General features: G+C 71.1%; 51 protein-coding genes and 1 pseudogene (1 of these 52 running past the window's edge). 28 read left to right on the forward strand and 24 right to left on the reverse strand.

What is annotated here, in order from left to right; all coding sequences use genetic code 11:
• Positions 1 to 96: 96 nt before the first annotated feature.
• Positions 97 to 1,758 (reverse strand): cytochrome c oxidase subunit I, encoded by a 1,662-nt coding sequence (gene ctaD / locus AB0H84_RS21365; RefSeq protein ID WP_357607159.1) that lies wholly within the window; start codon positions 1,756 to 1,758, stop codon positions 97 to 99.
• 189 nt (positions 1,759 to 1,947) lie between these two features.
• Here ctaD and AB0H84_RS21370 point away from each other — a divergent pair, with 189 nt between their 5' ends.
• Entirely contained in the window at positions 1,948 to 2,313 is a 366-nt protein-coding gene (locus AB0H84_RS21370; RefSeq protein WP_357606584.1) for a response regulator transcription factor, read from the forward strand.
• Here the strand turns inward: AB0H84_RS21370 and AB0H84_RS21375 are convergent.
• Both AB0H84_RS21375 and AB0H84_RS21380 read right to left on the reverse strand, forming a co-directional pair.
• Entirely contained in the window at positions 2,310 to 2,969 is a 660-nt protein-coding gene (locus AB0H84_RS21375; protein WP_357606586.1) for a response regulator transcription factor, read from the reverse strand. The two genes, AB0H84_RS21370 and AB0H84_RS21375, sit on opposite strands and share 4 nt — an antisense overlap.
• 51 nt (positions 2,970 to 3,020) lie before the next feature.
• Positions 3,021 to 4,451 carry a CHASE3 domain-containing protein gene (locus AB0H84_RS21380; RefSeq protein ID WP_357606589.1) on the reverse strand — a complete coding sequence of 477 codons (1,431 nt, stop codon included), beginning with the start codon at positions 4,449 to 4,451 and terminating at the stop codon, positions 3,021 to 3,023.
• Positions 4,452 to 4,718: 267 nt separating this feature from the next.
• Between AB0H84_RS21380 and AB0H84_RS21385 the strand changes: the two genes are divergently transcribed.
• Positions 4,719 to 5,732 (forward strand): aldo/keto reductase, encoded by a 1,014-nt coding sequence (locus AB0H84_RS21385; protein WP_357606592.1) that lies wholly within the window; start codon positions 4,719 to 4,721, stop codon positions 5,730 to 5,732.
• Between the two features lie 155 nt (positions 5,733 to 5,887).
• Here AB0H84_RS21385 and AB0H84_RS21390 read toward each other — a convergent pair whose 3' ends face one another.
• Complete coding sequence (locus tag AB0H84_RS21390; RefSeq protein ID WP_357606595.1) at positions 5,888 to 6,595, reverse strand: SDR family oxidoreductase; 708 nt, start codon at positions 6,593 to 6,595, stop codon at positions 5,888 to 5,890.
• A gap of 284 nt (positions 6,596 to 6,879) precedes the next feature.
• Between AB0H84_RS21390 and AB0H84_RS21395 the strand changes: the two genes are divergently transcribed.
• The 4 genes from AB0H84_RS21395 to AB0H84_RS21410 all read left to right on the forward strand — a co-directional run bounded on the left by AB0H84_RS21395 (position 6,880) and on the right by AB0H84_RS21410 (position 10,312).
• Positions 6,880 to 7,533 (forward strand): hypothetical protein, encoded by a 654-nt coding sequence (locus AB0H84_RS21395; RefSeq protein WP_357606598.1) that lies wholly within the window; start codon positions 6,880 to 6,882, stop codon positions 7,531 to 7,533.
• Between the two features lie 35 nt (positions 7,534 to 7,568).
• The gene (locus tag AB0H84_RS21400) at positions 7,569 to 8,510 is read left to right on the forward strand and encodes an alpha/beta hydrolase (protein ID WP_357606600.1); all 942 of its coding nucleotides are present in this window, start codon (positions 7,569 to 7,571) and stop codon (positions 8,508 to 8,510) included.
• Between the two features lie 66 nt (positions 8,511 to 8,576).
• The gene (locus AB0H84_RS21405) at positions 8,577 to 9,026 is read left to right on the forward strand and encodes a DUF2871 domain-containing protein (protein WP_357606603.1); all 450 of its coding nucleotides are present in this window, start codon (positions 8,577 to 8,579) and stop codon (positions 9,024 to 9,026) included.
• 131 nt (positions 9,027 to 9,157) lie between these two features.
• The gene (locus AB0H84_RS21410) at positions 9,158 to 10,312 is read left to right on the forward strand and encodes a glycerophosphodiester phosphodiesterase (RefSeq protein ID WP_357606606.1); all 1,155 of its coding nucleotides are present in this window, start codon (positions 9,158 to 9,160) and stop codon (positions 10,310 to 10,312) included.
• An 82-nt stretch (positions 10,313 to 10,394) separates the two neighbouring features.
• Here AB0H84_RS21410 and AB0H84_RS21415 read toward each other — a convergent pair whose 3' ends face one another.
• A complete protein-coding gene (locus tag AB0H84_RS21415; protein WP_357606609.1) occupies positions 10,395 to 11,519 on the reverse strand; it encodes an amidohydrolase family protein in 1,125 nt (374 codons plus the stop codon).
• Positions 11,520 to 11,598: 79 nt separating this feature from the next.
• On the opposite strand from AB0H84_RS21415, the gene AB0H84_RS21420 reads away from it, so the two are divergent.
• Complete coding sequence (locus tag AB0H84_RS21420; protein WP_357606612.1) at positions 11,599 to 12,051, forward strand: hypothetical protein; 453 nt, start codon at positions 11,599 to 11,601, stop codon at positions 12,049 to 12,051.
• Between the two features lie 15 nt (positions 12,052 to 12,066).
• Here AB0H84_RS21420 and AB0H84_RS21425 read toward each other — a convergent pair whose 3' ends face one another.
• The 3 genes from AB0H84_RS21425 to AB0H84_RS21435 all read right to left on the reverse strand — a co-directional run bounded on the left by AB0H84_RS21425 (position 12,067) and on the right by AB0H84_RS21435 (position 14,115).
• On the reverse strand, positions 12,067 to 12,870 hold the full coding sequence (locus AB0H84_RS21425) for an SAM-dependent methyltransferase (protein ID WP_357606615.1): 804 nt from the start codon (positions 12,868 to 12,870) through the stop codon (positions 12,067 to 12,069).
• Positions 12,871 to 13,042: 172 nt separating this feature from the next.
• On the reverse strand, positions 13,043 to 13,480 hold the full coding sequence (locus AB0H84_RS21430; RefSeq protein ID WP_357606617.1) for a thioesterase family protein: 438 nt from the start codon (positions 13,478 to 13,480) through the stop codon (positions 13,043 to 13,045).
• A gap of 2 nt (positions 13,481 to 13,482) precedes the next feature.
• Positions 13,483 to 14,115 carry a helix-turn-helix domain-containing protein gene (locus tag AB0H84_RS21435; RefSeq protein WP_357606620.1) on the reverse strand — a complete coding sequence of 211 codons (633 nt, stop codon included), beginning with the start codon at positions 14,113 to 14,115 and terminating at the stop codon, positions 13,483 to 13,485.
• A 101-nt stretch (positions 14,116 to 14,216) separates the two neighbouring features.
• Here AB0H84_RS21435 and AB0H84_RS21440 point away from each other — a divergent pair.
• From AB0H84_RS21440 to AB0H84_RS21455, 4 genes and pseudogenes are all read left to right on the forward strand, one after another.
• Positions 14,217 to 14,399 (forward strand): annotated as a pseudogene (locus AB0H84_RS21440) (helix-turn-helix domain-containing protein); the annotation flags it as partial.
• 224 nt (positions 14,400 to 14,623) lie between these two features.
• Positions 14,624 to 16,213, forward strand: a complete 1,590-nt coding sequence (locus AB0H84_RS21445; RefSeq protein WP_357606623.1) for an FAD-dependent monooxygenase — start codon at positions 14,624 to 14,626, stop codon at positions 16,211 to 16,213.
• Between the two features lie 130 nt (positions 16,214 to 16,343).
• Entirely contained in the window at positions 16,344 to 17,255 is a 912-nt protein-coding gene (locus AB0H84_RS21450) for a hypothetical protein (protein ID WP_357606626.1), read from the forward strand.
• Between the two features lie 133 nt (positions 17,256 to 17,388).
• Complete coding sequence (locus tag AB0H84_RS21455) at positions 17,389 to 18,450, forward strand: alcohol dehydrogenase catalytic domain-containing protein (protein WP_357606629.1); 1,062 nt, start codon at positions 17,389 to 17,391, stop codon at positions 18,448 to 18,450.
• Here AB0H84_RS21455 and AB0H84_RS21460 read toward each other — a convergent pair.
• Together AB0H84_RS21460 and AB0H84_RS21465 are read right to left on the reverse strand one after the other, a co-directional pair.
• Positions 18,447 to 20,234 (reverse strand): cellulase family glycosylhydrolase, encoded by a 1,788-nt coding sequence (locus AB0H84_RS21460; RefSeq protein WP_357606632.1) that lies wholly within the window; start codon positions 20,232 to 20,234, stop codon positions 18,447 to 18,449. The two genes, AB0H84_RS21455 and AB0H84_RS21460, sit on opposite strands and share 4 nt — an antisense overlap.
• Before the next feature lie 156 nt (positions 20,235 to 20,390).
• Positions 20,391 to 21,266 carry a LysR substrate-binding domain-containing protein gene (locus tag AB0H84_RS21465; protein WP_357606636.1) on the reverse strand — a complete coding sequence of 292 codons (876 nt, stop codon included), beginning with the start codon at positions 21,264 to 21,266 and terminating at the stop codon, positions 20,391 to 20,393.
• Between the two features lie 72 nt (positions 21,267 to 21,338).
• Between AB0H84_RS21465 and AB0H84_RS21470 the strand changes: the two genes are divergently transcribed.
• Genes AB0H84_RS21470 through AB0H84_RS21480 form a run of 3 tightly spaced genes read left to right on the forward strand, consistent with a single transcriptional unit; the run spans position 21,339 to position 24,426 of the window.
• Positions 21,339 to 22,226 (forward strand): PhzF family phenazine biosynthesis protein, encoded by an 888-nt coding sequence (locus AB0H84_RS21470; protein ID WP_357606639.1) that lies wholly within the window; start codon positions 21,339 to 21,341, stop codon positions 22,224 to 22,226.
• Positions 22,223 to 23,167, forward strand: coding sequence for an ornithine cyclodeaminase family protein (locus tag AB0H84_RS21475; RefSeq protein WP_357606642.1), 945 nt, complete (start codon positions 22,223 to 22,225; stop codon positions 23,165 to 23,167). Before AB0H84_RS21470 ends, AB0H84_RS21475 begins: the two co-directional genes overlap by 4 nt.
• Positions 23,164 to 24,426, forward strand: a complete 1,263-nt coding sequence (locus tag AB0H84_RS21480; RefSeq protein ID WP_357606646.1) for an amidohydrolase — start codon at positions 23,164 to 23,166, stop codon at positions 24,424 to 24,426. The genes AB0H84_RS21475 and AB0H84_RS21480 overlap by 4 nt, the downstream gene beginning before the upstream one ends.
• On the opposite strand, the gene AB0H84_RS21485 is transcribed toward AB0H84_RS21480, so the two are convergent.
• Positions 24,351 to 24,833: a GNAT family N-acetyltransferase gene (locus AB0H84_RS21485; RefSeq protein ID WP_357606649.1), complete on the reverse strand. Its 483-nt coding sequence runs from the start codon at positions 24,831 to 24,833 to the stop codon at positions 24,351 to 24,353. The two genes, AB0H84_RS21480 and AB0H84_RS21485, sit on opposite strands and share 76 nt — an antisense overlap.
• Positions 24,834 to 24,978: 145 nt before the next feature.
• On the opposite strand from AB0H84_RS21485, the gene AB0H84_RS21490 reads away from it, so the two are divergent.
• From AB0H84_RS21490 to AB0H84_RS21515, 6 genes are all read left to right on the forward strand, one after another.
• Positions 24,979 to 25,974 (forward strand): LacI family DNA-binding transcriptional regulator, encoded by a 996-nt coding sequence (locus AB0H84_RS21490; protein WP_357606652.1) that lies wholly within the window; start codon positions 24,979 to 24,981, stop codon positions 25,972 to 25,974.
• Positions 25,971 to 26,990: a LacI family DNA-binding transcriptional regulator gene (locus AB0H84_RS21495; RefSeq protein WP_357606655.1), complete on the forward strand. Its 1,020-nt coding sequence runs from the start codon at positions 25,971 to 25,973 to the stop codon at positions 26,988 to 26,990. Before AB0H84_RS21490 ends, AB0H84_RS21495 begins: the two co-directional genes overlap by 4 nt.
• A 135-nt stretch (positions 26,991 to 27,125) precedes the next feature.
• Positions 27,126 to 27,263 carry a hypothetical protein gene (locus AB0H84_RS21500; RefSeq protein WP_357606658.1) on the forward strand — a complete coding sequence of 46 codons (138 nt, stop codon included), beginning with the start codon at positions 27,126 to 27,128 and terminating at the stop codon, positions 27,261 to 27,263.
• Positions 27,260 to 29,164 (forward strand): beta-L-arabinofuranosidase domain-containing protein, encoded by a 1,905-nt coding sequence (locus tag AB0H84_RS21505; protein ID WP_357606661.1) that lies wholly within the window; start codon positions 27,260 to 27,262, stop codon positions 29,162 to 29,164. Before AB0H84_RS21500 ends, AB0H84_RS21505 begins: the two co-directional genes overlap by 4 nt.
• A 132-nt stretch (positions 29,165 to 29,296) precedes the next feature.
• The gene (locus AB0H84_RS21510) at positions 29,297 to 29,425 is read left to right on the forward strand and encodes a hypothetical protein (protein ID WP_357606664.1); all 129 of its coding nucleotides are present in this window, start codon (positions 29,297 to 29,299) and stop codon (positions 29,423 to 29,425) included.
• Between the two features lie 73 nt (positions 29,426 to 29,498).
• Entirely contained in the window at positions 29,499 to 30,788 is a 1,290-nt protein-coding gene (locus AB0H84_RS21515) for a deoxyribodipyrimidine photo-lyase (protein ID WP_357606667.1), read from the forward strand.
• On the opposite strand, the gene AB0H84_RS21520 is transcribed toward AB0H84_RS21515, so the two are convergent.
• Positions 30,755 to 32,254: an SDR family oxidoreductase gene (locus tag AB0H84_RS21520; protein WP_357606670.1), complete on the reverse strand. Its 1,500-nt coding sequence runs from the start codon at positions 32,252 to 32,254 to the stop codon at positions 30,755 to 30,757. The two genes, AB0H84_RS21515 and AB0H84_RS21520, sit on opposite strands and share 34 nt — an antisense overlap.
• Before the next feature lie 90 nt (positions 32,255 to 32,344).
• Positions 32,345 to 33,766 carry a hypothetical protein gene (locus AB0H84_RS21525; RefSeq protein ID WP_357606673.1) on the reverse strand — a complete coding sequence of 474 codons (1,422 nt, stop codon included), beginning with the start codon at positions 33,764 to 33,766 and terminating at the stop codon, positions 32,345 to 32,347.
• Between the two features lie 128 nt (positions 33,767 to 33,894).
• On the opposite strand from AB0H84_RS21525, the gene AB0H84_RS21530 reads away from it, so the two are divergent.
• Positions 33,895 to 35,373 (forward strand): LCP family protein, encoded by a 1,479-nt coding sequence (locus AB0H84_RS21530; RefSeq protein ID WP_357606676.1) that lies wholly within the window; start codon positions 33,895 to 33,897, stop codon positions 35,371 to 35,373.
• A 39-nt stretch (positions 35,374 to 35,412) separates the two neighbouring features.
• On the opposite strand, the gene AB0H84_RS21535 is transcribed toward AB0H84_RS21530, so the two are convergent.
• Entirely contained in the window at positions 35,413 to 36,033 is a 621-nt protein-coding gene (locus AB0H84_RS21535; RefSeq protein WP_357606679.1) for an acyl-homoserine-lactone synthase, read from the reverse strand.
• 68 nt (positions 36,034 to 36,101) lie between these two features.
• Positions 36,102 to 37,295, reverse strand: coding sequence for a cellulose-binding domain-containing protein (locus AB0H84_RS21540; protein WP_357606682.1), 1,194 nt, complete (start codon positions 37,293 to 37,295; stop codon positions 36,102 to 36,104).
• Positions 37,296 to 37,581: 286 nt separating this feature from the next.
• Here AB0H84_RS21540 and AB0H84_RS21545 point away from each other — a divergent pair, with 286 nt between their 5' ends.
• Entirely contained in the window at positions 37,582 to 38,184 is a 603-nt protein-coding gene (locus AB0H84_RS21545) for a cadmium resistance transporter (protein WP_357606685.1), read from the forward strand.
• 46 nt (positions 38,185 to 38,230) lie between these two features.
• Here AB0H84_RS21545 and AB0H84_RS21550 read toward each other — a convergent pair whose 3' ends face one another.
• From AB0H84_RS21550 to AB0H84_RS21575, 6 genes are all read right to left on the reverse strand, one after another.
• A complete protein-coding gene (locus tag AB0H84_RS21550; RefSeq protein ID WP_357606688.1) occupies positions 38,231 to 40,666 on the reverse strand; it encodes a DUF4132 domain-containing protein in 2,436 nt (811 codons plus the stop codon).
• Between the two features lie 78 nt (positions 40,667 to 40,744).
• Entirely contained in the window at positions 40,745 to 41,287 is a 543-nt protein-coding gene (locus AB0H84_RS21555) for a GNAT family N-acetyltransferase (RefSeq protein WP_357607162.1), read from the reverse strand.
• A gap of 84 nt (positions 41,288 to 41,371) precedes the next feature.
• Positions 41,372 to 42,139: a hypothetical protein gene (locus AB0H84_RS21560; RefSeq protein ID WP_357606691.1), complete on the reverse strand. Its 768-nt coding sequence runs from the start codon at positions 42,137 to 42,139 to the stop codon at positions 41,372 to 41,374.
• Between the two features lie 720 nt (positions 42,140 to 42,859).
• Entirely contained in the window at positions 42,860 to 43,828 is a 969-nt protein-coding gene (locus AB0H84_RS21565; RefSeq protein WP_357606694.1) for a zinc-binding dehydrogenase, read from the reverse strand.
• 74 nt (positions 43,829 to 43,902) lie between these two features.
• Positions 43,903 to 44,160: a hypothetical protein gene (locus tag AB0H84_RS21570; protein WP_357606697.1), complete on the reverse strand. Its 258-nt coding sequence runs from the start codon at positions 44,158 to 44,160 to the stop codon at positions 43,903 to 43,905.
• A complete protein-coding gene (locus tag AB0H84_RS21575) occupies positions 44,157 to 45,347 on the reverse strand; it encodes a hypothetical protein (RefSeq protein ID WP_357606700.1) in 1,191 nt (396 codons plus the stop codon). Before AB0H84_RS21575 ends, AB0H84_RS21570 begins: the two co-directional genes overlap by 4 nt.
• A 174-nt stretch (positions 45,348 to 45,521) precedes the next feature.
• On the opposite strand from AB0H84_RS21575, the gene AB0H84_RS21580 reads away from it, so the two are divergent.
• Entirely contained in the window at positions 45,522 to 46,718 is a 1,197-nt protein-coding gene (locus tag AB0H84_RS21580) for an aminotransferase class I/II-fold pyridoxal phosphate-dependent enzyme (RefSeq protein WP_357606702.1), read from the forward strand.
• A gap of 33 nt (positions 46,719 to 46,751) precedes the next feature.
• Positions 46,752 to 47,540, forward strand: coding sequence for an SDR family oxidoreductase (locus AB0H84_RS21585; RefSeq protein WP_357606705.1), 789 nt, complete (start codon positions 46,752 to 46,754; stop codon positions 47,538 to 47,540).
• Positions 47,541 to 47,549: 9 nt separating this feature from the next.
• Here the strand turns inward: AB0H84_RS21585 and AB0H84_RS21590 are convergent, their stop codons facing one another.
• Positions 47,550 to 48,476, reverse strand: a complete 927-nt coding sequence (locus tag AB0H84_RS21590; protein ID WP_357606708.1) for a LysR family transcriptional regulator — start codon at positions 48,474 to 48,476, stop codon at positions 47,550 to 47,552.
• A 235-nt stretch (positions 48,477 to 48,711) separates the two neighbouring features.
• On the opposite strand from AB0H84_RS21590, the gene AB0H84_RS21595 reads away from it, so the two are divergent.
• From AB0H84_RS21595 to AB0H84_RS21610, 4 genes are read left to right on the forward strand one after another with little or no spacing between them, the layout of a single operon-like run.
• The gene (locus AB0H84_RS21595; RefSeq protein WP_357606711.1) at positions 48,712 to 49,599 is read left to right on the forward strand and encodes an ABC transporter substrate-binding protein; all 888 of its coding nucleotides are present in this window, start codon (positions 48,712 to 48,714) and stop codon (positions 49,597 to 49,599) included.
• Positions 49,596 to 50,447 (forward strand): amino acid ABC transporter permease, encoded by an 852-nt coding sequence (locus AB0H84_RS21600; RefSeq protein WP_357606714.1) that lies wholly within the window; start codon positions 49,596 to 49,598, stop codon positions 50,445 to 50,447. Before AB0H84_RS21595 ends, AB0H84_RS21600 begins: the two co-directional genes overlap by 4 nt.
• The gene (locus AB0H84_RS21605; protein WP_357606717.1) at positions 50,444 to 51,208 is read left to right on the forward strand and encodes an amino acid ABC transporter ATP-binding protein; all 765 of its coding nucleotides are present in this window, start codon (positions 50,444 to 50,446) and stop codon (positions 51,206 to 51,208) included. Before AB0H84_RS21600 ends, AB0H84_RS21605 begins: the two co-directional genes overlap by 4 nt.
• A 41-nt stretch (positions 51,209 to 51,249) precedes the next feature.
• Complete coding sequence (locus AB0H84_RS21610; RefSeq protein WP_357606719.1) at positions 51,250 to 52,383, forward strand: FAD-binding oxidoreductase; 1,134 nt, start codon at positions 51,250 to 51,252, stop codon at positions 52,381 to 52,383.
• A 9-nt stretch (positions 52,384 to 52,392) separates the two neighbouring features.
• On the opposite strand, the gene AB0H84_RS21615 is transcribed toward AB0H84_RS21610, so the two are convergent.
• A complete protein-coding gene (locus AB0H84_RS21615) occupies positions 52,393 to 55,146 on the reverse strand; it encodes an HEXXH motif-containing putative peptide modification protein (protein ID WP_357606721.1) in 2,754 nt (917 codons plus the stop codon).
• Positions 55,143 to 56,096, reverse strand: the 3' portion of a protein-coding gene (locus AB0H84_RS21620) for an FxsB family cyclophane-forming radical SAM/SPASM peptide maturase (RefSeq protein WP_357606724.1). It continues 201 nt past the right edge of the window; 954 of the gene's 1,155 nt are visible here — the last part of the coding sequence; the start codon falls outside the window, past its right edge — the gene reads right to left on this strand; it ends in the stop codon at positions 55,143 to 55,145. Before AB0H84_RS21620 ends, AB0H84_RS21615 begins: the two co-directional genes overlap by 4 nt.

The raw sequence follows: 56,096 nt of genomic DNA on the forward strand, positions 1-56,096 counted from the left end.
GAGGTCACCACGCGCCATGCCCATGGCTTATCAAGGCCAGACCACACCGCGCAGACGAATCCACAACCCTCTCGTGATCGGAACCCCGAACAGGCCCTAGGACGGCGGGATCTCCGCCTGCGGCTCGGCGGGCAGCGGCGGTCTGCCGGTGTGCGGTACGTGCAGGTCGAAGGCCGGGCGTTCGGAGCGGATGCGCGGCAGAAAGGTGAAGTTGTGCCGCGGCGGCGGGCAGGAGGTGGCCCACTCCAGCGAGTTGCCGAAGCCCCATGGGTCGTCCACGGCCACCTTGGGCGAGCGGCGGTAGGTCCAGTAGACGTTGTAGATGAAGACCAGGGTCGAGACCCCGAGCAGGAACCCGCCGACCGAGGAGATCTCGTTGAGCGTCGTGAACCCGTCGGCCGGGCTGTAGTCGGCGTACCGGCGCGGGAAGCCGAGCACCCCGAGCCAGTGCTGGATGAGGAACGTCGTGTGGAAGCCGATGAACAGCAGCCAGAAGTGCAGTTTGCCCAGCCTGTCGTCGAGCATCCTGCCGGTCATCTTCGGCCACCAGAAGTAGAAGCCGGAGAACATCGCGAAGACCACGGTGCCGAAGACCACGTAGTGGAAGTGGGCCACCACGAAGTAGGTGTCGCTGATGTGGAAGTCCAGGGGCGGCGAGGCGAGGATGATGCCGGTCAGCCCGCCCAGCAGGAACGTCACCAGGAAGCCGACCGCGAAGAGCATCGGCGATTCGAAGGACAGGTGACCGCGCCACATCGTGCCCGTCCAGTTGAAGAACTTCACCCCGGTCGGGACGGCGATGAGGAACGTCATGAACGAGAAGAACGGCAGCAGCACCTGTCCGGTGACGAACATGTGGTGGGCCCACACGGTCATCGACAGCCCGGCGATGGCGATGGTGGCGCCGATCATGCCGATGTAGCCGAAGAGCGGTTTGCGGCTGAACACCGGGATCACCTCGGTGATGATGCCGAAGAAGGGCAGCGCGATGATGTACACCTCGGGGTGGCCGAAGAACCAGAACAGGTGCTGCCACAGCATCGCGCCGCCGCTGGCCGCCTCGAAGACGTGGGTGCCGAGCTTGCGGTCCGACTCCAGCACGAGCAGCGCCCCGGCCAGCACGGGGAACGCCATCAGCACCATCATGCTGGTCAGCAGGGTGTTCCAGGTGAAGATCGGCATCCGGAACATGGTCATGCCCGGCGCCCGCATGGAGATGATGGTGGTGATGAAGTTGACCGAGGTGAGAATGGTGCCGAGACCGCTGAGCGCCAGCCCCATCACCCACAGGTCGCCGCCGATGTTGGGGCTGAAGTGCCCGGTGGACAGCGGCGTGTAGGCGAACCAGCCGAAGGGGGCGGCACCGCCGGGCGTGCAGAAGCCGCTCACCACGATGAGCCCGCCGAACAGGAACAGCCAGTAGCCCACCATGTTGAGCCGGGGGAAGGCCACGTCGGGGGCGCCGATCTGCAAGGGCATGATGAAGTTGGCGAACCCGGCGAAGAGCGGGGTCGCGAAGAGCAGCAGCATGACCGTGCCGTGGATGGTGAAGAGCTGGTTGTACTGCTCCGCCGTGACGTACTGCAGCCCCGGGGCGACCAGCTCGGCCCGGATCACCATCGCCATGATCCCGGCCAGGAGGAAGAAGACGAAGCTGGTCGAGAGGTAGAGATAACCGATCACCTTGTGGTCCGTGGTGGACGCCACCGAGGCGATCAACCGCCCGGTTCTGCCCCGGCGACTGGCCGGGGTGGAGATCGTGGGCTCCGGCTGTGGCCCGATCCTGGTCACGACGTGTTCCCTCCGACGGCTGCCCGGGGGGACACGAAAGCGGACTTCCCGCTTCACCGTATGGGTAACCGATCCGGACCCTTAGAAGTCGGTCATGTTCGGAGATTCCAGGTAGCTGCAATGCGCGGGAAGGGACCCTGCTGCGATTCTGAACGTGTGGGTCTGTGCTGTCTGATCGTCGACGACAACGATCACTTTCTCCAGGCGGCGAGGCAGCTCCTGGAGCGTGAGGGGATCGACGTCGTCGGTGTGGCGTCTACGGGCGCCGATGCGCTGGCGCGGTTCGAGGAGCTGCGCCCGGACATCGCGCTGGTCGACATCGACCTCGGTGGAGAGAGCGGTTTCGACGTGGCGCAGCGGCTGCTGGAGGCCCAGAACGGCCATCGTACGAACGTCATCCTCATCTCGGCGTACGACGAGAGCGACTTCGCCGACCTGATCTCCGAGAGCCCCGCGATCGCGTTCCTGCCCAAGTCCGAGCTCTCGGCGCGGACGATCCACGAGGTCATCGGCGTCGCCTAGCGGGATTCGAGGAAGGTGAGCACGGCGAGCACGCGCCGGTGGTCGTCCTCCGTCTCCGGCAGCCGCATCCTGGCCATGATGCTGCGTACGTGCTTCTCGACGGTGCCCTCGGTGATCCACAGCCGGTGGGCGATCCCGGCGTTGGACCGGCCCTCGGCCATCAGCGCCAGGACTTCGCGCTCCCGCTCGGTGAGGGTTTCCAGCGGGTCGTCCCTGCGGCGGGCCGCGATGAGCTCCTGGACCAGGCTCGGGTCGACGACCGAGCCGCCCTGGGCGATGCGCCGCAGCGTCTCGACGAAGTCGCCCACGTCGACCACCCTGCTCTTGAGCAGGTAGCCCACCCGCTGCCCCGCGGCGATCAGCTCCATCGCCTGCTCGACCTCGACGTGCGCCGACAGCAGCAGGATGCCCGTCCCGGGCGCCTCCTCCCGGATGACGCGGGCCGCTTCCAGGCCCTCCGTCGCGTGTCCGGGAGGCATCCGGATGTCCACGACGACGAGGTCCGGCTTCTGCTCGCGGACCAGAGCGAGGAGGCCGGGCGCGTCCCCCGCCTGGCCGACGACCTCGAACCCCGAGCTCGTGAGCAGGCTTGCGAGCCCTTCACGGAGCAGGACGTCGTCGTCCGCCAGCGCCACCCGCGTCGCACTTGCGTCCACACCCCCTCTCTGCCCGCCTGAGCTGCGAGAATTCAACGACGGCCGAACCGCCTACCGGCCGGTGACAGGGAGATCGACGATGAGCGTCGTGCCCTGGGCGGGCGGGCTGGTGATGGTCATGCGCCCGCCCAGCGCCTCGACCCGATCGGTCACTCCGACCAGGCCCGACCCTCCGCCGGCCGCCGCGCCTCCCGCGCCGTCGTCGTGTACCTCGAGGTGCAGGAGCCCATTCCGGGCCTCCGCCTGCACCGTCGCGACCGTCGCACGGGCGTGCTTGGCGGTGTTCGCCAGCGCCTCGCAGACCACGTAGTACGCGGCCACCTCGACCGGCTCCGGCAGCCGGGTGGGCACGTTCAGGTCGAGCTCGACCGGGACCGGGCTGCGGCGGGCGAGCGCTTTCAGCGCCGGGCCCAGGCCGGCGCGGCTCAGGACCGCCGGGTGGATGCCGCGGGAGATCTCGCGCAGCTCGTCCACCGCCTCCCCCAGCCCGTCGGCCAGCCGGTTCAGCCGCTCGCCGAGCTCTGTCCGGTCGTCCGGGAGCCCGGTCGTGAGCCCGGTCGTGGGCCCGGTGGTGAGCGTCGCCTGGGCGGTGCGGACCTCGAGCGCGAGCGAGACCAGCCGCTGCTGGATGCCGTCGTGCAGGTCGCGTTCGATGCGCCGGCGGGCCTGGTCGGCGGCGGTCACGATACGCGACCGCGAGGCGGCCAGCTCTTCGCGGTTGCGGGCCAGGGTGGCCGCCATCGTGTTGAAGCTGCGCTGCAGGAGGCCGATCTCACCGACGCCGCGGCCCGGCACGCGCGCCGCGAGGTCGCCGCCCGCCAGCCGCCCGGCGGTCGCTGCCACGCGGCGGACCGGTGCGACCACCGCGCGCGTGAGATAGGCCGTGTACGCGGCGATCAGCGCGATGGAGGCGATCAGCCCCACCGCCCCGACGGCCCCGGCGCGGCGCGCGGCCTCGTAGGAGCTCCGCTGCTGGGCCTCGAGCAGCGACTGCTCGGCCGCCACCAGCGCGCTGAAGTCCGCGCGGATCGCGTCCACGCGCCGCTCCCCCTCGGCCACCGCCGTGACCGTGACCGCGCCGGCGTCGCGGCGGGCGGCCAGCACGAGCGGCTTGGTGTAATCGTCGATGTACGAGGCGCCCGCGGCCACGATCCGGTGCACGCGCTCCCGCTGCGCGGGATTGTCGGCGACCAGCCTCTTCAGCTCGCCGGTCTCTTTGGGGTAGATGGCGACGGCCTCCTGCCACGGCCGAAGAAAGCGCTCCTGCCCCGTGAACGCGTATCCGCGCAGGCCCGTCTCCATGTCCATGATCCGGCGTTCCAGCCGGTTGGCCACCACCAGGACCTGGGTGGAGTGCCCGGCCTGGAGCTGTGAACGGCGCATGCCGGCCATCGAGTACAGCAACATCACGAAGGTGGCCCCGACGACCAGCGCGAGCACGATCCCCGCGGCCACCGCGCGCTGGGTCAGGCCGCTACCCACGCCAGCCCCCGGTCCGTGTGCCGGCCTGGGCCCACTCCCCTGTCCGGCCCAAGCCTCTGCTGAAAAGTCTATCGCCCATCTCGACGCGGACGACAAGGCCGGTCACTGTCGGTACACGAACCCGGAGCCGGCGTGGGGTCGGGCGCACCAGCACGAGCTGCGGCTGCCGGAGATATTCGGGGCAATTCAGTGAACCTTCGCCATAAGATCGCCACCGCGCCGCAGGGGCCGCAGAATGCGACATGACCGCTCTTGAAGGGATTGATCATGCGTTATCGGCTGTTCGGATCGACCGGCCTGCGGGTCTCGGAGTTGTTTCTCGGTGCGATGACGTTCGGCGAGCAGGGCGGGGTGGGAGCACCGATCGGCGAGTGCCGCCAGATGCTCGACGCGTACGCCGAGGCGGGCGGCAACGTGATCGACACGGCGGTCAACTACCGCGGCGGCGCCAGCGAGGAGATCCTCGGCGAGCTGCTCGCGGCCCGCCGGGACGCCTTCGTGCTGGCCAGCAAGTACACCGTCTCCCGCGACGGCGCCGACCCCAACGCCGCGGGCAACCACCGCAAGAACCTCGTCCTGTCCCTGGAGACCAGCCTGCGCCGGCTGGGCACCGACTACCTCGACATCTACTGGGTGCACCTGTGGGACCGGCACACCCCCGTCGAGGAGACCATGCGTGCCCTGGACGACGTGGTCCGCGCCGGAAAGGTGCTGTACGTCGGGATCTCCGACGCCCCGGCGTGGATCGTCTCGCGGGCCAACACACTGGCCGAGTGGCGCGGCTGGACGCCCTTCGCGGGCCTGCAGGTGCCCTACAGCCTGCTCAACCGCGACATCGAGCGCGAGCTGCTGCCCATGGCCGAGTCGTACGGCATGACCGTCGCGGCCTGGAGCCCGCTGGGCGGCGGCGTGCTGTCGGGCAAGTTCGCCCAGGGCACCGCGGGGCCGGGCACCCGGATCCCGGCCGAGTCGATCAGCGACCACGACCTGGCCGTCGCACGCGTGGTGCAGGACGTGGCCGGAGAGCTGGGCGTCACCAGCGCGCAGGTGGCGATCGCATGGACGCGGGCCCGGTCGCGCGCCGTGCACCCCATCATCGGGGCGCGCTCCGTGACGCAGCTCGCCGACAACCTGGCCGCGCTCGACTGCGAGCTGCCGGACGAGGCGGTGCGGCGGCTGGAGGAGGCCACCGGATTCGTCGCCGGGTTCCCCGCCGACTTCATCGGGCAGACCTCGCCCTGGGTGTTCGGTGAGGCATCGCAGCGAGTCGACGGCCGCTGACGAAACCTCAAGGGAGGGTGGGAGATCGCGTCGTCGGTGAAGTACGAGGCGACGCGCGTGGAGTCGTGTGCGTTGACCGCGGCCGCCCACCGGTCCAGGACGGTGCGCAGGATCTGGGTCTCGGTGCCGGCCATGCTGCTTCCTTCCCGGCGCACTCAGTGACCGGCGCTCTGGCCGCCGTCCACGTGCAGGATCTCGCCCGTGACGAACGACGCCGTCTCGAGGTAGACGATCGCGTCCACGACGTCGTGGATCTCCCCCATCCGGCCCACCGGGTGCAGGCCGGCCAGGAACTCGTGGGTCTCGGCCGGGTGCATCGGGGTGCGGATGACGCCGGGCGCGACCGCGTTGACCCGGACGCCGCGCGAGGCGTACTCGATGGCCAGGGATTTGGTGACCGAGTTGAGGCCGCCCTTGGTCAGCGCCGCCAGCGCGGCCGGCACGCCGCTGTCGGCGTACTCGGCCAAGGTGGTCGTGATGTTGACCACGTGTCCGCCACCTTGGGCGAGCATCACGTCGATGGCCCGCTGGGAGATCTCGAAGAACCCTCGCAGGTTGACCCCCGTCACCAGCTCGTAGTCCTCGTCGGTGTACTCGGTGAACGGCTTGGACATGAACACGCCGGCGTTGTTGATCAACGTGTCCACGCGGTCGAACGCGTCGAGCGCCGCCCCGATGACGCTCGCGCCGACGGCCGGGGCGGCGATGTCGCCGGCGACGGTCCGAACCATGGGGTCATCGGAGGGCGCGATCGTTCGAGCATTCGCGACGACCGCGTGGCCGAGCTTGCGGTACGCGGCCACCAGTGCCGCGCCGATGCCTTGGGACGCGCCGGTGATCACGGCGACTTTGGGTGTGCTCATTGGATTCTCTTCCGGCTGCTATGACATGCCTGCCTCCGGCTGCGGGCGAGGGCGGCTCTCGGGATTCAGCACTCGGATGCTGCGTCAACCGGCCGCGATCTCGCCACGACCGGCATTCTCCCTGCTGGGAGGCGCAACCTCCTACCAAGCTACGATGAGCGGACGGAGCTACGCCAGTTGCCGGCACCGCCGTGAGCAGCCCCGCCAGGACATCGAACCGCCATGACGACCCGCGATCCACGATCGCTGGAGGTCGCGGATTCACTATGTGAGGATCCGTGATCGTGGAAGCTTCCGATCTGAACACCTCCGCCGACGACGGCTCACCAGGACGGGCAGGCTACCGGCGGTCGGCGGGGTCGCCGCGCGGCGAGGCCAGGCGCCGCGAACTCCTCGACCGGGTCACCGACGATCTCGCGGTCAACGGGCTGGTGGACTTCTCGCTCCGGCGGGCCGCGCGGGCGGCCGGCACCACGCACAAGGTGCTGCTCTACCACTTCGACGGGGCCGACGACCTGCTCAAGCAGGCCGTACTCAAGCTGCGCGACAGGCGCACCGTCAACGCCATGGCCGTCGCCACCGCCGGACCCGCCGACCGGACGCTGGCCGCTCGGGTACGCGCCATGTGGCCCGTGCTCAGCGGGGACGATCCGGGCCTGCGCCTGCTCGACCAGGCCATCGGTCTGGCGATGTACGACCCCGGCCGCTACGGCTGGCTCGGCCGGGAGGCGTCGCGGCTCTATCTGCCCTCATTGGTGGCGCTCTGTCCGGAGACCTGGTCCGAGCAGCGCAAGTTCGAGGTCGCCGAGATGATCCTCGGGACGCTCCGGGGCTTCCTGGTGGAGTGGCGGACCAGCCGTGACGCGGAGGGGATCGCCGCCGGGTTCGAGGCCCTGATCCGTGCGCTGGAGCGGGAAGAGGCTGCGGCGTCGGCTTGATGGACAATTTGAGAACCAAGTGGTTCACTTTAGCCATGACATCAGCAGAGGCCGGCGCGCGGCAGGCGGTTCGCTTCGCCAGCGGCGGCACCGAATGCGCCGCCTGGCACTATCCCGGAACGAACGGCGCATGTGTGATCATGGCCGGCGGGTTCGCGGTGCCCAAGGAGCCGGCCACCGACCTGTTCGCCAAGCGATTTCACGATGCCGGTTTCAGCGTTCTCGCCTTCGACTACCGCGGTGTCGGGAAGAGCGGTGGACAACCGCATCTCGTTCTCCCCGTCAAGAACCTGCTGGCCGACTGGGAGGCCGCGATCGCGTTCGCCGCGACCCTGCCGGGCGTGGACGCCGACAGGCTCGCACTCTGGGGGTTCTCCGCGTCCGGCGGTCACGTCATCCGCGTGGCGGCACGCAATCCGCGGCTCGCGGCGGTGATCGCCCAGACGCCCAACGTCGGCGGCCTCGCCGCCATGCGCAGCGTGACGAGCCACCAGAAGCCCCTCGCGATGCTGCGCTTCACCGGCAGGGGCATCGCCGACGCCGTCGGGGCCCTGGCCGGCCGGCGGCGGCCCCTGCTGGTGCCGCTCGCCGGCGAGCCGGGAACCGTCGCCATGCTGGTCACGCCGGACGCGCTGGACGGCCCGGACGCGCTCGACCCTGACAGCAGATACTCGGACTGGCAGCAGAAGGTCGCGGCCCGCTCCGCGCTCCGTCTCGCGTTCTACCAGCCGGGCCGCGACGCGTCCCGCGTACGGAGCCCGCTGCTCGTCCTCACCTGCGATCAGGACCAGAGCGCTCCCCCGGGACCCGCGATCGATGCGGCGCGCCGAGCGCCCGGCGCGGAGCTGGTCCGCCTGCCCGGCAGCCATTACGCGCCTTTCGCGGAGATGCACGAGCAGGCCATCGAAGCCCAGCTGTCGTTCCTCAGCCGGCACCTGCTCGATCAGCTGACCGGAATTGCGAAAACGGATCTTTAGCCCGATACTCCTCAAGACAAAACCGGACTACGGTCCAGCCCTGCGTGAGAGCGAAGGTCAGCACCCATGAGGAAGATCCTCAACGTTGCCCACGTCTACATGATCCTCGGCGTGGTCAGCGGCCTCTATTACCGCGAGATCACCAAGCTGACCGGTTTCACCGGCGACACGCAGCTCGGCGTCGTCCACACGCACCTGCTGGCGCTCGGGATGCTCTTCTTTCTCCTCGTCCTCGTCCTGGAGAAGCTGTTCGCGTTGACCTCCAGCCGCCTCTTCGGCTGGTTCTTCTGGATCTACAACGCGGGCCTGGCGGTGACCGTCGCCATGATGACCCTCCACGGGACCCTGACGGTGCTGGGCCATGCCGGCAACGAGGCCATCGCGGGGGTCGCCGGACTGGGCCACATCCTCCTGACCGTGGGTCTGGTCCTGCTCTTCGTCACCCTGGGCAAGCGCATCCCCGCCAAGCCGGCGCCGACCCAGCCGGCCGACGCCGCCCAGACCTCGACTCTCTAGCCGAGGTCTGCTCGAGCTCGTTACCGGATATTCCGCCATTATTGGCCCAAAACGGCGTTTCGGTCCTTACCATAATGGCCGCGGTGATCACCGGTGAGAGTCTCCGGTGCGGACACCGCAGGGAGTCCCACGTGCGTAAGTTCGCAGCCACCACCCTCGCCGTCCTCACCCCCCTGGCCGGAGCCGCCGCGGCTCCGGCCGCGGCGGAGGCCGCCCCCGACCGGTCGCAGGTCGTCATCATCGGCCACCGCGGCTCGGCGGGCCACCGCCCCGAGCACACACAGGGCGGGTACGAGCTGGCCGTGGCCATGGGCGCCGACTGGATCGAGCCCGATCTCGTGCCGACCAAGGACCACGTGCTGGTCGTCAGGCACGAGAACGAGATCTCCGGCACCACCGACGTGTCGCTGCGTCCCGAGTTCGCCGCCCGCAAGACCACCAAGGTCGTCGACGGGCGCAACGTGACCGGATGGTTCACCGAGGACTTCACGCTGGCCGAGCTGAAGACCCTGCGCGCGGTCGAGCGGCTGCCCGCCATCCGCCAGCGCAACACGGTGTACAACGGCTACTACCCGGTGCTCACCTTCCAGGAGGTGCTCGACCTGGCCAAGCGGCTCTCGCGCCAGTACGGCAGGCAGGTCGGCGTCTTCCCCGAGACCAAGCACCCGACCTACTTCAGGTCGATCGGGCTGCCGCTGGAGGAGCCACTGATCGAGACCGTCAAGCGCAACGGGCTCGACCGGCCGAACAGCCCGGTGGTGGTCCAGTCGTTCGAGCCGTCCAGCCTCAAGCGGGTGGCCAGGGACCTGCGCGTGCCGCTCTGGCAGGCGCTGGGCACCACCGGCCGGCCGTACGACCTGACGGCGGCCGGGGACCCGACGACCTACGCGGACATGATGAAGCCCGAAGGGCTGGCGGAGATCGCCAAGTACGCGCAGTGGATCGGGCCGGACAAGTCATCGGTGATCCCGATCAACCGGGACGGCAGCTCGGGCACCCCGACGACGCTGGTGTCCGACGCGCACAAGGCGGGGCTGAAGATCGGCGTGTACACCTTCCGCAGCGAGAACCAGTACCTGCCCCTCCAGCTGCGCCGCGGCCAGAACCCGATCGACCATGGGGACGCGCCGGCGGAGTACCGCGCGCACCTGGACCTGGGCGTGGACGCCTTCGTCACCGACTACCCCGACACCGCCGCCCTGGTGAAGGGCGAGCGGGGCAAGCCGCACAGGCCCGTACAGCCGCAGCAGTTCGACAACGGCCTGCCGGAAGAGGGCCAGGCATAGCCACGGGCTCAGCAGACGGCGGCTCCACAGACGGAGGCCAGCGGGCGGCGGCTCCGCAGACGGGGGCCCAGCGCGCCGGGGCTCAGCGGATGATCCGGCCGCGGTGGATGACGCGCGCCGGGCAGTGCAGGGCGGCGAGGTCGGAGCGCGGGTCCACGTCATAGGCGACCAGGTCGGCGGGAGCGCCGTGCCCGAGCCCGGGGAAGCCGAGAAAGGAGCGCGCCGTCCACGAGGCCGCGCCGATCGCCGCCACGGCGGGCATCGGGGACGCCGCCAGGCGGCGCACCTCGCCGGCCACCCGTCCGTGCGGGAGCTCGGGCGTCCCGTAGCTGTCGGTCCCGGCCAGCACCGTCACCCCGGCCTCGTACGCGGCCGACACCAGCGGCCCCAGGCGCGCGTGGGCCGACCGGAACCACTCGCGGAACCGGTCGGACCCCGAGGCGCGGGCGACCTGCTCGAAGGTCTCCCAGACGGTGAACGTGGGCACCAGGGCCGTCCGCCCGCGGGCCATCCGGTCCAGCAGAGCCGGGTCGAGGCCCAGCCCGTGCTCGAGACTGTCCACCGCGGCCGCCACCGCGGCCCGCGCGCCCGCCTCCGTCTGCGCGTGCACAGCGACCCGGTCGCCCACGGCGTGCACCCGCCGGGTCAGCTCGGCGAGCAGGCCGGCCGGGAGCGGCGGCGCATCGAGCCCCTCCTCGCCGACCACCCAGTCCGCGTACACCTTGCACCAGCCCCCGGACGCGCGCGCCTCCTCGACCGCCGCGTCCGCCAGCTCCGCCTCGCCGACGTGCCGCGTCCACCCGTCGTAGAACATGCCGGGCAGGCCCAGCCAGCGACCGGCCGAGACGACGCGCGGCTGGTCCGGCTCCGCCCCGAACCACGCGGGGAGCCGGTCGGCCGAACCGGGGACGCGCAGGAGCGTCACTCCGGCCGCCAGATGGTCACGTCCGTGCTGCCGGAGCAGCGCCGGGTCGAGCGGGTCGCCCGGACGCAGGGCGCCGGGGTGCGTGTGCGCGTCCACGAGCCCCGGCAGCAGCCAGCCACCGTCCACAACGGTGGTGGCGCCGGGCACCGGCTCGCACGTGAGCCTGCCGTCCGTGATCCAGAATTCGGCCCATTCCTCGGTGGGCAGCACGACGCCACGCACGCGCCACCGCTCCCCGTGGCGGCCCCTGCCCGTGCGGCCCGACTCGTTCCCCCTGCTCATGCTCTCGTACGGAATGTTCCCCGGCGGTGCCGAGGAACCCGCGAAGGACGCGAGGATTGCGCGAATGAGGGTAAGACACATGGCCGCGACCTTGCTCACCCTGTTATTCGTGAATTTCGGCAGCGGCTGTGCCACGTGTGCCGTTTCGCAGGGGCCGCCGGTTGTTCTGCCGAAGCCCGGCGCGTCCGCCGACGCGGTGGTCCGCGCATACCTGGCCGCCGTCCAGGCGCGTGACCACGATGCGGTCCGCGCTTTGTCGGCGCCGTCCTATTACGAGCGCGTCCACCACTGGCCCACTGATCCGATCGGCACATGGGCCGACGTCAAAATCTCCGAGGTCGGTGAACCGACTCCCGACGAGTACGGGCCCGGCGGCTACCGGCAGGTCCGGAGGGTCTACGTCGACATCGAGGTCCGCCGGTGCAATGAAGAGCCTCCGGATGACGACCGCCATTTCCCCTACACCTTTCTGGTGGGCAGGCAGTCGGACGACGCTCCTTGGCGGGTCATCGATTTCGGCGGGCTCACCTGAACCCGCCCGCTTCCGCTATCCCTTACGGGCGATGCCGCCGTACATGAGCCGCTGCCCCACGGTCAGGTCCGCCGGCACCGGCTCGTCCGGTCGCCACAGCGGCAGCGGGACGAGGCCCGGCTCCAGCAGTTCGAAGCCGTCGAAGAAGGCGGTGATCTCCTCAGGAGTCCGGAACCGGCCGGTGCCGAGCAGCGCGAGGTACTTCTTCTCCGCGTCCCGGGCCTCCTGGCTGGAGTCGCAGAAGTGCGTGATGAACAGGTGGCTGCCCGGCGGCACCGCCGCCATGTACGCCTCGACGATCCCCCTGGGGTCCTCCTCGTCGTGCAGGTGGTGCAGGATGCCGACCAGCATCACGCCCACCGGCCGGTCGAAGTCGATGAGCTTGCGAACGGCCGGGTCGGCGAGGATCGACGCCGGGTCGCGCAGGTCGGAGGTGACGACCGCGGTGTTCTCGTTCTCCGCCAGCATCGCCCGCCCGTGTGCCAGCACCATCGGATCGTTGTCGACGTACACCACCCGCGCCTCCGGGTTCGCCCGCTGCGCGACGTGGTGGGTGTTCTCCACGGTCGGCAGGCCCGAGCCGAGGTCGATGAACTGGGTGACGCCCTCGGCGCACATGTACCGGACGCCCCGGCCGAGGATCTGCCGGTTGTAGGCGGCCACGTCGTAGATCTCGGGGACGACCTTCGCGATCTCGGCGACGAAGGCGCGGTCGACCTCGAAGTTGTCCTTCCCGTTCAGGACGACGTCATAAGCCCTGGCGATGCTGGGCTTGGTCGTGTCGATGCTGGCCTTCCAGGCGTCAAAGCTGTCCCCCACCGGACGATCCCTTCTCGCGGCTCCGGTCTTCCAGGTACCGATGATCATAGGGCGACGGGACGTGGCGAAATGCGACTTTCCGCCACAAGCCAGCTCGATCCAGGTCGGCCCAGAGCCACCTGCCCACCGCGCCAGGCAGTTCCGGCCGCCGGCCCGGCGACCCGGCGGGACCTCAGCATGCCGCCGCCGTCCGGAGCAGGGGTTCGGCGGCGGTACGCAGCTCGTCGCTGAACGGCGCCGGCCGGAACGTGGCCGGGTCCAGGTTGACGTTGACCCGGTAGCCGTCCGCGTGCATCACCGCCCGGTCGGCCGAGAGCACGCGGAAGCCGTACACGCCGCTGGTGCGGCCCATGCGCTCGAGCCAGAAGTGCACCAGCTGCTCGCCCGCCCCGGCGATGGGTGCGTGGTAGGTCACCTTGAACTCGCGTACGGCGAGGAACACGTCCTTGAACGCCGACCGCGCCGGATCGGGCGTCCAGCCGAGGCGCTGCCAGTACGCGCCGATCGCCCGCTCGACGAGCAGGGCGTACCGGGAGTTGTGCAGCAGGCCCATGGCGTCGAGATCGTCGAAATGCACCTGCACGGGCTCGTAGACGCCGTCGTCAATCATGATCAGTTCTCCGGGAGAAGTGCTGGGTCGGGGCAGAGGGCGCGCAGGCGCTGCAGGACGGCGCGGCGGGCGTGCCGGAGCGAGTCCGGCCCGCCGTGCAGGCGGGAGTGGATGATGACCATCTCGCCGAGCGCGTCGATCTCGTACGCGAGCTGCGCAGGGTCCACGCTCTCGGCGAGTTCGCCCAGCGCGACGGCCTCCGCCACCTGCCGCCGGATGAACTCCTGCCACTCGCGCATGGACCGCGCGACGCGGTCGCGCACGGCCCCGGGACGGTCGTCGAACTCGGCCTGCACGGTGAAGAAGAAGCACCCGCCCGGCAGCACGCCGTCGTCGTAGAACGTCAGCCGCGCTTCGTGCAGCGCGAACAGCCGCCGCACGCCGGCGGGGGCCCGCAGGGCCGGTGCCACGACGTGCTCGGTCCACTGGCGCGCGGCCCACTCCACGGCGTCGAGCTGCAGTTGCTCTTTGTCCCGCCAGTGGGCGAAAAATCCGGACTTGCTGGTGCCGGTCGCTGTCGCCAGCCGCCCCAGGGAGAGCCCGTCCAGCCCTTCGACGGAGGCCAGGCCCACCGCCTGCTCCAGGATCGCCTCCCGGCTGCGCAACCCGCGCAGCCGGCGGCCGTCTTGTGTCATGGGCTCAAACTATATTAACGACCGATCGGTTGTATATTATCGGCAAATATTTGCTGAGCGCGCATCTTTTCTGATCGCGCAAAAATAGGTACTGTGGCCGTGTGAGCGTCGAAGGGCTGCGGGAGCGTAAGAAGCGGGCGACCCGCATCGCGTTGAGCTGGGCTGCCATCCGCCTCTGCGTGGAGCGCGGGCTGGACAACGTCCGCGTGGAGGACATCGCCGCCGAGGTCGGCGTGTCTTCGCGCACGTTCAACAACTACTTCTCCAGCAAGAGCGAGGCGATCGCCTTCCGGCACCTGGAGCGCGCCCGGCAGATCGCGGAGGAGCACGGTCACCGGCCGCTGGATGCGCGCCCACTCCGCCGCCCCGATCACGGACCTGCTGATCGACGCACTCCGGCAGGTGTCGGCGGGGCTGCCCGTCCCCTGACGCGAACCCCGCACACCCCACAGTGAGCAACCGGCACGCCGCCGGTCGCCCCGTCATGCCCATTTTCAGGAGGAACGCCATGTCTGCCGATGTCGTCATCGTCGGAGGAGGCCCGAACGGGCTGATGCTGGCCTGCGAACTGAGCCTCGCCGGAGTACGGCCGGTGGTGCTGGAGCGGCTGCCGGAACGCATCGGCGAGATCCGCGCCAACGGCCTGGTCGGCCAGGTGGTGCGGCTGCTCGAACGGCGCGGCCTGTACGAGCGCCTGAGCGGCTCCAAGGAGCCGCCGCAACCGGCGCCTGTCTACGTGTTCGGCGCGCTCCCGCTGGACCTGAGCATGCTGGAGGACAATCCGCTCTATCTCTTGGGCGTGCCACAGCCGCGCATCGAAGCGGTCCTGGAGGAGCGCGCGCTCGAGCTGGGCGTAGAGATCCGCCGGGGACACGAGATCACCGGGCTGTCACAGCGGGACGACGCGGTCACGGTCGAGGTCATGGGACCGGCCGGCGCCTACCGGATGGACGCCGGCTACCTGGTGGGGGCGGACGGCGGCGGCAGCCTGACGCGCAAGCTGGCCGGCATCGGCTTCCCCGGCGTGACCAGGGACGGCACGGTCTCCCGCACCGTGCACGCCACGGTGCCGGAGTCGATGGTCGATCCGGCCACGGGCGGCCTGAACGTGCCCGGCCACGGGCACATCCCGCCGTTCCTGCACCACCGCACCGAGCGCGGGCTGTTCGTGTACGCCCCGTTCCCCGGCAGGACGCCGTTGGTGGCCACCACCGAGTGGCCCTCTGACCCACCCGGCGACGAGCGGCCACTGTCCCTGGACGAGATGCGCGCCAGCGTCCGGCGGGTGCTCGACGCCGACGTGCCGCTCGGCGAGCCGGCGGGCGACGGCCCCTTCCTGCGGCGCACGCTGGTCGGTGGCAACACGCGCATCGCCGACCGGTACCGGGAGCGCCGGGTCCTGCTGGTCGGCGACGCCGCGCACGTGCACAGCGCGATCGGCGGGCCCGGTCTCAACCTGGGCCTGCAGGACGCGGTGAACCTGGGCTGGAAACTCGCCGCCGAGATCCGCGGCTGGGCCCCGCTCGGGCTGCTGGACAGCTACGAGACCGAACGGCGGCCGGCCTCCGAACGGGTGGTCATGCACACCCAGTCCCAGTCGGCGCTGATCGCCCCAGGCGCCGAGGTCACGGCGCTGCGCGTGCTGTTCACCGAGTTCCTCGCCGACCGGCGCAACGTCCAGCACATCGCGGACATGATGGCCGGCGCCGACCTCCGCTACGAGATGGGCGCGGGTGACGACGCCCACCCCTTGATCGGCCGGTGGGCCCCGGACCTGCTGCTGGACACCGGAACCGGCCCCGTCCGGCTCGCCGGCCTGACCGGGGAGGCCCGGCCCCTCCTGGTGGACCTGACCGAGCAGGAATCGCTCGCCGGGGAGGTCTCGGGATGGCGCGACCGGGTGGACGTCGTCACGGCCCGCCTCCAGGACCCGGTCACGACGCGCCCCGATGGCTCCGCCGCGTCCGTCACCGGACTGCTCCTGCGCCCGGACTGCTACATCGCCTGGGCCTCGGCGTCGCCCCGTCCCGGCTCTGATGACCGCGAGGGCCTCCGCACGGCACTGTCACGATGGTTCGGGGCGCCGCTCGCAGCGTGATGCCCGGCTTCACCTGGGCGGCACCGTGACCGCGGCGGCGAGGCGCAGCGCCGGACATTCCGGTCTCGCACCGAAGGCATATATGTTCCGTCAATAATTCGTCAACGCCCGGGCTCTATCTTCGTGCGCCATGTCCATGCTCCAGGTTGCGGAAGACCGCACTGATATATCCCCGCCTCCCGAGAAGGACGCCTCTCCGGAGGAGAGCGGCGACGGCAGCGTTCTCAGGATGCTCGAGCGCATCAGCTCCGTCATCGTCCCCATCGGCGTCGGCCTCTACGCGCTGCTCTACCTCGGCGTCCAGGAGATGTACGGCGTCTTCGGCATCAACCCGGAGCAGGCGGGCATCGACCAGTCCGTGCTCCTGGGCCGGCTCATGGGCACCCTGGTCCTGATCATGCTGGTCGGCATCCCCGCGCTCGGCCTCCTCACCGGCTTGTGGTGGCTGGCCGACAAGCTGGCCGGTGGCGCGCTCGGCAGGCTGGTCGGCACCGTCCGGCGGCGTCCGTGGATCTCCGCCGTGATCGCCGCGCTGTGGTGCGGTGCGACCTACTGGGGGCTGTTCAACATCCTCGGCGATCTCGACCTCGCCGTCATGGTGGTCATCGCCGTGGGGCTCGGCGTGCTGACGTTCCTGGTGCCGTTCCGGCTGATGCGCCGCAGGCCGGTCGGGCGTGCCGGCATGAAGGTCCTCGTCGGCGCCCTCACCGGGATCGGCCTGGGCTGCCTGCTCATCCTGGCGATGGTCCGGGGCGCGGTGGAGGTCCAGGAGACCGGCCAGGCCAACGAACTGCTGGGCTACGTCGGCTTCCAGGACCAGTGGACCATCCTCAAGAACGCCGAGGACGACAAGCCGCTCTACGACGGTCGCTGGATGATGCTGCTCGGCGAGAGCGACGGCACGTACGTCTTCTACGACTGCGACAAGTACGAGACCTTCCGCCGGCCCATGGAGACGACCAACCTCGGCAGCATCCAGCTCGACCCCGAGCGGGAGAAGGGCTACACCTGCGGCTCGCTCGCCAAGGACACCAAGAACTGATCAACCCGAAGGGGCGGGGGCCGACCGTGATACCCGCCCCACACCGACATAGATGAGGTGAAACTGGAAACGGTGGACCAGTGAGGGCTTCCCATGAGGCCACTGCCGTCCCACGAGAAGAAGAGGAGGCGACATGTCCTCTCCTGCTGTGGACCGTTCCATCCAGGTCGCCGAGCCCGGGGGCGACCTGACACTGATTCAGGTGGACACCCGCGAACCGGGGCCGGGCCAGGTGCGGGTCACCGTCGAGGCGTGCGGGGTCTGCCACTCCGACGTGTTGATCACTTCCGGGAACATCCCGGGCACCACCTTTCCCCTCACGCCAGGGCACGAGATCGCGGGGCGCATCGCCGCCGTCGGCGGCGAGGTCACCGGCTGGTCCGTCGGTGATCGCGTGGCGGTCGGCTGGTACGGAGGCAGTTGCGGGCACTGCGACGCCTGCAGGGAGGGCGACGGCATCCTCTGTCCCGAGCTTCAGGTGCCGGGGGTCGCGTACGCCGGAGGGTACGCCGACTCCGTCGTGGTGCCGGCCGTCGCCCTGGCCGCCGTCCCGGACGAGCTCACGGCGGTGGAGGCCGCGCCTCTGGCCTGCGCGGGGGTGACCGTGTACAACGCGCTGCGCCGCAGCTCCGCGCGTTCCGGCGACACCGTCGCGATCCTCGGCCTGGGCGGCCTGGGCCACCTGGGCGTCCAGTTCGCCGCGAAGATGGGCTTCGACACGGTCGCGATCGCCCGCGGCTCCGAGAAGGCGTCGCTGGCTCACAAGCTCGGCGCGGCTCACTACATCGACAGCTCCGCCGAGCAGATCGCCGACGCGCTGCGGGCCCGCGGAGGGGCCAAGGTGGTGCTGGCGACGGTGACCAACGCCGCGCTGATGTCCGCGGCGGTCGACGGGCTGGGACGCCGCGGCGAGCTCGTCGTCGTCGGCGTCGACATGGAACCGCTGAACGTCACGCCCCTGCAGCTGGTGAACGGGGCCAGGCGGGTGTACGGCCACGCTTCCGGCATCGCGGTCGACACCCAGAACACCATGAAGTTCGCCGCCCAGACCGGCGTCCGGGCGTGGATCGAGGAGGCCCCGCTGGAGGAGGCCGGGGCGGCGTTCCGGAAGATGCTCTCCGGCCAGGCCCGCTTCCGCATGGTCCTGACCACCGGCCAGGCCCGCCAGGCGACGGGCCCGGCCCAGTGGTTCTAGGAGAGCGGGTTCTGGGTGAGCAGGTGGGCCTTGAAGCCCTCTCCGTACGTGCTGGTGGGGGTGCCGTTGTAGTCGGTGATGAGCACGTTCCCGCCGCTGCAGCCCCACGGGTTCCACGTCCAGGCCGTGTATCCGACGCCGTGCCCGTCGGCCCACGCCATCACCTGGTCGATGTAGTCGTGAGCGCAGGAGTTCTGGCCGATCTCACCGGCGTGCACGGGCACCTTCGCGGCGACCGCCCCGACCTGGCTGTCCCAGCAGGAGGTGTTGGAGCAGGTGTTGAAGTTGTAGGTGTGCCAGGCGGCCATCAGGTTGCCCGTCGGGTCGTTCGGCTTGTAGGTCAGCCACTGGCTCAGGTCGTTGGACCAGGCCAGGCCGCCGAGCATGATGACGTTGGTCGCGCCGGTGGCGCGTACCGTGTTCACCAGTGACTGCATGCCGGCCACCTGATAGCCGATGCCGGTGCAGGTGCCGCCGTCGCGCCAGCAGGTCCAGCCGGCGGTCGCGTTCCAGTTGGCGGCCGCGTCCGGGTAGGGCTCGTTGAACAGGTCGAAGACGACCGCGTTGTTGCCCTTGAACATGTTGGCCACCCCGGTCCAGAACGTCGGCGCGTACTGGGCGTCGGGCATCGGCTTCTGGCAGGTCGCCGTGGTGTCGGAGCAGCCGGCGCCCTGCCCGGTGTACTGGCCGTAGTTCCAGTGCATCTCCACGATCGGCGTGATGCCGTTGGCGACCAGCAGGTTCACGTACTCCTTGACGTTCTGCTGGTACGTCGCTCCGCTGGGCGAGCCGTTGGTGCCGTTCCAGCACTCCTCGTTCAGCGGGATGCGGACCGCGTGGATGTTCCAGGCCTTCATCGCGTTGACCGAGGCCTGGTCCACGGGGCCGCTGTCCCACATGCCCTTGCCCTGCACGCAGGCGAACTCGCCGCTGGCCCGGTTGACGCCGAGCATGCGGTAGGTGGCGCCGCCGGCGGTGAGCAGCTTGTTCCCGGAGACGTGCAGTGCGGGGGCCGCCCCACCGGTGCCGCCGTCGTTGTCGGCCTCGGTGGCGTTCACGGTGACGGAGGGCAGGCCCGAGGAGGCGACGGTGATCGGCCGGGTGCCGTTGGCGGTGTCGGAGTCCTCCGCGGCGCGGAGCGTCACGGTCTGCGGGGTGCTCCAGTTGGCCGTGGTGAAGGTCAGGGAGGCGCCGGCGCTCACGGTGATGTCGTTGTCACCGGTGCCGGCGGTGCTGGTGACCGTCACGTTGCCGGACGGCTGGGAGCGCAGGCGGACCGTGTAGCCGGCGGTGCCGCCCTCGGGCACGCTCACGCCGGTCGGGGAGACCACCAGGGCCTGCTGCGTGCTTCCGCCACCGTTGCCGGTGCACGAGACGCTGGGCGGGTTGTTGTTGACGCCGCCGGTGTAGGTGCCGTTGAAGCCGACGGTCCAGGTCACCCCGGTGCCCTTGGCCGCGTTGTAGGAGAGCGGGTTGATGGTGATGACCGCACCCGCCGGCGTGGGCGTCGCCGGGGTGGGCGTGCCCTCCCACATCTGGGTGATCACCTGGCTGTTGGGGAAGTCGAAGCTCAGCGCCCAGGTCGTCAACGGGTCACCGGTGTTGGTCACCGTGATGGTGGCGCCGAACGCGCCGCCGCCGCTGTCCCAGGTCTTGGAGTACGTGGCCGTACACGACACGGCGGCGTCAGCGGCCGTCTGGACGGTTGCGAGCCCGAATCCGGCGAGCAGGACGGCCGCTGCCGCCGTCAACGCTCTGCGCCACGGGTTCCGGTGGATTGCCATGTATGTTCTCCGGGTGATTTGGGAGCGCTCCCAAGATCCCCCCGCCCCGGATGCTCCGCAAGGACGTCCCGGCGCCCGGAGGCGCGGCCACCGCGCTGACCATGGACGAAGTCGGGGATCCAGGTGAAACTTTCACCGCGTGGACCCCCGGCAGGATCAGGCTCCGTGGTCGGCGGCGACGGACTGGCGGAGCAGGCGTTCCAGGCTGTCGACGGCCGCGTCGTTCTCCGTGCCCGGCCGCCTGGTGATGGCGATCTCGACCTGGGGCGCCGGCGGCAGATCGTGGCGGCTGCCGAGCCGTACGGCATGGGCCGGGACGTTGCCGGCCAGCAGCGTGCCCACACCGATGCCCGCGCAGATCGCGGCCTGGACGGCGGCGAGGCTCGTGCTCTGGAAGGCGATGCGCCAGCGGCGGCCCCGCTGGTTGAGCGCGTCGAGCACCGGCGCGCGCCAATGGCAGGGCATGGAGAACATCACCAGCGGCAGCGGGTCGAGCGCCGGGTCGAGTGACGCCGCGGCGGCCCACGCGAGGGGCACCCGGCGGCGCCAGCGGACCGCGGCGTCCGGCATGACGGACGGGTCGCCGAGCGCGAGGTCCAGCCGGCCGTGTTCGGCGCGCTCGCGGAGGGCCTGGGCCGGGCCGATGACCACCTCCAGGTCGATGCCCGGATGCAGGGCGGCGAAGTCGGCCAGCGTGGTGGGCAGCGTGGTGACGGCGAGATCTTCGAGCAGGCCGACGGTGCGGGACCCGGTGGCCTGGTCGCCCTGCGCGTCGATGGAGGCGCGGGCCTCGTCGTGGAGGGCGAGCATGCGTTCGGCGTAGGCCAGGAGCTTCTCGCCGGCGGGGGTGATCCGGGTGCCGCGGGCGTCGCGGACGAGCAGGCGGTCGCCCGCGGCGCGCTCCAGGCGATGGATGCGCTGGCTCACGGCGGGCTGGCTGAGCTGAAGCGCGTGGGCCGCCCTGGTGATGCTGCCCGCGCGGACCACCGTCGCGAACGACCGCAGGTCGGCGATCTCAAGGTCATGTGCCATAAGCAAGCATTATGGCTCGCATAGCAATATTGCGCTTCTCAATGGGATGGGCACTTTCCTAGGCTGAGGCGCATGCCAGTCGCCTACCACCACGTCGACGTCTTCGCCGACGGGCCGTACTCGGGCAACAGCCTGGCGGTCTTCGTCGACCCGCCACCGCTGAGCGCCGCCCAGATGTCCCTGATCACCCAGGAGCTCCGGCACTTCGAGACGATCTTCGTGCGCCGCTCGGGCGACGCGATCCAGGCCAGGGTCTTCGACCTGATCGAGGAGCTCGACTTCGCCGGGCACCCCGTCCTGGGCGCCGCCGCCGTCCTGCACGACCTCGACGCTCCCACGGCCGAGCGGTACCGCGCGTGGACGTTCGCGCTCCCGGCCGGCGCCGTCAAGGTCAGCACCCGCCGGAGCGCGCCGGGACGCGTGGCCGCACTCCTGGAGACGGGCCGCCCCGAGCTCGTCGCGCGCCCGCCGGCCGGCGACCGGGACGCGATCGCGGCGGCGTTCGGCCTGGCGCCGGACGACCTGGACGAGGCGCTGCCGCCCGAGGTCTGGTCCACCGGCCTGCGCTACCTGATCGTTCCGGTGCGCGCCGAGGCGCTGGCCGGGGCGAGGATCGCGCACCGCGATCTGACCGGCTTCCTGGAGGCACGCGGCGCGCAGTTCGCCTACCTGCTGGACGCCGCCACGCCCGAGGGTCGTCACTGGAACAACGACGGCCTGATGGAGGACGTCGCGACGGGCAGCGCAGCAGGATGCGTGGCCGCGTACCTGATGAGCCGCGGCCGTCTCGGCGACGGTGAGCGGGTGACGCTGGCGCAGGGCCGCTTCACCGGCCGCCCCAGCGCCATCTCGATCGGCGCGTACGGCGGCGCCGACGCCGTCGAGCGGGTCACGGTCGGCGGCGAGGTGGTGCGGGTCGGAACCGGCACGCTCGAGGTCCTGCCCGGCGGTGACCGGTGAAGATCTACGAGGCCGCGGACATCAGGCGGGCGGTCGGCATCGGCGACCTGGTCGAACCGGTCGCGCGGGCGTTCGCCGAACACAGCCGAGGGCTCGGCGAGACCGCGATCTCGGTGCTCACCCCCGCGGGCGAGGACGGCGACGTGCATGTGAAATCCGCGTGGCTGCCCGGGCGTCCGGTCATCATCGTCAAGGTCGCCTCCTGGTTCGCCGCCCGTTCCCCGGCGGGCACCGGCTTCGTCGCCGTGCTCGACGGCGAACGCGGTGACCTGCTGGCCGTGCTGCGGGACGAGCATCACCTCGGCGACATGCGTACCGCCGCCGCCGGAGCGCTCGCCACCCGGCTGCTGGCCAGGCAGGACGCGCGCACCCTCGCCGTGCTGGGCACGGGCGTGCAGGCGGGCCTGCAGGTGCTGGCCGCCGTGGCGGAGCGGCCGCTGGAGGCGGTCGTGATCTGGGGCAGGCGCGAGGAGGCCGCCCACACGCTGCGGGCGGCGCTCGCCGAGCGGATACCGCAGGTGTCGGTGACGGTGGCGGCGCGACCGGACCTGGCGGTCCGCGACGCGGACGTGATCGTCACCGCGACGGCCTCCCGTGAGCCGGTGCTGCGCGGCTCGTGGCTGCGGCCGGGCCAGCACGTCACCGCGGTCGGCGCGGACGACCCGGGCAAGGCCGAGCTCGACCCCGACTGTTTCGCCCGAGCCGACCTGCTCGTCGTGGACAGCCGCGCCGAGGCGCCCCGGTTCGCGGGCGACCTGATCGGGGCCGTGTCGGCGGGCGCCGTCGCGGCGGACGGCTGCGTGGAGATCGGCGATCTGGTCCTGGGCCGGCTCCCCGGCAGGCAGAGCCCGGCGCAGATCACCGTGGCCAAGTTCGTCGGGCTGGGCGTGCAGGACCTGGCCGCCGCCGAGCTCACCCTGACCCGTCTGGAGGCGAGATGATCGCGCACACCCCGTCCGGCCACGTCCCCCCGCCCGGCCACGTCCCCCCGGACGTCGCGTTCACCGGAGGGTACGTCGTGCCCGTCTCCGGCGATCCCGTCGAGGGCGGCACCGTGCTGATCAGGAACGGCAAGATCATCGCCGTCGGGGCCGGGGTCCCGGTGCCCGACGATGTCCAGATCGTGGACGCCACCGGGCTGTGGGTGCTGCCCGGATTCGTCGAGGCCCACTCGCACCTGGGCATCGACGAGGAGGGCGAGGGCTGGTCCGGCGACGACCTGAACGAGTCGACCGACCCGAACGGCGCCCGCCTGCGCGCGCTCGACGCCGTCAACCCGGCCGACCCCGGGTTCGCCGACGCGCTGTCGGGCGGCGTCACCACCGCCGCGGTGCTGCCGGGCTCGGCCAACCCCATCGGCGGGCAGGCCGTCGCGCTGAAGTGCCACGGCCGTACGGTCGGCGACATGGTGCTGCGCGAGCCCGTCGCGGTGAAGAGCGCACTCGGCGAGAACCCCAAGCGGGTGCACGGCGACCACGGCAGGCTGCCCTCCACCCGCCAGGGCATCGCCGCGGTCATCCGCGACGCCCTCACCAGGGCCCGCGACCACCGCGCGCGCAGGCCGCAGGAGAGCGATCCGGGCCTGGAGGTGCTGGCCAGGGTGCTCGACGGCGAGCTGCCCTGGTGGCAGCACGCCCACCGGGCCGACGACATCGGCACCGCTCTCCGCCTGGCTGACGAGTTCGGCTACCGGCTGGTCGTCCACCACGGCACCGAGGCCCATCTGCTGGCCGACCTCCTGGCCGAACGGCAGATCCCGGTCGTCAGCGGCCCGCTGACCACCGGGCGCGGCAAACCGGAGCTGCGCAACCGCACGCCGCGCAGTCCCGCGCTGCTGGCCGCGGCCGGAGTGACGCTCGCGCTGACCACCGACCACAACTCGGTTCCCATCCAATACCTGGTCCACCAGGCCACGATCGCGGTGAAGGAAGGGCTGGACCGGCGGACCGCGCTGCGCTCGATCACCACCACCCCGGCCGCGCTGCTCGGCCTCGACGACCGCGTCGGCGCGCTACGGCCCGGCCTCGACGGCGATGTGGTGCTGTGGTCGGGCGATCCACTGGACACCATGAGCCGGGCTGTCCGCGTCTACATCGACGGCAGGGAGGTCTACCGGTACGGGGGTCAGGAGGCGTCCGCGCCCGGCTGCCGCACCATGAAGACGTCGACCGGGTCCTGGGACTCCACGGTGAACCCGTGACGCTCGTACAGCCGCCGGGCGGCGCTGCCCTGCAGGACGTTCAGGCGGACGGGCACGCCGTCGGCATCGGCCTGCTGCAGCACCGTCCTCAGGACAGCCGATCCGACCCCCTGACCCTGCAGGCCCGGAGCGAGATAGAAGTGCTCCAGCCACCGCCCGTCCTCGGCGGGGCGCACGGCGACGCAGCCCGCGAAGGCGCCGGCGGCCACGATGACCGAGGTGTGCTGCGGGGCGAAGGCGTCCCGCAGCCGCTGCCTGACCCGGTGCTCGTCGAATCGTCCCAGCCGCTCCAGATCCGGGCGCATCACCGTGGCCCGCAGCTCCGCGATCGCCTCGACATCCGCCGGCTCCGCGGAACGCAGCGCCCACTCCACGGGCCGTCCCGGCACCCTCGCACTCGCATTCATGGACAAAGTATGGCAATGACCCTATTTGACCCGTTTACCGGGATTTACCAGGCATGAGCGTCGGCGGGCGGCCCAGGTCGTGGGGGCCGTCGCTGTAGATCAGAACTGAATGCTGGCAGGCGCTGCCGTGACCTACGCTGTACGCATGCGCGTGACGATGCGGGAGGTCGCGGATCGGGCCGGTGTCTCGATCAAGACGGTCTCCCGTGTGGTGAATGGCGAGCCGCACATCCGCCCGGAGAAGGTGCGGCGGGTGCACGCGGCGATCGACGAGCTCGGCTGGGTCCCCAACCGGACCGCCAGGACGCTCAGGACCGGGCTGGTCGGCATGGTGGGGATCGCCGTCACCGAGCTGCGCCGCCCGTATCTCGCGGGGCTCGTCGAGGCGCTCGTCACGGAGGCGGATCGCTACGGGATGCTGGCCGCGGTCGAGCCGACGCACGGCGATCCGGCCCGGCTGGAGGCGGTGCTCGCCGCTCGGGGGAAGGCGTTCGACGGCGTGGTGGTCATCGGTCCGGCCGCGCTGGTCACCGACGGGCTGGACGACCGCCCGGTGGTCGCCGTGCAGGGCGGTGCGACCCAAATGGACGGCCCGATGGACGGGGCCGTGGACAGCGTCGACGAGGACGTCGCGGAGGCGGCGGCGCTGGTGGCTCGCCACCTCGCCGTCATGGGGCGGTCCCGTCCGGCTCTGCTCGGAGCGGATCGCGCTCGGATGCGCGCGGCTCTCGCCGGAGCCGGCATCGACCCGGCCGCCGTACCGCACGTGGAGCTCGGCGAGGTGGCCGACCGGCGCGCGGGCGCGCAGGCCGCCGTACGGGTGCTGGAGGAGCATCCGGACGTCGACGCGCTGCTGTGCGTCAACGACGAGGTGGCACTGGGGGCGCTCGCGGCGCTCGTCAAGCACGGGGTGAATGTGCCGGGACAGGTGGCGGCCATCGGCTACGGCAACCTGGAGGACGGGCGCTTCTCGACGCCGTCGCTCACCACGGTCGACCCCGGACCGGCCCGGCTGGCACGTAGCGCGCTGGAGCTGCTCGCCGATCGTCTCGCCGGCACGGCCCCGCGCCGGCCGCGCGCGGTCGTGTCACCGGTCGAGCTGATACGGCGCGAGTCCACGCTCGGCGGGGACCCGCGATGAAGCGCCCGACGCTCGCGGATGTCGCCACGCTGGCCGGCGTCTCGGCGAAGACCGTGTCCAACGTGCTCCTCGGCCGCCCGCACGTCTCGGCCGCCACCCGGGCCAAGGTGCAGGCCGCGATCGAGGAGGCCGGCTACGAGGCGGGACACGCCACGAGCCGGGCCGGGCGCGGGCTCGCCTCCGGCCGGACCGGCAGGATCGCCGTCGTCGTCCCGAACCTCTACCAGCCGTACTTCGCGGAGCAGGCCGAGCGGCTCATCCTCGCCCTGGCCGAGCGCGGGTTCACCAGCACGCTGCGGATCGCCCATGACGGGGCGGCGGAGCGCGACGCGGTCCTCGGCGTGACCACCGCCGACGTCGACGGTGTGATCATCTGCCCGCACCACCTGAGCGACGAGCTGCTCGCCGGTGCCGTCCCGCGGCGCCCGGCGGTGGCACTCGGCGGCGGTCCGATCAAGGCGCTGGACACCGTGCTGATGGCGGAGTACGCGGGCTTCCTGGCGATCACCCGGCACCTGCTCGCCACGGGCCGGCGCAAGCTCGCGTTCGTGTGGAACGGTCCGGTCGGCGCCGTCCCGACCGGAGACCGCTACGCCGGGTTCCGCGCCGCGCTGGAGGAGCACGGCATCCAGCATGATCCGTCGCTCGTCGCCCACAGCTCCGACTGGGACCGCAGGGCCACGGGTTACGAGGCGATGGTGGGGCTGCTGCGGCGCTGCGGCCCCCGGTTCGACGCCGCGGTGTGCGTCAACGACACGATGGCCGTGGGTGTGCTGAAAGCCCTGCGTACGCACGGGATCCGCGTCCCCGAGGACGTCGCGGTCACCGGCTTCGACGACACGGACGAGGGCGAGTTCACCATCCCGTCGCTGTCGTCGGGGAGCCCTGATCAGGGCTCGATGGTGGACTCCGCCGTCCGCCTGCTCGTCGAGCGCATCGACGGCTACGACGGCGACGCCCGGCAGGTGCATACCGGCACGCACCTGCTGATTCGCGACTCTTCAGCGCCGGCCTGACCTCCCCTCCACCCCTTACTCCGGTCGCTTGCCGCCTTGACTTGTCTTGTCATTGACATCGCTGAATGGCCGCCCCTAACATCGCTGAAACATGTACCGAGATCCCGCCCGCTCCAGGCGCTGGTCACGCTGCTCGTGGTCGGCGTGATCCTCTGCGCGTACTACCTCGTGCCGGGGCTGGTCCCGGTCTTCGGCATCGCCGCACCGGCCTTCGCCTCGTTCGCCTACGTCTGGAGCACCGCCGTCCTCCCCGTTCGCCTGGAGCATTCATGATCACCTACCTGCGCCACCCGCTGCCCCTGACCGCGGTCACCATCGATGACCGGTTCTGGGCCCCGCGCCGCGAGCTGATCCGCACGCGTACGCTGCGGCAGCAGGAAGACCAGATGCGCCGGCCCGGTCAGCAGTTCGACGCCCTGACCCTGACCTGGCGGCCGGGAGACCCGCACGAGCCGCACATCTTCTGGGAGAGCGACGTCGCCAAGTGGATCGAGGCCGCCAGCTACTGCCTGGCCACCACCGACGACCCCGAGCTCGACCAGGCCGTGGACAAGGCGATCGAGCTGCTGGCCGGCGCGCAGCAGGACGACGGCTACCTCAACGCCTACTTCACCGTCGTCAAGCCGGGACAGCGGTTCACCGACCTCCGCGACGCCCACGAGCTGTACTGCGCCGGTCATCTCATCGAAGCCGGGGTCGCCCACTTCGAGGCGACCGGCAAGACCCGGCTGCTCGACATCGTGCGCCGCTACGCCGACCTGATCGACACCGTTTTCAGCCCCGACGGCCCCTGCGCCGGCGGCTACTGCGGGCACCAGGAGATCGAGCTCGCGCTCGTCAAGCTCTACCGCGTCACGGGCGAGCCCCGCTACCTCGAGCTCAGCCGGCGGCTCATCGACTGGCGCGGGCAGCGGCCCTACTACTTCGAGGTCGAGCTGGAGCGCCGCGGCACCCCCGGCTACTTCGGCACCACGCTCCCCCAGCGGCCGGAGGAGATGCGGGGGTTCCGGGAGTACAACCAGAGCCACCAGCCCGTGGCCGACCAGGCCGAGGCCGTCGGCCACTCGGTCCGCGCCCTGTACATGTACAGCGCGATGACCGACCTGGCCGGCGAGTACGACGACGACCGGCTGCTCCAGGCCGTGCGGCGGCTGTGGGCCGACCTCACCACCAAGAAGCTGTACGTCACCGGCGGAGTCGGCTCCGTCCCCGCCATCGAGGGCTTCGGACCCGCCTACCACCTGCCCGACGCCCACGGCTACGCGGAGACCTGCGCCTCGATCGCCCTGGTCCAGTGGGCGCAGCGGTTGAGCAACCTCACCGGCCAGGCGCACTACATCGACACCCTCGAACGCGCCCTGTACAACGGCGTCCTCAGCGGCGCCTCCGCCGACGGCACCCACTACTTCTACGGCAACCCCCTCGCCAGCGACGGCAGCGTCGCCCGGCAGGAGTGGTTCGGCTGCGCCTGCTGCCCGCCGAACCTCGCCCGGCTGATCAGTGAGCTCGGCCGCTACATCTACGCCCAGGGTCCCGGCGAAGCCGTCATCAACCTGTACGTGGCCGGCACCGGCCGCTTCACCTTCGCCGGCGGCGAGGTCACCCTGCGCCAGGACACCGGCTATCCCCAGGACGGCCGCCTCACCGTCACCGTCGCCCCCGCCGGCGACGAGGCGGAGTTCGCCCTGGCCGTCCGCATCCCCGGCTGGAGCTGGACGCCCGCGGTCGCCGTCAACGGCGAACCCGTGGACCGGCCCGTCCTTCGCGACGGCTACCTCACGCTCTCCCGCCGCTGGCGGAGCGGCGACCGGGTGGAGATCGACCTCGACATGGAGGTCCGCCGGACGTGGGCACACCCCGCCGTCGCCTCCGCCGCCGGCAAACTCGCCCTCGAGCGCGGGCCGGTCGTGTTCTGCCTGGAGGGCGTGGACCACGACAGCGCCGTGCACAACCTCGCGCTTGCCGGCGACGTCCCCGTCCACGCGCTCCCCGACGAGCGGACCGGCGTGGTCACCCTGCACGCCGACGCCACCGCCGACGACGACTCAGGTGCGGACCTGTACAGCGGCCGCCCGCCCGGCCGGCGGAGCGCCGCGCTGACCGCCGTGCCCTACTTCTCGTGGGCCAACCGCGGCCCCTCCGACATGACCGTCTGGATCCGCGACGCGGAATGACGAGCAGAACGACGAGGGAATGGACGGGGGAATGACGAGGGAATAAGGCGCGGGAGGGCGCTGTTCACACCGGTAGTTTAGATTTCAACTTCTGACGATCGGAACGTCATGGAAATCGCCTTCATGCTCGTCATGAGCATCATCGTGGGCAGTGTCCTCGTCGGCGGGGTGGCCGCCCTCGTCCTGAGCGGCGTCAGGGACCGGCAGTGGCCGGTGCTGTGGCGGCGGCGCGTCGTCTACCGCGGCTTCATCCCCCGTTGATCTCGATCCGCCGCGGTCGCGCGACGTCCCCCTCCTCACGCTCTGCGACCGGCGTCTGACCCATACTGTCCACATGCGTGATCAGGGGGAGAACGCGCTGATGGACACGGCGATCGTGCTGTTCAACAGGGACCTGCGCGTGCACGACCACCCGGCGCTCGCCGCCGCGTGTGATCGGGCCGCGCGGGTGGTGCCGCTGTTCGTGCTGGACCCGGCCGTACCGGAGGGGCAGCGGCACGGCTTCCTCCTGGAGTGCCTGGCCGATCTGCGCGCCTCGCTGCGGGCGCGCGGAGGCGATCTGGTCGTGCGGCAGGGCGACGCCGTCCGCGAGACGATGCGGCTGGCCACCGAGCTGGGCGCGGAGGCGGTCTTCGCCGGCGCCGACGTCAGCTCGCTCGCCCGGCGGCGTGAGGAGCGCTTCGCTGGGGAGCGGATCGAGTTCCTGCGCTTCCCGGGCGTCACCGTCGTGCCCCCGGCCGAGCTGCTGCCCTCGGGCGGGGGCGACCACTACCGGGTCTTCACGCCGTACTGGCGCGCGTGGCAGCGTCACAGCCGTCGCCCGCAGCTGCCGCCTCCCCGGCAGGTGCGGGTCCCCGAGGGGCTGGCGGCGGGCCGGCTGCCCGATCCCGACCGGCGCGGGGCCATGCCCGGCGGTGAGTCGGCGGCCCGCGAGCGCGCCGAGCGGTGGCTGCGGCAGGGCCTCGACGGCTACGCCGACGGGCGCGACGACCTGGCGGGCGACCGGACCTCGCGGCTCAGCCCGTACCTGCGCTTCGGCTGCCTGTCCCCGCTGGAGCTGGCCTGCCGTGCCGAGCGGAGCGAGGAGTTCGTCCGCCAGCTGTGCTGGCGGGACTTCCACCACCAGGTGACGTACGCGTTCCCGCAGATCAACCGCGAGAACTACCGCCACGGCGAACGGCGCTGGCGGCACGACGAGGACGCGCTGCAGGCCTGGCAGGCCGGCATGACCGGGCTGCCCATCGTGGACGCGGGCATGCGCCAACTGCTGGCAGAGGGCTGGATGCACAACCGGGCCCGCCTGATCACTGCGGCCTACCTCGTCAAGCGCCTCGGCCTCGACTGGCGTGCCGGCGCCCGGCACTTCTTCCAGCTCCTGCTCGACGGCGACGTGGCCGACAACTCCGGCAACTGGCAGTGGGTCGCCGGCACCGGCAACGACACCCGGCCTAACCGCTCTTTCAACCCGCTGCGCCAGGCCAGACGGTACGACCCGATGGGCGACTACGTCCGGCGGCACGTGCCCGAGCTCGCCGGCCTGCCCGCCGAGCACATCCACGAGCCCTGGCGGCTGCCCACGCCGCCGCCCGGCTATCCCCCGCGGCTGGACGGCCCCGGCGAGTAGATGCCCCTCAGCGGTTGCCGGGCCGCCTTCGCCGCTATGTTGACGGGCATGCGCCCGAAGACCAGGCCGTGGAAGGGGGACGTCGCCCACCAGTAGAGGTGGCCGAGCAGGCCGTGCGGGTGGAAGATCGCCCGCTGGTGGTAGTACGTACGTCCGGAGGAGCGGGAGACGCCCAGCTCCAGCCAGGCCAGGCCGGGCAGCCGCATCTCGGCCCGCAGCCGCAGGAGGCGGCCGGGCAGCACCTCCTCCACGCGCCAGAAGTCGACGGTGTCGCCCACCCTCAGCCGGTACGCGTCGCGCCGCCCGCGACGCAGGCCGACGCCGCCGAAGAGCCGGTCCAGCAGGCCGCGCAGGTGCCAGGCGCCCGGCAGCGAGTACCAGCCGTTGCGCCCGCCGATGCCCTCGATGACCTGCCACAGAGCCTCCGGGTCCGCGCTCACCTGGATGCTGCGGGAATCGGTGTAGAGGCTGCCGCCGGCCCAGTCCGGGTCGGTCGGCAGCGGGTCGCTCGGGGCGCCGGGCGTGGCGGCCGACGACCAGCGGGTCGCGACATCGGCCTCCTTGATCTTCTTGAGCGCGAGCCGCACGGCCTCGGGGAAGCCGATCAGCCCCTCTTCGGGGTCGGGCACGTACCGGCTGATGTCGTGCTCGCCGCAGACCGACTCGTTGCGCAGCGACTCGACCAGCGGCCGCGCGATGCCTGAGGGGACCGGCGTGACGAGCCCGACCCACAGGCTGGAGAGTTTCGGGGTGAGCACCCGCACCGGGATGATCATGCGATGGGGCAGGCTGGCCACGGACGCGTACCCCTGCATCATGTCGGCGTAGGTCAGCACGTCCGGGCCGCCGATGTCGAAGGCGCGGTTGACCTCGGCGGGCACGCTCGCCCAGGCGGTGAGGTAGCGCAGCACGTCCCGGACGGCGATGGGTTGCGTGCGGCTGTGCACCCAGCGCGGCGTCGTCATGACCGGCAGCCGTTCGGTCAGGTGACGCAGCATCTCGAAGGAGACCGAGCCTGAGCCGATGACCACCGCGGCGCGCAGCACCACCGCCGGCACGCCCGCTTTCAAGAAGATCTCGCCGACCTCGGCCCTGGAACGCAGGTGCGGGGAGAGCCGCTCGCCGGGGACGAGGCCGCCGAGGTAGACGATCCGGCGCACCCCGGCCCGCTCGGCCGCCGCCGCGAAGATCTCGGCCGCCCTGCGGTCGTTCTCGGCGAACCGGCCGGTCCCGCCCATCGTGTGGATCAGGTAGTAGGCCACGTCGATCCCGTCCAGGGCCTGTCTCGTCTGCCCGGGATCGGTGGCGTCGGCCTTGACGATGTGCGTCCGCGCCGCCCACGACAGGTCGCGCAGCCTCTGCGGGGACCGCGCCATGCAGCGGACCTCGTGACCGGCCGCGAGCAGCTCGGGGACCAGCCGGCCGCCGATGTAGCCGGTGGCCCCCGTGACCAGACATCGCGCCATCTCCGTGCCCCCTTTCTCCGATGGCTTCCATCAGGAGCGGAAGGGAATCCGGATCCAGAGCAAAGATCTCTTTGCGTTGGGCCGGGCGTCCTACTCGACGGCTCCGGACTGCGTGAGAAGGTCCTGGTACCAGGCGCGGTACGGGTAGTTGGTCGCCGGATAGTTCGCCGGCGGGTCGGTGGCGTTGCCCGCCGAGTCGAAGTCCCAGCCGCGCACGAGCCGCCCGGCCTGCCGTGCCGCGGTGATGAACGAGGACTCGGAGGCGGGCGCCGCGTAGAACAGCGCGCCCTGCTGGAGTTCCGCGCTGTCGCCCCGCTGGAACTCGTCGAAGGCGGTCTGCTGGTAGCGGATGCGGTCGCCGGCGTACCTGTCGGTGTCCAGCCGCAGGGTCTGGGACGGGGTGGGGCCGTCGGCGCCGGTCCACACGTGTACGCGCGACGTGCCGCTGGTCGAGGTGGTCTTGTCGTAGCGGGCGTCGGAGGTCTTGGCGTTGCCGCTCCACGAGACCGTCATCGCGCCGGCGTCGAGCACGCCGTCCCAGGTCCAGTTCTGGCTGCTGCTCGGGCTGCGGTGTATCTCGCGTACCCGGGTGCCTGCCGGGTCGGTGAACCTGACCGTCGGCAGGACGCCGTCGTCGTACCGGCGGCTGGGCGACCAGGTGATCTCCCCGTCGGCACCGAGGCGGCCGGTGTGGTACCACAGCGTGGTCGCGTTCTCGGACTGGTGGACCTCGACCAGGTCGCCGTTGTCGTTCAGCGCGACGGCCGGGGTGACGCCGGTGTCGTACTTGCCGTGGCGTAGCCAGGTCACGCGGCCGTCGGGTCCGTACGTGCCGGTCCAGTACCAGAGCGCGCCCGCGCCCGAGTCATGCACCTCCACGACCTGGCCGCGGCCGTTGATCGCGACGGCCGGGTGGTAGCCGATGTCGCGTTTGTACTGGGTGCGGGTCTTGCCGTCGCCGGAGATCACCGGGAGCACCCGGCCCCGCAGCGCGTCCACCGTCGGCGGGCTCGCCGGGTAGTCCTTGGCCCAGTACAGCCGCGAGCCGAAGACGGAGGTGAGCTCGTGGTTGAGCGCGGCCAGGTTGCCGGCGGCGTACGAGGGGTTGTCGGTCAGGTCGTCCTTGACGTCGAGCCCGACGACGATCGGCGCGGCCGTGGGATGCTGCGCGGACCAGGTGTTGATCACGTTGAGCCAGTCGCGCAGGAGGTTGGAGGCGGGGTTCCCCGCGTGGTCGACCAGGTTGCCCGGGGAGTCGTGGCCGACGGAGTAGTCGCGTGCGGTGGCGTAGTCGTTGTCGTGGATGTCGAGTTCGATGAAGCGGATGCCGTGGTCGAGCTGGTAGGCGATCGAGTTCTTGGCGCCGTCGACGTTGCCGGAGTAGCTGTTGTGCGTGGCGCGGAAGATCGCCGAGGATAACGGCAGGTCCGCCGACGCCTCGGCGTTTCCGCTGGTCAGCAGCACAGACGCGGCGACGGCGAGCACCGACAGAGCGGCTCTTGAGGGGGGCATTCCCCGATCTTCACATCCGGGAGGGCCCTCGACAATACGATCACTTCCATCTACCGGGACATTTCCGGCGGCCCGATTTGCTAAATTCCTTGCACGATGGGGCACTGTGTTGCCCAAGGGGAGAGCGGATGCGCAGGTGGACTGCTCCCTCCGTGATCGGCTGGACGCTCGCGTCGATCGTTGTGCCAGGTGCCGCGCATTTGCGCGCCGGGCGCAAGCGTACCGGTCTGATCATGGTGGGGATTTTCGGGGTGTTGCTGATCGGCGCCGTGGTCGCGCTGGTCAACGGCGAGGCACTGGCTGGTCTGCTCATTGACCCGACCTGGCTGGCCGTGGTCACCGGGCTGTGCGTGGTGGCCGGGCTGGCCTGGGCCGCGGTCGTGATCAGCTCGTACATCGTGCTGCGCCCCAGCAGGCTGAGCAGATGGGGCCAGATCGGTACGGGCACCGTCGCGGGCGTGCTGACGGTGACCGTGGCGCTGCCCTTCGGGCTGGTCGCCACGACCGCCCGCACCTCCAACGACGCGCTCGGCAGCGTCTTCCAGTCCTCGCCCTCGCAGCCGATCGATCACAAGGATCCGTGGCGGGGACGCGACCGGCTCAACATCGCGCTGCTGGGCGGCGACGGCGCGAGCTCGCGCAAGGGGGTGAGCATCCGCACCGACAGCATCAACGTGGTCAGCATCGACGTCCGCACGGGCGACGCGGTGGTGTTCGCCCTGCCGCGCGAGCTGGAGAACGCGCCCTTCCCGCCGGGCTCCGCGCTGGCCAAGCGGTTCCCGCCGCCGAAGAACTTCTGGCTGCCGCCGGGCCAGGGCCGCGGCTCCGCCGACCTGATCAACGGCATCTGGGCCTACGCCGACATGCACCCCGAGGTCGCCGGCCACTCCCCCAACCGCGCCCCGGAGGCGGTCAAGGGAGCGCTCGGCCAGATCCTCGGCCTCAAGATCGACTATTACATGCTGGTCAACATGTGGGGCGTGGCGCGTCTGATCGACGCTCTCGGCGGCGTCACCATCCATGTCGAGCAGGACATCTGCTACGGCGTGGGCCGTGCCGACGGCGGCGTGGTCAAGGCCGGCACCCGCACCCTCAACGGCACCCAGGCCCTCTGGTACGGCCGGGCCCGCGACCATCCCGGCAGCACCTGCGCGGGCGCCGACAACCACACCCGGATGCGCCGCCAGCAGTGCGTGATGAGCGCCATGCTCACCCAGCTCAACCCGAGCAACGTGCTGCTGAAGTTCAACGCCCTGGCCCACGCCGCCAAGCAGACCTTCCGCACCGACATCCCGCGCGACCTGCTGCAGGACCTGGTGCCGCTCGCGCAGAAGGTCAAGGGCGCCCGCGTGTCCAAGCTGAACTTCGTGCCGCCCGCGTACAACCCGGCCTACCCGGACTATCCACGCATCCGCAAGGCAGCGAGCGCCGCCATCGCGCGCTCCCGCGGCTCGGCCCAGGTGGTCCGCACCGCGCCCGCCACCCCTTCTCCGACCAGTACGGCCACCGCCACGCGCACGCCGCGGCCGCGTACCACCCAGCAATCCGGCCGGCTGGAAACGCTGGGCTCGTCCTGCGTGCCCGGCACCGGCAAGAAGGGAACCTGACCTGGTCAGGGCTGCGCGCCGGCGTCGGCGCGCAGCCTCTTACCGCCCTTCCCACACAGGACACACCTTCTCCAGGAAGGTCCTGGTCGACGTGAGGTAGGCCGAGCAGAGCATCCTGCCGAGGCGCGTCGCTCTGCCGTCACCGAGGCGCCGGGTGGGAACGCCCATGGCGTTCACGCTGCGCTCCACGGCCACGCTGGAGACCGCGACCACGGCGTCCCCGTGCTGATCGACCCAGCGGAACGCCTCCCATAACAGCGCGCGGGCAAGGGGCCCGAAACCCGCCCCCACGGTAAGGGACCGGGCGCGACCGGTGGCCAGGCGGCTCAGCTCCCAGACGGCCGGATCACGAGGAGCCTGGCCGCCACGTAACGCCTCGGGGAAGACGTCGGGGAGCATGTAGGGACCGACCGTGGGCAGCAGCCGGCAGCACCCGGTGACCTCCTGGCTGCCCGCCACATGACTGATCACATAGACCGGATCGCAGTCGTCGAAGACATCGCGCTCCCTTCCGCGGACGCTGGCGACGTCCCAGCGCAGACGCTCGTAGAACACCCTGTGGCGGAGGCGGAACATGCCGTCGAGCAGCCACGCCGGCAGTTCGCCCGCTCTGCCGACCACGATCCGTTGCGCGCGTCTGTCCCCCGGGAAATCGTCCACGAACACCCCTCCGCGAATGAACTTCTTTGGAGTTGTTCGCGATCCCGGGGGCTCAAGATGACATGGGTCTAGCAGGACAGCGGTGACGAGCCGAGTGCCACGTCGTCGTACCAGAGGGTGTCCTGGTCGTTGCCGTAGCTCTCCCAGCCGAGCCGTAGCGTGGCCGGGCGCGGCGCGGTGGTGCGGCGCAGCCACTGGGAGTCGACGTCCTGGGTCGGGGTGCCGTCCACGCGCAGGCCGGCGATCTCCTTGTCGTCCAGGTACGTACGCATCGACTGTGTGGTGGTGTCGATCTGGTAGCGGAGGCAGACCCAGCGGTTGACGGGGAGCGCGGTGCTGAGCGCGACGCCCGCCGGGCTCTGCTCGGGCAGGGTGGCGTCGTCGGATTCGCGGTTCCACTGCAGGGCGCCGTTCTGGCCGCCGATGCGCAGGTCGCGGTTGCCGTCATTGGCGTCGGCCATGGTGATCATGCTGACGTGGGTGGCGGGCAGCGCGGTCGTGTGCCGGACCCACATCCTGGCGTAGACGACCGGTCCGACGTGGGAGACGTCGCGGGTGGTGCCGACGAAGAGGTGGTTGCAGTAGCTGCCGCCCCCGTTGACCCGCAGGGACTTGCCGCCGCTGTGCGCGATCGCGGTGTCGATCGCGGCCGTGCCGGTGCCGGCGCAGTTGGGGGTGACGACCTGCCAGTCACCGGACGGGCCGCCTGTCTGGTCCTCGAACCCCGAGCAGACCGTCGCCCCGGAGCAGCCGGGCGGCACGGTCGGGGTGACCGTCGGGGTGACGGTCGGGGTGACGGTCGGGGTGACGGTGGGCGTCACGGTGGGCGTCTGGCTCGGGGTCGCGGTGCTGCCGTTGCAGGCCACGTCGTTGAGCGTGAAGTCGGTGGGCGCGGGGTTGGCCGCCGACCAGGTGGCCTGCAGGCCGAACTCGGCGCTGCCGCCCGTCGCGAGCGCCCCGTTCCACGCCACGTTGACCGCCGTCACCACCTTGCCGCTCTGCTCGACCTGGGCGTTCCAGGCGCTCGTCACCCGCTGGTCCCCCGCGTACGTCCACCGCAGCCGCCACCCGCTGAGCGCCGTCCCCAGGTTCGTCACCTTCACCTGCGCGGTGAAGCCTCCCTGCCACGAGTTGGCGGTGTAGTCCACCTTGCATCCGACGGCCGCCGAAGCGGGGACGCTCACGGCGATGCCGCAGATCGCCAGAACGACACAGGCGACGACTGCCCAGAGCCGGGCGGGCAGCGCGAGAGGACGGGACATGACATCGCTCGCCTTCTGGGGCTCGATGGGGCGCGGCCACAGTATGGGAGCGCTCCCAAACCATCTCCTGCGACGATGGTTCGCGGGACCGCACCGAAGTGTCAACGCCGCCCTCTCCCTGTGCCCCTGGCCACACCTCCCTCTACACACCTGACCAGGCAACCTCGCCACCCGACCGGCCCGACCCGCGCCTGAACCTTTCATCACCTTCACTGGCAGGAGCCCGCTGTGTTCTTGACCGGTAGGGTCACCCAGGACACAGCACAGCGAAAGGGAACAACCCGGCGTGAATATGGGCGTCATCGGGCAGGCAACGGGACTGTTCGCCGCCACCAACATCGACGACATCCTGATCCTGGCGCTCTTCTTCGCCCAGGGCGCCGGACGCCGGGGCGCGGCCGCGCGGGTCGTGGCCGGCCAGTACCTCGGCTTCCTGGGCATTCTCGCCGTGGCCACGGCGGCGGCCTTCGGCGCCACCTTCCTGCCTGAGCCGGTCCTGCCCTATCTGGGCCTGCTCCCGCTCGCCCTGGGGCTCAAGGCGGCGTGGCAGGCGTGGCAGAACCACCGCGACGGCGGCGAGGACGATCTCACGGGCGTACGTGATGGCGGGCCGAAGGCGCTGGAGGTCGCCGCGGTCACCTTCGCCAACGGCGGCGACAACCTCGGCGTGTATGTCCCGGTGTTCGCCACCGCCGGTGCCGGCTCGATGAGTGTCTACATCGTCGTCTTCCTGGCGCTGGTCGCCGTGTGGTGTGCCGCCGGACGGTTCTTCGCCACCCGCCCGATCATCGCTCAGGCGCTGAGCCGCTGGGGCCACGTCCTGCTGCCGATCGTCCTGATCGGCATCGGCGTGCTCATTCTCGTCGAGGGCGGAGCCTTCGGCCTTTAGCCGCCCGACGATCCACTCACCGAGGGAGCGCGACCGGGAGTACGCGTCAGCCGCGGAGGCCGGTACGCAGCTGCCGGAGGATGCTCTCGTCAGTGATCTTGCTGTCGCCGGCGAGGAGGAACGCCTTGCTGAGGATGAGGGACAGCCGGCCGTCCTCCTCGAAGGGCAGGAACAGCCGGGCGCCGGGTTTGCGGTCGGCGATGATGCACAGGTAGACGTCGCCCGGCTCCATGAGGACGTTGGCGCTGCTCAGGTGGATCTTGTAGGTGCGCAGGTCGCCGCGGACCACCAGGAAACGGTCGGTGAGGGTGCAGCGGTCGGCGACAGCCGTACGGGGAAGCAGGCGCGCCAGCGCGTCGCGGCGCACCTCGGCCGACGGCGGCAGCGGGCCGACGGAGGTCTCTGTCCAATAGGCCCGATAGGCAGGGTGCGGGTCGTCGCCGCGGTCGATCCATTCCGGGTCAGCGGCTATCGAGGTGACCGACACGAAAAGGTCCACATCCCGCATCGCCTCGCTGAACACCAGCAGCGGCACCTCCGCCAACTCGGCCTGGCGGAAGGCACGCCCCTGTCGCCGATCGAAGCGCACCTGGTCCGTGGCGGCCAGGGTCACGTCGCGGCCCGCGCCGACGCCCGCGCTCTCGTAGCGGAACCTGACCCGCCAGGCGCCTTCGGCCAGCTCCTTCCTGGCCTCGGCAGCGTGGCCGCCGTCGAAGGGCCCCAGCCAGTCCGTCTGCCAGCCACGCTCTTTGATCAGCGCGTACAGCCGGGGGTGGTCGACGATGTGGGCGGCGAAGCGGTTGGAGTAGACCCGGGTCTCCTCCTCGACGGGAGTGCGCGGGTATATTTCGCGGAAGGCCTGCTTGAACGGCTGGCGCAGTCGCCGTTCGGTCACCCTGTCGCGCCAGGCGGTGACCTCCTCCAAAGTGGCGCGGGCGGGATGCCACAGCCGGACCGGAGATCCCGGCGTGGCCTCGTCCGACAGGAAGCTTCTCCCCTCCGCCTCCCAGATCAGCCCGCGCGCCACGGCACCGGTGATCGGATGGTCCCGGTAGCAGCGGACCCACTCCTCGTACGGCCATGCCCGGTCCACGGTCAACAGGCCCTCCAGGCGCGCGCGCTCGGCCGACAGCGTCTGGCGGATCTCCTTCCGCACGGCCTTGAGCGCCTTCAGGTCGTCGCTCCCCTTCAGCCCGGCGGGCGCGGTGCCGACCGTGGTGCCCTCCGGCGACCGGAAGCGGAACCGTACGGTCATCGCATCCTCGACCGTCAGTACCGCGGTCCAGTCGCCGATCGTGCGCGTCAGCGTGCCGTCGGGACCGAGACCGTGATCGGGGATGTTGCGCTCAAGCAGCTGACCGGGGGTGATGCCTTCGCGGCCGGCCGCGGCGGCGAGCGCGGTGCCGATCTGTTTGTGCAGCGCCCGATGCCTGATCGAGCGCTGCAGCCGCCACAGCGCCTCAATCGCCATCGGATCCCCGCAGTCACCCAGCGCGTTGATCGCGGCCCCCGCCAGCTTCAGATCCTCCCGCAGATCACGGTGGACTCCCGCAGTGCGCAGGGCGAGCTCCGTCAGCGCCGGTACGACGTTGTCCGCCCGCAACAGGGCGGCCGCCCAGACGAAGCCGCGGGCCACGTCCGTGTTGGAGTCCGAGACGATCAGCTGGGCCGCGGCCCAGCCGGTGTTCCACTCGGTGAGCCGGTCGAAGGCGTCCAGCGCGATCCGCACCAGCTCCTTGGCGTCGTCCGGCCGGAGCAACTCCAAGCACCGCACCCGCCACGTCTTCGTGGGCCGCGGCCCGTTGAGCTCACTCAGGTGGTCGATGAGCCGTACCAGGGTCTCCGGCGGCGCATCACCGAGATGATCTCGCACGACCATGGCCCACTCGTCACAGGGCACCAGCGCCGACAGCGGCAGCGCATCGGGACGCGCCTGGAAGACGCTCGCGATCAGGCGATGCAGCCGGCGGCGCCGGCCCGCCTCGATGCCGCTGTCGGCCACGGCGCGGATGAACGGCTTCATAGGATCCCAGAGCACCATCCGCTCCTCGACGTCGAAGCTCAACACCAGCTCCACCACCCGCGACAGCCAGACTTCCTCCCCGTAGTGAAAGTCCCGGTCTCGCATGACGGTGAACAGCGCGGCCACCTCCACCAGGCTCCACCCGTCCGAGCCGGAAAGGGCCAGATCGAGCTCCTCGACGTAGCCGTTCAGTGAAGGCTGCGCGAGACAGACCACGGCGGCTCGCCGTGCCACACCCCGCTCGCGGGACAGCCGGTCAACCATGTCCCGGCGGACCTTCCCGGCCTCCCGCCGCAGCCTGGCGCCGTCCGCTTCGGTCCAGCCGGCCGGAAGGGACCAGGGGTGCGAGAGGCTATGGAGCTCCCGCTCCCGGGCGATCGCCTCCGTGATCCAGCTTGCCGAGGCGAGGGCGGCGGCAACCGCCTCATCGACCTGGGGGACCACCACGGGTTCGCGCATAGCGGGGATCATGCCAGGAGGCACTGACAGATCTTCGTCTGCCGAGCCTGGCCCACAGGCGTACCGGGGCCTCGACGATCAACCACGGAGCCGGACGTGCAGGTGCCCTTCGGAAGGGAAGAGAGGGGGCTGGGCGGGGAGTACGGAGCTCAGGACGTATCGGCATTTCTCGGCCACGCGGCAGGAAGCGTGGTTGCCCACGGCGTGAAGCAGATCAAGGCGGGCCAACGGCATCACGCGCTGCGCGCCGAGCGCCCATCGCGATACGCGCTCAAGGGCGCGGGAAGCGATTCCTCGCCCCCGGGCCTCGGCCGATGTCCAGTAACCCACCTCCGCCGAGGCGTCGGCGGGATCGGCGCCACCCTTGACCACGATGTGGCCGACCGGCTGGTCGCGCTCCACTATGGCGAAGCTGAAGCGGACGCCGTCCGCCCACCCTCTGTCCTGATCGTCGATCCATCGGCGGGCGTCCGCCTCGCTGACCAGAGGAGTGATCATCCAGCGCCGCATGAGAGGGTCGCGGTGAGCCGCCACAAGGGCTGCTGTGTCCTCGGCCCGCCACGGTCGAAGAGACAATGTCGGCGCGGACGCCGTGGGATTCACGTACAGGACTGTGTTCATAGACGCCCTGAGCGTAATACCGGGACCCACGCGCCCTTTGACCGCCTGCGCCCCGAACGCCTGCACCTAGGGATCGCTCACCGTCTACCGCACGGCGGGCGCGGGTGCCGGGGAGGGCGGTGTGGTCTCGAGAGACGGCTGCTCAAAGGGGGCCGAAGTGGGCGGTGTGGCCGGCGGCGCTGCGGATGTGGCCGGTGGGCCGTGCAGGGGCGCGGGAGACGTCGTGTCGCTCGGGGCAGTGGTCGCGGTGGCCTGTGGGGTGATCAGGGACGGCGTGGGCGAGTGCGCCGGGGTTCGCGCGCCGGACGGTGCCGGTGCGGCCGGGCGGGGACGCGACTGCTGCCATCCGGGCTCGGTACGCCGCTCCTTGGGCCCGTGCCGTCTGCCGGGCTCGGCCTTCGCGCGGGTCTTGCCGTTCACCTGGTCGGCCACCGTCTCCCCGGCGAGGATCTGGTAGATCAGGATGCCGCCGAAGCTGATCGTGAACACCAGAGCAGCCGCCGCGCCCAGGCGCAGCCACCTCAGCCGCCTGCGCGGCGGATCCGGCGGTGCCCCTGTCTCGAAGCGCTTCCGCCAGCCGGTGGCGGTGTGCTGCTTGACCTTGTTGCCGGTGCGCCGCAGGCAGTGGGCGTAAATGTCGGTGCCGACCGTGGTGGCCACGCTCATCACCGCCGCGCCGATCACCGTACCCGCCACCCCCAGGTAGGAGGCCATGATCGCGGCGGTGAGCGCGGCCAGGGCGCCGCCGGCGATCTGCGCGACGCTCAGCCGCACGCGGCGCCGCTTCCCCCGCCCGCTCCGGGTGATGCTCGTGCTCCCGCTGCCGGTCGGGGTCTTTCGCCTGGCGGTCATGCCTCCGCTGGCCAGCCTTCCTCATGATCGGGCGCGAGCGCGCGCCTGGCGTGTTCGGTGCTCGCGCCCGGGTCGATGACCCAGCGGGTACGGGGATCGAGGCCGGCTCACAACTCGGACCATGGCCATGACGGCCGAGCGGCGGCTCCCGGGCGCTGCTGGGACCAGCCACGATGGCATGCCCGGGCGGGGCCGCCGACCGTGGCGCGCGGCGCCTGCCCTCCTCCTGATCAGGACGTTGCCATCTTTGGGACATCCGTCACCCACCGGAACCCTGGGCACGACACTGCCCAACCATCCGATTGCGGCCGTAGGCGACCGGCGTCGCACGGCGGAACGGCCTGCGTGGCACGGCGGAACGACCGACGTGGCACGGCGACCCTGCCCGCGTCGCACGTCGACCCTGCCCGCGTCGCACGGCGGAACGGCCCGCGTCACAAGGTGGAACGGCTGGTGCCTCGCGGTGGCCTGGCCTGCGTCGCGCGGCGGAAGGCCGGTGTCGCGTCAGCGCTCCTGGCCACGGCGCTCTAGGCTCGCGGCCTGCCCGGCGTTGACGCTTTCCCAGCCGCGGCCCTCCCGGCTCGCGGCCGGCCCGGCGTTGACGCGCGCTCAGCCGTGGGGGCCGTCCCAGGCGCCTCGGGACGGCGTGACGTCAGTGTGCTTGACGCCCTTCGCGGGCGCGGGAAGGCGGGGTGCTGGTAGAGATCGCGGTACCAGGGGTCAGGGGATGAGCAGGGTCTTGCCGAGGGCCGTCCGTGCCTCGATGGCGGCGTGGGCCTCGGCGGCGCGGGCCAGGGGGTACGTCTGGCCGATGACGGGGCTGAGGCGTCCCGCGGCGGCCTCCGCCAGGGCGTCGGCGGCGAGCTCGCGCATGGCCGGCGGCGAGGAGAGCAACCGGCGGCCGGTGATCAGATCGACGCCGCGCCGGAAGAACTCGGCGGAGGGCACGTCGGTGAATGATCCCCCGGCGGCGCCGAACATCAGGAAGCGGCCACCGGGCGAGACCAGGTCGAAGGACGTGCGGCCGATCTCGCCGCCCACCCCGTCGTAGGCGACCTGGACGCCCGCGCCGCCGGTCGCCCGGCGTGCCTCGTCGTCCCACCCGGGCTCGGTGTAGTCCAGGGTGACGTGGGCACCGAGCTTGGCGGCGAGGTCGAGCTTGCGCCGGGAGCTCGCTGTCGCGATCACCTGAGCTCCGGCGCCGAGAGCGAGCTGCACGAGCAGGGTGCCCACGCCGCCCGCGGCCGACTCCACCAGCACCCACTCGCCGGGCCGCGGTTCCGCCGAACGATGGAGTCCCAGTGCGGTACGGCCGTCCGCCAGGAGCGCCACCGCGTCGTTCAGGTCCAGCCCGTCCGGCACGGGGATCAGGCCCGCGGCCTCGGCCACCGCCTTCTCGGCATAGCCGCCGGACCCGCCCAGTGACGTCACCACGCGCCGACCGGCGAGCGCGGGATCAACCTCCGGGCCGACCGCGATCACGGTGCCGCCCACTCCGTTCCCGGGAATGATCGGCGGTACGGGCAGGGGCACCGGCGCGCTGCCGGACCTGACCTGCGTCTCCACGAACGGGATGCCGATCGCGGCCACCTGGATCACCACCTGGCCCGGGCCGGGCTCCGGGTCGGGCGCCTCGCCGGGCACCAGAACCTCCGGACCGCCGAACTCCCTCAACCACACAGCTTTCATGACTCCCCCTTCTCCTTATATCGGAGCGATCCGCTCCGAAATACAAGATGCTTTCCGAGAAGGAGGGGACGACGCTACTCGTCCGCGGGGAGGGAGAGCGTGGAGACGAGGGCGTAGTCGACCTGGACGCGCCGATAGGTGACGTTCTTCTCCACGCGGTCCGGCAGATTGGTTCGGTCGCTGCCGGAGCCTGACTTGCGATCGGGGCCGCCGGTGAAGTCGACCCGCGTTCGTGGCACCTCGCCGAAGCGGAGCTCGTCCGCCTGCACCGTGGCCGTGAGCTCGATGTCCGCCGATTCGGGCGGCACCGGCTTGCCGCTGCCGGCATTCATGACGGCCCGTCCGGTCGCCGCCGAATGATCCGAGACCGCCGGGGCCGCTCCTCAGGTTCGGGCTCCTCTTCGGTGCGGCGCCGGGCGGGCCTGCCCTCGCGTACGGGACGCCTGGCGGGCCTTCTCGCCACCCGCTCCCGGTCGTCGGCGGGCTCGCGCTCACGACCGCCGGCGGCTTCCCTCGCCGTGTCGCCCACGGATCCGGCCGTCTTTCCGACCTCCTGGCCGACGTCCTCCACGGCTTCACCGGCACCCCGGCCAACGCCCTCCACAGCTCCGCCAGCCCCTCGGCCAACACCCTCCACGGCTCCACCGGCCCCCCGGCCGACCCCCTCCACGGCCTCCCCGGCGCCCCGGCCAACGCCCTCCACGGCTCCGCCAGCCCCTCGGCCAACCCCTTCCACGGCTCCGCCGGCACCCCGGCCAACACCCTCCACGGCCTCCCCAGCTCCATGGCCGACGTCCTCCACGGCCTCACCGGCTCCATGGCCGACGTCCTCCACGGCCTCACCGGCTCCATGGCCGACGTCCTCCACGGCCTCACCGGCTCCATGGCCGACGTCCTCGACGGCTCGCCCGGCGCCACGGCCGAGGTCCCGCACCGCGCCCCGGGCGCCCACGCCCACCTGTTCCACGGCTTCCCCGGCCCCGCGGCCGAGGTCGCCGACGGCCCGGCCGGCGCCGCCGCCGACATCCCGAACGGCCGACCCGAGGCCGCGCGTCAGGTTCTCGAGGATCTGCGGGTTCTCGTCGATGGTCTGCAGCACCCTTTCGAGGATCAGGGCGACGTTGTGCAACCGCACCTTGAGCAGCGCCTGCGCCTCGACGCCCTTGATGTCCAGCTCCACCCGCCCGAGCGCCACGTCGGCGCCGACATTGAGCCGGAGCAGGTCGAGGACTTCGGCGCTCAGCGACACCCGTGCCCGGAGGTCGTTCACCTCGAGATGGATCTCCTCGACCTTGACGACGGGAACGTCCAGCAGGACGTCCGGCTCGCCGCTCGGCGCCACCTGGTCGTGCCGCTCCCGCTCGAGCCTGCCGGCCTCCCGGCCGCCATCCTTGCGCTCGAGCCCGCCGGCCCCACGGTCGACGTCCCCGCGCTCGACGTCCCCACGGTCGACGTCCTTCCGCTCGCGCCGGCTCCAGAACTGGTATCGGCGCGGTTGCTTGCCCGCACGGTCGCTCATGAGACCGCCTTCGGTTCGCCGGTCTGAATCCCTCCCTGCAGGATATCGAAATCGCCCGAAACCCCACAAAAGGCGCGTAATAACGACATAATTCCCCGGCATTGCCCATGCTGATCGAGCAGACTTTTTCGCGAGAGCCGTACACGGGGATCCCCACGCAGGAGGCGAGAGCCCATGGTCGACGTGTTCGCGAAATGCCGGCTGCCTGACGCGTACCAGTTCGTCAAGGACCTCGGCGTCTATCCCTATTACCGGGCCGTCGAGGAGCGGCCGGGCGAGGGCGAGGTCGTGATCGACGGGCGGGTGCTCGTACAGGCGGGCTCCAACGACTACCTCGGCCTGTCGGGCGACGAACGCGTGAAGGTGGCGGCGGTCGAGGCGACGCGGCGGCTGGGCACCGGGACCGGCGGCTCACGCCTCAGCAACGGCTCGCTCGCCCTGCACGAGGAGCTCGAAGCGCGGCTGGCCGCCTTCCTGGGCCGGGAGGCGGTCATGGTGACCAGCGCGGGCTACCTGGCCAATCTGGCCCTCGCGGCGCTGATCGGGCCCGGGGACACGGTGATCGGCGACCGGCTGGTCCACGCCTGCCTGATCGATGCCGTACGCGTGGGCGGAGCGCGGTTACGCCGCTACAGGCACAACGACATGGACCATCTGGAACGGCTGCTCGACGCCGGCGATCCCGACGCGGGGCGACTGATCGTCACCGAGGGCATGTTCTCCACCTCCGGAAGCGTGTGCGCGCTGCCGGGCATCGCCAGGCTCGCCCGCGCGTACGGCGCCCGCGTCGTCATGGACAGCGCCCACGACGTCGGCCTGCTCGGCGCGAACGGGCGGGGCGCGGCCGAGGAGCACGGGCTGGAGGGCGCGGTCGATCTGCAGACCATCACCTTCTCCAAGGCACTGGGCACCCTCGGGGGCGCGGTGGCCGGCCGCGCGGAGATCATCGCCTACCTGCGGCACTACGCGCGCTCCATGGTGTTCACCGCCGCGCTGCCCCCGGCGTGCGCCGCGGCCGCGCTGGCCGCCCTGGAGATCATCGCGGCGGAGCCGGAGCGCCGCCACCGCCTGCGGGCGACGGCCGGGCGGTTGAGCGGGGAGCTGGCCGCGATGGGGTACGCGGTCGTCGCCTCCGATCGGCCGGTCATCGCGGTGCCGGTCGGCGACGACCTGCTCTGCTTCCGGCTGTGGCGGGAGCTGTTCGACGAAGGCGTCTTCACCACCGCCATGATCTCGCCCGGTGTCCCGCCCGGCCAGGCGCTCATCCGAGTCAGCATCACCGCCACCCACACCGATGCCCAGGTGGAACGCATCGTCTCGGCGTTCGCCGCCGCCGGAGCCCGCCTGCAGCTCTTCTCACCGGCGAATTGAAACAAGTTCCAGTCACGCCCTAAGCTGGAGGGCATGATCCTGGACCGCTTCCAGATCACCGGAGCCGCCGCGATCGTCACCGGCGCGGGCCGGGGCATCGGCGCCGCCACCGCCGTCGCGCTCGCCGAGGCAGGGGCGGACGTGGCACTCTGCGCCCGCACGGAAGAGCAGCTCCGCGCGGTCGCCGAGCAGGTGGAGAAGGCGGGCCGGCGAGCCCTGGTCGTCCCTGGCGACCTGGCCGTGCCGGGCGCCGCCGAGGCGCTCGCTGAGCGGGCCGCGCAGGCCTTCGGGCGGCTGGACATCGTCGTGAACAACGTGGGCGGCGCGCTGCCCCGCGCGTTCCTCGACACGAAGCGCAAGCATCTCGAGAACGCGTTTCAGTTCAACGTCGGCGTCGCGCACGAGCTGACCAGGGCCGCCGTCCCCCATCTGCTGCAGCGCGGCGGCGCGGTCGTGAACGTCTCCTCCGCCGTGGGCCGCGTGGCGGGGCGCGGCTACCTGGCGTACGGAACCGCCAAGGCGGCGCTCGCGCACTACACCCGGCTGGCCGCCCTCGACCTCGCCCCCGCCGTACGGGTCAACGCGGTGGCCGTCGGCGCGGTCGCCACCTCCGCGCTCGACATCGTCATGAACGACGAGGCCATGCGTACCCAGATGGAGCAGGCCACGCCGCTGCGGCGGATAGGCGAGCCGGAGGACGTGGCGGCCGCGGTGCTCTACCTGGTCTCCCCAGCCGCGCGCTACCTGACCGGCAAGGTGCTGGAGGTGGACGGCGGCATCGACCGGCCCAACCTCGACCTGGGGCTGCCCGACCTGCCGTGAGCCGTCAGCTCATACGGCGACGGGGAGGTCCGTGCGCCGGTGCAGGGACTCGGCGGCGTTGATGAGCATGTTGGTCGCGTGGGCGAGCATGGGGTTGGGGTCGGTGGCGCGGCAGACGGTGAAGACCCGGCGAACCTGCGAGGGGTCGCTGAGCCGGAACACGCACACGTCGCGCGACTCGATCATCGCCAGCTCCGGCACGATCGCCACCCCCAGCCCTTTGCGTACGAGCTCGAAGGGCAGGTTGTAGTCGTTGGTGCGGAAGAGCACGTCGGGGTCGAAGCCGCTGGCCGCGCAGATGTGTGACAGGTTGAGCGAGGCGTCCATGCCCTCGGTGTAGGAGATCCACCGCTCGGCGGACAGCTCGCCGAACTGGATGCGCTTGCGGGCGGCCAGCCGATGGCCGGTCGGCACGAGCACGTATAGCGGCTCCTCCATGATCAACGTCATGGTCAGGTCCTTCGGCCGGCTGTGCGGCACCATGCCGTACTCGAAGACCACGGCCAGGTCGAGCCGCCCCTCGTTCACGGCGGGAATGGTCCTGTGCGGATCGCCCTCCTCGTAGCGGATGTCCACGTTGGGCCGGTCGCGGAGGAACTCGGCCAGAACGGCGGGCACCAGCCGGAACCCGGCGGACCAGAAGCTGCCGAGCCGGAGTCTGCCCCGGTGCGCGGTGGCGAAGGAGCGCATCTCCTCCTCCGCCGCCTCGAGGTCGGCCAGCAGCCTGGAGGCCTTGCGGGCCAGCTCGGCCCCCGCCGCGGTGGGCCGGATGCTGCGCGGCAGGCGCTCGAACAGCTGGACGCCGAGGGTCCGCTCCAGCGAGGAGACCTGCTGCGAGATGGCCGACGGCGTGAACCCGAGCCGCTTGGCCGCGGTCCTCAGCGAACCGGTGGCGACCACTTCACGGATGGCCTGCAACTGCGCCGGGGTAAGCATCGATCCAACTTAACAGTACGGCGATGAGCATCACCAGACCGCACGCCAACCCGAGCTCCCGCGATCGCCTTCCTGGACTCGCCTGGCTGGTGGGATCGAGGAAGAGGATAAGGACGGCTGAACAGGATGTGCACCAATGCGCATGCTCGCTCACCTTGTCGTATCGAAACGGACCCCCAATATTGGTGTTTACGGAACGTAGTAGCACTGAGCCAGAGAGGGGGTGTCCTGCTCGATGCGGTCCACCCAAGCAGCCGCCGCAATCGGCCTGGCGGGACTCCTGTCCCTGACCGCTTGTTCGGGAGGCGGCGCTTCCCAGGCGGCCGCCCCGGCGCAGCAGAAGAGTCAGGAGCTGCACGACCTTCTGCCCGACAAGATCAAGAAGAGTGGCACGCTCAACGTCGCGGCGGGTCACAACTACCCGCCGCTGGTCTTCCTCGACACCGACAACAAGTCGATCATCGGCCTGGAGCCCGAGCTGATGAAGGCCGTCGGCCAGGTGCTCGGCGTCGAGGTGACGTTCAGCCAGGCCAGCTTCGACAGCCTCATCGCCGGCGTGCAGGCACGCCGCTACGACCTGGCCATCCAGGCGATGCTCGACAAGCCCGAACGCCGCGAGAAGGTCACCTTCGTCGACTACTTCAAGACCAGCAGCTCGCTCCTGGTCCAGGAGAAGGACGCGCAGGCGATCAAGTCGCTCGACGACCTCTGCGGGAAGACGGCGGCCGTCGAGCAGGGCACCGCCCAGGCCGACGACGCCCAGCAGCAGAAGAAGAAGTGCACGGACGCGGGCAAGCCGGCGGTCCAGGTGCTGGTCTTCCCCGACACGGTCGGCTGTCTGCAGGCCGTCTCCACCGGCCGGGCCAACGCCTTCATCGGCGGCACGCCCACCATCACGTACCAGGCCGAGCAGTCCGGCGGGCGGATGAAGCAGGTGGGCGAGCCCTACCGCTTCCTGCCGTACGGGATCCTCGTCAACAAGGAGGACCAGAACCTCTCCAAGGCCGTGCAGCAGGCGCTGCAGAAGCTGATGGAGAACGGCTCCTACGCCAAGATCCTCGACAAGTGGAAGATGTCGTCGGGCGCCCTCGACAAGGCCGTGATCAACGGCGGCGAGTCGTGACGACGACCCGGCAGAGCGCGCCCCCGGCCGCGCAGGAGCGGATCCAGGCGGTCCCGCTCCGCCATCCGGGGCGCTGGGCAGGCGCGGCCGTCCTGGGTTTTCTGGCGATCTTCCTGCTGCAGGGGTGGGTGGCCAACCCGCGCATGCAGTGGGAGGTGGTCGGCGAGTACCTCTTCTCCCCCGCGGTCCTGAGCGGGCTCGGCACCACGCTGCTGCTCACGCTGCTCGCCATGGTGGTCGGCATCGCGGGCGGCGCCGTGCTGGCCGTGCTGCGCATGTCGCCCAACCCCCTGCTGTCGGCGCTGAGCGCGTTCTACATCTGGATCTTCCGCGGCACGCCGCTGCTGGTGCAGCTGCTGTTCTGGTACTTCCTCTCCGCGGTGGTGCCGAAGATCGGACTCGGCGTGCCGTGGGGGCCGACGTTCTTCGAGTTCGACACCAACCAGATCATCACGCAGCTCGCGGCGGCGGTGCTGGGCCTCGGCCTGCACGAGGCGGCCTACATGGCCGAGATCGTGCGGGCCGGCATCAGCTCCGTCGACCCCGGCCAGACGGAGGCGGCGCAGGCCCTGGGCCTGACCCGCTTCCAGACCCTGCGCAAGATCATTCTTCCGCAGGCCATGCGCGTCATCATCCCGCCGACCGGCAACCAGGCCGTCTCCATGCTCAAGACCACCTCCCTGGTCTTCGCCATCGCCGTGCCGGAGCTCCTGACCTCGATCCAGGGCATCTACTCCAGGAACTTCCAGCAGGTCCCCCTCCTCACGGTGGCCTGCTTCTGGTACCTCGTGGCCACGACCGTCCTCAACGCCGGGCAGCACTACATCGAACGCAGGTTCAGCCGATGAACACCCTCATCCGCGCGGAAGGCGTGCACAAGCGTTACGGGACGCTCGACGTGCTCAAAGGCATCGACCTGGAGGTCTCCGAGGGAGAGGTGCTGGCCGTGATCGGCCCGTCCGGGTCGGGCAAGTCCACGTTCCTGCGCTGCATCAACCACCTCGAACGCATCGACGCCGGCCGCCTCTACTTCCGCGACCGCCTGATCGGCTACGAGGAGCGCGACGGGAAGGTCTACGAGCTGCCCGACAAGGCGATCGCCGCCCAGCGGGTGGACATCGGGATGGTCTTCCAGCGCTTCAACCTCTTCCCGCACATGACCGCGCTCGAGAACATCATGATGGCGCCGATCATGGTCAAGGGGGAGCCGAAGGACGAGGTGCGCGAGCGCGCCCACGCCCTGCTGGCCAGGGTGGGGCTGGCCGACAAGGCGCACAGCCGCCCCGACCAGCTCTCCGGCGGCCAGCAGCAGCGCGTCGCCATCGCCCGCGCCCTGGCGATGCGGCCCGATCTCATGCTGTTCGACGAGCCGACCTCGGCCCTCGACCCCGAGCTCGTGGGCGAGGTCCTGGACGTCATGCGCGACCTGGTACGCGCGGAGGGCATGACGATGATCATCGTCACCCACGAGATGGGATTCGCCCGCGAGGTGTGCGACACCATCGTCTTCATGGACGACGGGGTCGTCGTGGAGTCCGGGCCGCCCGGCGCCGTGCTCGGCGAGCCCCGGCACGAGCGCACCCGGGCATTCCTCAGCAAGGTTCTCTGACCCCACCAAGGTTCTCTGGCCCCCGAAGGAAAGATATCCACGTGTCCCGCGTCATCGTTCTCGGCGCCGGAGTGCTCGGCGCCTCCGTCGCCTACCACCTGGCCGTCGCAGGGGTTCAGGTCGTCGTCATCGAAGCCGGCGGCCCCGCCGCGGGAACCTCCAGCGCGACGTTCTCCATGGACGTCACCCACCTGAAGACCCCGCGCACCTACTACGAGCTGAACCGCGCCGGCGCCGCCCTGCACGCCACGCTGGCCGAGGAGCTCGGGGGCACGTCGTGGCGGCACCCCATGCCCGCCATCCAGTGGGGTGACAGCGAGGAGAGCCGGCGGGGGCTCAGGGAGCGCGCCGAACGCCTCAGGTCGTGGGGGCATCCCTGCCGCATCGCCGACCCGTCGGAGCTGCGCGAACTCGCCCCCGCCGTCGACCCGGCGGCGTGCACGGCGAGCGAGCTCGTGGTCCACGACCAGAGCGCGTGGTACGACGCCCCGCTCTTCGTCCAGCGCCTGCTCGACCGCGCCGCCACGCTCGGCGCCGACATCAGGTACGGCCTGCGGGCGAACGCGCTGATCCGCCGCGGCGACACCGTCACCGGCGTCGAGACCGGCACGCGGCGCTGGGAGGCCGACTGGGTGGTCAACTGCACCGGCCCGGACGCCGACCGCATCGCGGCGCTCGCCGGCACCGACCTGCCCATGAACCGGATCCCCGGGCTGGTGGGCGAGAGCACCCCCGTCCCCGAGCTCCGGCTCGACGCCATCCTGGCCACCCCCGAGGTGGACCTGCGCCCCGCCCCCGGAAACCGCATCTGCTCCATCTCCTGGCCCGTCGACGCGCTGCTGCCCGCCCAGAGCGACGACGCCCTGGCCGAACGGCTGCACGCCGGCGGGCAGCGCGTCCTTCCCGCGCTGCGCAACGCCCGGCTGGCCGGCGTCCGCCTCGGCGTCCGGCCCGTGCCGGCGGACGGCCTGCCGCTGGCGGGCACCCACCCCGGCGTTCCCGGCCTCTATCACCTTGTCACCCACAGCGGCGTCAACCTCGCGCCCGAGCTCGGCCGCCTCGCGGCTCAGGAGATCGTCAACGGCGAGGGTGCCGATCTCGCCGAATATCGCGTCACCCGGGGCGCCGCGACCTCCGTGCAGGACGAGAGCGTGACCCTCATGACCACCCGCTGACCGCTGCGGTCAGCGGGCCCCGAAGGAGATGACGAACGGGCATTCCGGCCCGTGCCGGTCGTTGCGCGCCTCGTAGGAGTCCAGGTATTCGCCGTTGCGGCGCACATGGATGATGTTGCCGTCGAGCGTGCACCGGTCGCCGGACGCGAGGAGGTCGGCGAGGGGGTCGCTGTGCTCGACCGGATAGAGGGTTTCGGCGCTCTCGTAGTCGATGGTCACCGTGTCCGCCGACCGGGTGAGGGTCTCGCCGGTGAAGCCGTACATCCGCAGCTCCGAGACGCACAGCAGCGGTTTGGCGCTCACCCGCTCGATCTCGTGGGCGTACGCCGGCAGCTCGGCACGGATGACGTCGCGCAGACGCCCGGCGTACTGCCTGGTGGCGGCGCAGGTGTAGGAGCACGGCATGTACGCGATGAGCCCGTGCACGCGGTGCCGGATGAACGGGTTGCACAGCAGGGACGGGTCGCCGTGGGTGTTGCGGAGCGCCGCGTAGTAGGTGTTGTCGTCGTTCCAGTTGTTGCGGGCGCGGAAGAAGTCCTGGCAGCAGCGGGGATAGCCGAGGGCGTCGCCGAACTTGTCGTGGTCCGCCCGGTGCTTGTTGACGAGCTTGCCGTTCACGATCAGCGGGTACCAGCCCACCGCCACCACGCGGTCGAGCGCCGCGCTGTCGCGGGCGAGGAAGACGTGCGCCTCGGTGCCCTCTGTCAGCGCCGGGGCGAAGGCGGCGCGGGTGGTGGTGAGCTGACCCGGCGGGACCTGCGCGAGCTGCGGGGAGAACCGGTCGAAGCAGGCGTCCACGTGATATCGCAGGCCCAGCTCGTCGACCAGGGCGAGGAACGGGTACCAGCCGTCCTCGGGGATCCACGCGTCCATCGCGGGTTTCAGGCCGTGGGCCACCGCGATGAGGGTCGGCAGCTGGGCGCCCGCGAGCGTGGCCGCGACGAAGTTCCAGTAGGGGCTGCCGCGCAGTTCGGCCTCCACCGGCCTGGACACCGGCAGCAGCACCGAACGGGTGCGGGTGGGAGGCTTGGCCGGCAGCGTGAGGATCGGCTCCGCCGACGGCCGGAGGTCCTGGTCGACCGTGGGCGGCTCGGCCTTGGCCATGAGCTGCTCGGTCTGGGTGAGGATGTGCAGGGCCTCGTCGTGCCGGCCCAGATGCCGCAGGGCGAAGGCGTAGCACTGCCAGAAGTACGGGGTGCGCGGGTCCAGCCGGACGCAGGAGGCGTAGTGCTCGGCCGCCGCACGGTAGTCGCCGCGCACGTACGCCACATGCGCGGCCGCCAGGTCCGCGGTCAGTGACGTGCCGGGCGTGACGGACGGCAGCTCGACGTCCGCAGGAAGCGCCCGGGCCGCCTCCAGCAGCGAGTCTCCCGGATACCAGCGCCGGACGACGCCGTCGGGGACCCACTGTTCGGGCAGGCCAAGCGCGCGCAGGACGGCGGCCGCCGCGGGATCCGGCAGGACCGGCGCGGGCTCCTCCAGCATGGGCGAGGGCGGGTTGCGTTGGTCCCAGCGTGCCCGGTGCGCCGCGAGCTCCGCGTCGATGCGCCGGCGTTCGCCGGACGGCGGCAGCGGCAGCCCGTCGTCGCACTCTTCGGCCCACGCGGCGATCTCCGCGACGAACGCCTCGCCGAGCGGCGACAAGGTGGCGTGCTCACGCAGGCCGTCCAGTCCCGCGCGGATCTGGCGGCCGATCCGATAGGCGCGGGCCTCGACCTCCTCGGGCCGCATCCCTCCCGCGTCCGGCAGGTCGAGCAGTCCCCGGTGGAAGTGCAGGGCCATGGCGAAGCTGTACACCGCGTGCAGCAGGCCGCTGAGCGGCCTGGGGTCGTCCCGCCAGGGCGAATAATGCAGCGGCTCGCCGGTGTCCTCGACGATCAGAGGGGTGAGCCTCATGATCGCGTTGAGCTTCTGGTGGCCGTACTCGTGCACGAGCGCCTCGACGATCGAGAGCGGCCTGCCGAGGGAGAGCGCGACCAGGCCGGGCGCCTCGCGGAAGCTGCCGCTGAGGTGCCGCCGCTCGTCCGGGGAGCGGACCGGGACGATCACGCTGACTCCACCGGACAGCTCTTCCGCCAGCGGCTCGGACACCCGGGCGATCAGCTGCAGCTGCTCCTCCAGGGTCGCGCGCCAGTGCTCCGCGGCGGCCGGGTCCAGGTCGGCGAAGGAGAAGTCGGCGCGGCCGCCGAGCCGCAGGTCGTGGTCGAGCCAGTTGAGCTCGATGCCGCCGGACAGCCTGGGCACCCGCAGCAGCGGCGGATCCCCGGCGAACGTCGCCTCCTCGACCGTGAGCCGGACACGGTGGCGGGGCTCTCCCATGGCCAGCGTCAGGCCCGCGCCGGGCAGACTGACCCGGCCGCGGGGGTCGGCGCGGACGGTCGCGTCGAGCCTCCCCGTCCCCGCCAGGTACAGCGCCGCGCAGGCCGGCCGCGCGAACTCCCGGAGGTGGGGAATGAGATGTACGTCGGGGAAGCGTTCGTGGGCACGCCGGCGGAGCAGGTCCCAGGCGACGTCGTTCCAGAACGCGACGCTGGGATGGCCCAGCACCCGCCGCTGGACGGGTGCCGGAGCCTCGGTCAGCGCTCGGAGGCAACCGGAGAACCCGGACGCGGCCAGCACCGGCTCCGGCAGCAGGGCGGCCAGGCGCCGCACTCCGACGAGGGTGTGCAGGTAGCGCGCCGCGAAGACGGCCTGGGTGGTCTCGGTCCACCCGCCGGGCCTGGCGAACGCCGCGATGGTCGATTGGTCGAGCCGTGGAGTCACCGGATGTGCCCTTCGTCGCGCCTGGCCAGGCTCCTCAGATCGGTGCGGACCGTTCGGGTGATGGTGCGGATCAGTTTCGTCAGGTCCGCGCAGTACACCGACGGGTTGGCGAACCCGTTCTCCCGCGAGTAACGCTGGGGGAAGTAGCCGCCGCCGCAGATGCGTACCAGGTCGCAGGCCCGGCAGGTGTCGCTGAGGGTCGCCCACGAGTCCTGCCGCGCCCGGACCTTGGGGGACGTCAGCGCGTCGTCGAAGCTGTGGTCGAACAGGTTCATGCCGAGATCGCAGGCGCCCGGATGGGTCACCTTGAGCGTGTCCACGGCCTGGATCTCGCCGTTGGTCTCCACGACCACGAAGTCGACCGGCTGCAGGCCCCACTCCTCGGAGCTCTGCGTCGCGCCGAGGAAGAGCGCGATGATGTCGCGGAAACGCCGGATCCTGATCGGCTGGGGTTTCTCGGCATACCAGACGTCGAAGATCGGCAGCAGCCAGTCGGCGTACGGCGTGGTCTCGGGGGAGTCCTTGCCCGGCGGCCTGCGGTCGTGGTGGCCGAGCGGCAGCAGGAAGTCGACCGACGACGGGCCGAGCGAACGGAAGTAGGAGTAGGTCTCCAGCGGGTCCGCGGCCAGGTCGACGACCGCGAGGATGCCGCCCCACAGCCGGGGCGCCGTCTGTAACAGCGCGATCGCCCGCTCCACGGCGTCGAACGACGACCGGCCCGCGTGGTCGAGCCGGTGCAGATCCTGGACCGAGCGGGGGCCGTCCATGCTGAGCCCGAACGAGAGCTCCCACTCCTGGCAGAAGGCCAGGACCTCCTCGGTGTACAGGACGCCGTTCGTCTGCCCGTTCCAGCGGATCCGGACGTCGGGCGCGTGCCGGGTGACCGTCTCGAACAGCGTCCGCAGATAGTCCACGCCGAGCAGCAGCGGCTCACCGCCGTGCAGGATGAT

The organism is Nonomuraea sp. NPDC050786 (genome assembly GCF_040654115.1).
In the GTDB taxonomy this organism is placed as follows: Bacteria; Actinomycetota; Actinomycetes; order Streptosporangiales; family Streptosporangiaceae; genus Nonomuraea.

Coding starts and splice junctions, on each gene's coding strand:
- AB0H84_RS21385 (WP_357606592.1), top strand. CDS start 4,719: ATGCGTTATCGGCTGTTCGGATCGACCGGCCTGCGGGTCTCGGAGTTG.
- AB0H84_RS21390 (WP_357606595.1), bottom strand. CDS start 6,595: ATGAGCACACCCAAAGTCGCCGTGATCACCGGCGCGTCCCAAGGCATC.
- AB0H84_RS21400 (WP_357606600.1), top strand. CDS start 7,569: ATGACATCAGCAGAGGCCGGCGCGCGGCAGGCGGTTCGCTTCGCCAGC.
- AB0H84_RS21405 (WP_357606603.1), top strand. CDS start 8,577: ATGAGGAAGATCCTCAACGTTGCCCACGTCTACATGATCCTCGGCGTG.
- AB0H84_RS21415 (WP_357606609.1), bottom strand. CDS start 11,519: ATGAGCAGGGGGAACGAGTCGGGCCGCACGGGCAGGGGCCGCCACGGG.
- AB0H84_RS21420 (WP_357606612.1), top strand. CDS start 11,599: ATGGCCGCGACCTTGCTCACCCTGTTATTCGTGAATTTCGGCAGCGGC.
- AB0H84_RS21430 (WP_357606617.1), bottom strand. CDS start 13,480: ATGATTGACGACGGCGTCTACGAGCCCGTGCAGGTGCATTTCGACGAT.
- AB0H84_RS21435 (WP_357606620.1), bottom strand. CDS start 14,115: ATGACACAAGACGGCCGCCGGCTGCGCGGGTTGCGCAGCCGGGAGGCG.
- AB0H84_RS21445 (WP_357606623.1), top strand. CDS start 14,624: ATGTCTGCCGATGTCGTCATCGTCGGAGGAGGCCCGAACGGGCTGATG.
- AB0H84_RS21450 (WP_357606626.1), top strand. CDS start 16,344: ATGTCCATGCTCCAGGTTGCGGAAGACCGCACTGATATATCCCCGCCT.
- AB0H84_RS21455 (WP_357606629.1), top strand. CDS start 17,389: ATGTCCTCTCCTGCTGTGGACCGTTCCATCCAGGTCGCCGAGCCCGGG.
- AB0H84_RS21460 (WP_357606632.1), bottom strand. CDS start 20,234: ATGGCAATCCACCGGAACCCGTGGCGCAGAGCGTTGACGGCGGCAGCG.
- AB0H84_RS21465 (WP_357606636.1), bottom strand. CDS start 21,266: ATGGCACATGACCTTGAGATCGCCGACCTGCGGTCGTTCGCGACGGTG.
- AB0H84_RS21470 (WP_357606639.1), top strand. CDS start 21,339: ATGCCAGTCGCCTACCACCACGTCGACGTCTTCGCCGACGGGCCGTAC.
- AB0H84_RS21480 (WP_357606646.1), top strand. CDS start 23,164: ATGATCGCGCACACCCCGTCCGGCCACGTCCCCCCGCCCGGCCACGTC.
- AB0H84_RS21485 (WP_357606649.1), bottom strand. CDS start 24,833: ATGAATGCGAGTGCGAGGGTGCCGGGACGGCCCGTGGAGTGGGCGCTG.
- AB0H84_RS21490 (WP_357606652.1), top strand. CDS start 24,979: ATGCGCGTGACGATGCGGGAGGTCGCGGATCGGGCCGGTGTCTCGATC.
- AB0H84_RS21495 (WP_357606655.1), top strand. CDS start 25,971: ATGAAGCGCCCGACGCTCGCGGATGTCGCCACGCTGGCCGGCGTCTCG.
- AB0H84_RS21505 (WP_357606661.1), top strand. CDS start 27,260: ATGATCACCTACCTGCGCCACCCGCTGCCCCTGACCGCGGTCACCATC.
- AB0H84_RS21510 (WP_357606664.1), top strand. CDS start 29,297: ATGAGCATCATCGTGGGCAGTGTCCTCGTCGGCGGGGTGGCCGCCCTC.
- AB0H84_RS21515 (WP_357606667.1), top strand. CDS start 29,499: ATGCGTGATCAGGGGGAGAACGCGCTGATGGACACGGCGATCGTGCTG.
- AB0H84_RS21520 (WP_357606670.1), bottom strand. CDS start 32,254: ATGGCGCGATGTCTGGTCACGGGGGCCACCGGCTACATCGGCGGCCGG.
- AB0H84_RS21525 (WP_357606673.1), bottom strand. CDS start 33,766: ATGCCCCCCTCAAGAGCCGCTCTGTCGGTGCTCGCCGTCGCCGCGTCT.
- AB0H84_RS21530 (WP_357606676.1), top strand. CDS start 33,895: ATGCGCAGGTGGACTGCTCCCTCCGTGATCGGCTGGACGCTCGCGTCG.
- AB0H84_RS21540 (WP_357606682.1), bottom strand. CDS start 37,295: ATGTCCCGTCCTCTCGCGCTGCCCGCCCGGCTCTGGGCAGTCGTCGCC.
- AB0H84_RS21550 (WP_357606688.1), bottom strand. CDS start 40,666: ATGCGCGAACCCGTGGTGGTCCCCCAGGTCGATGAGGCGGTTGCCGCC.
- AB0H84_RS21555 (WP_357607162.1), bottom strand. CDS start 41,287: ATGAACACAGTCCTGTACGTGAATCCCACGGCGTCCGCGCCGACATTG.
- AB0H84_RS21560 (WP_357606691.1), bottom strand. CDS start 42,139: ATGACCGCCAGGCGAAAGACCCCGACCGGCAGCGGGAGCACGAGCATC.
- AB0H84_RS21565 (WP_357606694.1), bottom strand. CDS start 43,828: ATGAAAGCTGTGTGGTTGAGGGAGTTCGGCGGTCCGGAGGTTCTGGTG.
- AB0H84_RS21570 (WP_357606697.1), bottom strand. CDS start 44,160: ATGAATGCCGGCAGCGGCAAGCCGGTGCCGCCCGAATCGGCGGACATC.
- AB0H84_RS21575 (WP_357606700.1), bottom strand. CDS start 45,347: ATGAGCGACCGTGCGGGCAAGCAACCGCGCCGATACCAGTTCTGGAGC.
- AB0H84_RS21580 (WP_357606702.1), top strand. CDS start 45,522: ATGGTCGACGTGTTCGCGAAATGCCGGCTGCCTGACGCGTACCAGTTC.
- AB0H84_RS21585 (WP_357606705.1), top strand. CDS start 46,752: ATGATCCTGGACCGCTTCCAGATCACCGGAGCCGCCGCGATCGTCACC.
- AB0H84_RS21590 (WP_357606708.1), bottom strand. CDS start 48,476: ATGCTTACCCCGGCGCAGTTGCAGGCCATCCGTGAAGTGGTCGCCACC.
- AB0H84_RS21595 (WP_357606711.1), top strand. CDS start 48,712: ATGCGGTCCACCCAAGCAGCCGCCGCAATCGGCCTGGCGGGACTCCTG.
- AB0H84_RS21605 (WP_357606717.1), top strand. CDS start 50,444: ATGAACACCCTCATCCGCGCGGAAGGCGTGCACAAGCGTTACGGGACG.